The sequence below is a fragment of the Halalkalibacter oceani genome (assembly GCF_040544555.1).
Lineage (GTDB): Bacteria > Bacillota > Bacilli > Bacillales > Bacillaceae_D > Halalkalibacter > Halalkalibacter oceani.
In genome coordinates this window covers 633,482-690,621 of the sequence record NZ_JBEPKD010000001.1, presented here as the reverse complement: position 1 = coordinate 690,621, position 57,140 = coordinate 633,482, and the positions used below count along the sequence as shown (strand labels likewise).

Sequence of the window (57,140 nt, the reverse complement as noted above, 5' to 3'; positions counted from 1 at the left end):
TAAGGTGTAAACTTAGGAACCGCCGTATACCGAACGGTACGTACGGTGGTGTGGAAGGTCGGCTACTCAACTAATGAGTAACCTCCTATCCGATTCATTCTCATTCGATATCTCCGCTCTTATTGCAAACGGTAGACGACGTCCACGCTTTGGGTGATTTGCACTTCTCCGGCTTCAATGATAGTAGAAGCACTGCTTGAATCGGCAGACTCTTCACGTCCTCCTGAAAAGTCCTGCGTTGGGAAATGCACTTGAGCGGCGCGGTCGGAGATTTGCAGAACCTCGCCCCGGGCTTTGCCGACGCTTTCCGCCATTACATCTGCTTTTGCTCTTGTTTTCTCAATCGCTTGCTTCATCGCTTCATGCTCTGCTGCTTCCGGATTTTCCAGCGCAAATTGGGTATGCTCAATTTGGTTCGCTCCAGCAGCTGCGGCTGCATCAATCAGCTCGCCTAACGTTGCTATTTCACGATATTCGATTCGTAAAATATGCTGAGCACGGTAGCGTTCATTTGTCGTTTCACCGTTTGGTGAATATTGATGCTCCGGATAGACATTAAAACGGGCCGTTTGAATATCCTCTTCCTGAATTCCATGTTCGCTTAACACGTTACGAACCGCCGTCATACGCTCGCCGACTTGCTTTTGCGCTTCTTCGGCAGAATCAGCAAGCGCCTGCGCACCAAGATGCACATAGGCCATATCCGGCTCCACCTTCACTTCGCCGACGCTATTGACAACGATCGTTCCTGTTTGTCCATTGCTTAATTCTTCCGCAGTTGTTGCCTGGTCAGAGGAAAAGCTGAAAACAACGAGAGCGAGTGCTGCGGCGCCAACGATGAAGCCGCCAATTTGTAAGCCTTTTTTCTTTTGTATCATTGCATTTGCCTCCTTTATGAAGAAATGATGTTTATCATAAAACGTCCGAAGTGAAAAGAAAGTTACGTGTTGCTCATTTATTTTTTCCGGTCGGTCTCTTCCTCGGACAGGATTCCTGCTTATTATAGCATCAGCTCCTTTATGAAGGGCGGAAATTTCGTAATATTGCATCAATTTATTCTAAAAAAGATCAAAAACCTTTCTTGGAATGATCATAAATTGGTCATTTTTGTCGAGTAGTGTATGAACCAGGCAGTTAGAAAAACTGTCATCAGAAAAAAGGAGGTGTACCCTGACAGAGCTGCTTTGCCGAAAACAATAAATTGAATTGATCTGAGGAGGAATAGAAATGGTGAAAAAATCAAACCAAAAGGTGTCAAATAATCAGAGACCGAAAAAGGTATTCCCACTACTTGTGACAACAGCGATGCTAGCCGGAACATTTGCTGCGGCCGGTGCCCCGGTATCAGCGGACGAGCTTGAAGCAAAAGCGAAAAATCATGGACAATTCGTCTCGGAAGCAGCAGTTGAAATAGACGGTTCAAATGAAAAAGGTAAGCTGATTCGAGAAATGGCGAAAGAGAAAAAGCACCTTATTGATAAATTCCCAAAAAATGAAGAAGGACAAGCTGATGACGAAGACGGTCAAACAGATGACGAGTCAGAAGCGCCAATTGACGAAGATGGGCAGACAGAGGACGAAGCAGAAGCACCAATTGACGAAGATGAGCAGACAGAAGAGGAAGTAGAAGCGCCGGTTGATGAAGATGGGCAAACAGAGGACGAAGCAGAAGCACCAATTGACGAAGATGAGCAGACAGAAGAGGAAGTAGAAGCGCCGGTTGATGAAGATGGGCAGACAGAAGAGGAAGTAGAAGCGCCGGTTGATGAAGATGCGCAAACAGAGGACGAAGCAGAAGCGCCAGTTGATGAAGATGGGCAAACAGAGGACGAAGCAGAAGCACCAATTGACGAAGATACGCAAACGGAAGAGGAAGTAGAAGCACCGGTTGATGAAGATGGGCAGACAGAAGAGGAAGTAGAAGTACCGGTTGATGAAGATGCGCAGACAGAAGAAGAAGTAGAAGCGCCAGTTGATGAAGATGCGCAAACGGAAGAAGAAGTAGAAGCGCCAATCGATGAAGATGGGCAGACAGAAGAGGAAATAGAAGCGCCAATCGATGAAGATGGGCAGACAGAAGAAGAAGTAGAAGCGCCGGTTGATGAAGATGGGCAGACAGAAGAGGAAGTAGAAGCACCGGTTGATGAAGATGCGCAAACGGAAGAGGAAGTAGAAGCACCGGTTGATGAAGATGCGCAGACAGAAGAGGAAGTAGATCAGTTTGATACGCTTATTTATGATACTTATAGCTCCATCATAAATGGGTATGCAGACCTGATCCAATTCCAAGGGCTTTATATCCAGAACCTCTTTGCTGAGAACGGTTCAACAGAAGATGGAACCGGGGAAGCCCCTGAAGTTCCAGTAGAAGAAGTAACGGAGGATCCTGTTGAAGTTCCAACAGAAGAAGGAACTGAGGAAACCCCAGAAACGCCGGTAGAGGAAGGTAACGAAGAAACGCCAGAAGCGCCGGTAGAGGAAGGTAACGAAGAAACGCCAGAAGCGCCGGTAGAGGAAGGTAACGAAGAAACGCCAGAAGCGCCGGTAGAAGAAGGTAGCGAAGAAACCCCAGAAGCGCCGGTAGAAGAAGGTAGTGAAGAAACCCCAGAAGCGCCGGTAGAGGAAGGTAACGAGGAAACGCCAGAAGCGCCGGTAGAGGAAGGAACTGAGGAAACGCCAGAAACGCCGGTAGAAGAAGGTAACGAGGAAGCTTCAGAAACACCGGTAGAGGAAGGTAACGAGGAAGCGCCGGCAGATGACGAAGCTTCTGAGCAAGCAGAGGAAGAAGTGGAAGCGCCTGTTACGACGTTGGATAAATTGGTTCATTATTACCAAGAGCTAAAAACAGCGTATTCCAACTTTATCTCATTTCTAAAATAAAAGAGTAAGACAGCTTTTGCAGATAAGCCCCTGGTAGAGTCATCTCTATCGGGGGCTTTTCTAACTATTTTTTTAAGGATGGCAAGGAGGGGAATGACTTGTATTCTCTTTTTTTGACAAACTTACTGTATTCTTCTTATGAAATTACCCCCTTGAAGGAGTTTAGGCCCGCTACCTTTCTGCTTAAGCTGGCCAGCGTTGTTTTAGATGGGAACGAATCTTTTTTTGTGAAGGTTCAGCAGCCTGAAAAGCGGGAAACGAAAGATAGATTTGGCCTGTTTGCAGGAAGACCTATATCAATCGACTCTTGTCGTCGTTTTTTAAATTGTCTATCTTATAAAAGGCGAATAGAAAAATAGGTTTGCTTTTAAGGGAGTGATCGGTATGCTAAAGATTTTGGTAGCAGACGATGATTTGAACATTCGGAATATTATCCTTCATTATTTAGAAAAGCAGTGCATGAATGTCCTTCATGCCGATAATGGAAAAGCTGCGCTTGAATTAGTCATAAACGAGAAGCCTGATCTTGTTGTTTTGGATTTGCTGATGCCTGAAATGGACGGCTATGATGTTTGCCGGGAAATAAGACGGCGCTCAGAGACGCCGATTATTATGCTGACGGCAAGCGGCGATGAATTTGACCGTGTGCTCGGTTTGGAGCTCGGGGCGGATGACTATATGACAAAGCCGTTCAGTCCACGTGAACTGGTGGCCCGGATCAAAGCGATTTTACGCAGAGCGGAAGGAACGCAGCAGTGCTACCATCCACCGTCTCAACAAGCAGCAACGTATGATTATGGTCAGATCTTGATTGATATTAACCGGCGGGAAGTGGTCGTGAAAGGTCAAAAGATTGCTCTTCGTCCGAAGGAATTCGACCTGCTCGTCTATCTGGCGAAAAACCCGGGAAACGTCTATACGCGGGAAGTACTGCTTGAACAAGTATGGGGATATGATTTCCTTGGCGACATTCGCACGGTCGATACCCATATTAAAAAAATCAGAGCGAAATTAGAAAAGGTTAACTGCGAAGCAATACATACCGTCTGGGGAGTCGGCTATAAATTTGAAGCTCCATAGGGTGGTTGCTTTTATAAAACATTCATGCTACCTTAAAGAGCGTGATTTACACTAACTATGGTTGATGGAAGGTGATGATTTCAGGCGCTGTACATCAGTGACTGTGGCTGACGATCTTTCTTGTGTCGCTGCACAATAGAACTTTATCGTCAGGCTTTCCATGCTGCTTTGGACTTGTTTTAGACAAGTTCATTTGAAAAGAGGAGCACACATGAAAAAGATTTTGAAAAGAACGGCTGTTGTAATCGCTATTTTACTCGTATTTATGTTTTTCAATAACAGCTCGTTTTTTGTAAGTCCAACTTCATCGGAGCCGCTTTTGCTTGCTCATCGCGGCCTTAGTCAAACATTCCCGCTGGAGGGAGTCGGAAATGATACGTGCACGGCGGAGCGCATCTATGAGCCGGAGCATCCGTACCTTGAAAATACGATCCCTTCAATGGAAGCTGCTTTTGAATTAGGGGCGGATATCGTCGAACTTGATATTCAGCCGACATTGGACGGGGAGTTTGCCGTTTTTCACGATTGGACCGTTGATTGCCGAACGGACGGGTCGGGAGTGACAAGGGAAATGACGATGGAAGAGCTGGAGCAGCTTGATATCGGCTATGGCTATACGGCCGATGGCGGAGAAACCTTTCCTTTTCGCGGGCAGGAGCCTGGACAAATCCCGACATTGAAGGAAGTGCTGGACACGTTCCCGGAGCAGGCCCTTCTAATTCATATAAAAAGCAATGATCCGACAGAGGGAGACATGCTTGCTGATTATTTGCTGGAGAACGGGAGAGACCTCGACACGGTTACCGTGTACGGCGGAGATGAGCCGGTTGCCCGCTTGAAGGAGCTGCTTCCTGATGTGCGGGTGATGTCAAAAGAAACGATGAAAGCTTGTCTTGTTCCATATTTGGCTGTCGGCTGGACAGGTTACATGCCGGCTGCCTGCGAAAATACGCAGCTCCACCTTCCTGAGACGATTGCGAAATGGCTCTGGGGCTGGCCAACGAAATTTGTTAACCGGATGGATGCTGCCGACACAAGGGTGATACTCGTCGCCGGGGATGGTGGTTTTTCCGAAGGCTTTGACTCTAAAGAGGATGCAGAACGTATTCCGCCTGATTATCACGGTGGAATATGGACGAACCGGATTGACAAATTAGTCGCTGAATAAGAATGAGGAGCTGGGCATAAGGGTGTTTTTCTACCTTTTGCCGAGACGCTGGAGGATGACTCGACGTTCGGGTCATTCTCTTTGTTAAATGATTAAGAAAGGATAGAAGTTTCGGGTGGATTCGAGGAAGGGCGGCGGCTTCGCACGTTACGCAGATGGCTGAAAAAAGCCCGATTTAAGCCATCCTTAAAAGATGGTAACGGCTCCGCACGCCGCTTCTAAGAAAAGCCGCTACGCGGTTTTCTTATGTGAATAAGTGGAAGGATTTGCCAGTTTCGTCTTGTCAAGCCGGAGCGTCTTTTAGTAAAATTGGAGATAGTAAAATGAGGTGACTTTATGACGCACCAATCGACTCCGCTTAAAACGAAAGAAACGCTGCTTGTGACAGCCGTCGCTTTAGGTATTTTGCTTAATCCGCTTAACACAACGATGATTTCCGTTGCCCTGGTTCGTTTGCAGGAGGAGTTTTATCTAACATTTGCCGATGTGACATGGCTGATTTCAACGTATTATTTAGTCAGTGCGATCGGGCAGCCTCTGCTTGGCAAATGGAGTGACTTGTTCGGCTGTAAAAAAGTATTTATGATCGGCTTGCTGCTTGTGACGGTGTCCTCGGCTCTTGCGCCGTTGTCACCGAGCTTCGGCTGGCTGATCGGCTTTCGCATTATTCAGGCGTTTGGCAGCTCGGCGCTGTTTCCGGCCGGTATGGGAATCATCCGTAACCGAATTACGTCACATCAGGCGAAAGCGCTCGTGATTATTTCGATCTTTTCCAGCACTTCGGCGGCTTTCGGCCCTTCGCTCGGCGGGCTTTTGCTGCATTACGGGGATTGGCCCCTTATTTTTTTATGTAATTTCCCGTTTATTATCGCCTCCTTTTTGCTCGCCTGGCGTCTGTTCCCGAGCGATCCCACACCATCACCCGGCGGCAAGGCGCGGATGGACTGGGGAGGGGTGGCGTTGTTTTCTGCGGCGATCTTCGTATGGCTGCTGTTCTTTCTTGAACTTGCTGAAGGCTTCAGCCCCTGGCTGCTTGCGCTTAGCGCGGCATTATCGCTTGTCCTCTACCGCTATGAACTGGACCGAAACGAGCCGTTTATCAATGTCGGTTTTTTGAAAAAAAATATGAATGTAACGCTGATTTATGCCCAGTATATTTTGACCAATATGGCATTTTATTCGATTATGTTCGGCGTCCCGTCCTATTTGCAGCAGGCGCAGGGGATGGATCCGCAAAAGACGGGGCTGGTTATGCTGTCGATTGCCGGCTTCAGCGTATTGGTCACTCCGATTGTCGGCCGCTGGATTGAACGGAGCGGCTCAAGGCCGTCGCTGATCGTCGGCACGGCGTCCGTCGTGGCAGGAAGCATGCTGATGCTTATTATTCGCGATCAAACAAGTGTCGCCGTCATTTTTCTCGTCCTATGTGTACTTGGTATCGCCAACGGCTTCAATAATTTGGGCATGCAGACGGCGCTTTATGATTTTGTTTCGAAGGAGGAAACCGGCATCGCTTCCGGGCTTTTCATGACCTCGCGATTTATTGGCACGATTTTATCTTCCAGTCTGCTGGCGGCGCTTTTCGGCCAGACGATCACGACCGGGAATATGCACAGTATGGCGTGGGTTTGCGCAGCACTGGGACTGGTGATGTTCGTCTTGACGCTGCGCCTGCCGCGGGCGGCATGAAATGAAACTAGATTCATAGTGAAGCTTTCGCTGCACCTAGAAACTCCCGTTGCTGTTATGCAGCCGGGAGTTTCTGTTTGCCGTGATATTTGGCCAATCATTTTTTCATTTTAATCCGTAGCCTTGCTTTAAAATAAACTCCTTTAATTTAATTCCGCGCTGTCGGCTCATGTAGTCTGAGATTTGCTTTGTCCAGCCTGTTGTCTTTCTGCCATTCGTCCGTTTCGTGTAATAGGCAGCTGATCGTTTTTCGTATTCTAGCAATCCTGTGGGAATATGCTCAGTCTGGTAGGTTTCTTCATGAATGACGACGTTGGCCGGCAGTCGCGGTTTCTGTTCCGGGATTTCGGCAGGATAGCCGAGACACATGCCAAATAAAGGGAAGGTGTAAGGTGGCAGCTTTAACAGTGCCGTCACCTCATCAAAATTATTGCGGATTTCGCCAATCATCACCCCGCCGAGTCCATAGGATCTGGCGGCGATCAATATATTTTCCCCGACCAGGGCGGTGTCGACAGCGCCGACAACAAGGTCGTTCGTTTCTTCAATATTCAGTGGTAAATTGTTCATTACACCAGCTTGATAGAGACGGTAGTAGTCGACGCAAAGAACGAGAAAAACGGGACAGTTCGCTACATATTTTTGCCCGGCGCATACGTTGGACAACGCTTGCTTTTTACCCGGGTCTTTCACGGCGATGATACTATATGCCTGGACATTGTGGCTTGACGGCGCCCATTGGCCTGAGCGGAGAATATCGTTGAGAACCGCTTCCGGTATGCTTTCATCCGTGTATCTTCTAATCGAGCGATGGCTTTGTAATAACTGTGTCACTTCATTCATCCGCCTTTTCCTCCTCTTCATTTTCTATCGCTTATTATAGAAGGAAGCACGGAGAACGTTGGTTGATTCTGTCAGATTTTCTTCCGTACTAATTTGAGGAAAAACAGTAGACGTGTTGTGAAATGATTGATCAGTTTGCTATGATGAAACCACTTTTGAGAGGTTGGAAAACTGTGGAGGGGAGAATGAGTGAATATGGATGAACTGGTAAAACAGCTTCCGATCGGCCTTGTCATAACCGGTGATCACGGCGCTATTATGTATCATAATGACCTGGCGTTCAGTATGGTAGCGGGCCAGCATGAAACCTTGATCGGATGCCCGATCTGTCAAGTGATCCCGGAAAGTAATATTATTAAGACGATCAAGAAGGCGCAGCCTTCGCTTTCCCTTGCAAACTCGAATAAAAAGAATCCAAAAATACTGTACGAGTATCCAGTTGAATGGGATGGGCAAAAAGCGGGCGCGACATTACTGTTTCACAGCAGCTTTGTTGAGCATATGGCTTATTTCGTTGACAAAATCAACGAGATGAAGCAGGAGCTTCAATTGATTATGAGTTTAGTTGGTGAATTAGTGACGATTACCGATGAGCAAGGAACCATTTTAAAGGTCAATGAAGCATGTGAGCGGATGATGGGCGTATCAAAAAAGGATTTCATCGGCAAACCAATGGATTTTCTTGAAAAAGAAAAGATTGTCAGCCATTCTTCAACGAAACAAGTGATCAAAGAAGGAAGAAAGGTCACGGTGACCCAAACGACGAAATCCGGAAGAAGGCTGCTCGTAACCGGTCATCCGATATTTAATGAAGAGGGAAAGCTGACGAAGGTGATCAATATTTCCAAGGACATTACCGAAACTGACCTGATTTCCAAGGAATTACAGGAAACGAAGAAATTGATTGACTATTATGAAAGTGAGCTCCACAAAAAAGAGACGAACGGGCAAAAGCCGCTTATCAAATCAAAGCAGCTAAAGGCTGTCTATGATTTGGCGGAGAGGATTCAGGATTTGGATTCAACCGTGCTGCTGCTCGGTGAAGCCGGCGTCGGAAAAAGGACGCTTGCGACGTATATTCATTCAACTTCAAAGGTAAGAAAAAATCATCCGTTTGTCGAAATCAATTGCGGGACGATTCCGGAAGCATTAATCGAAGCTGAATTATTTGGTCAGGTGGAAACGGGCGGGGAAGGAAAGCAAGTTGAAAGACAAGGCTGCATAAGAGAGGCGGATCAAGGGACGCTTTTTCTGAATGACATTGATGAATTGTCTCTTCCCGTGCAGGTGAAATTATTAAAAGTAATGGAGGAGAAAAAGGTGATTCCGGTAGGCGGTACCACCGCGGTAGATGTCGATGTCCGGATCATCGCGGCAACGGAAAGGGATTTGGAAGAAATGGTTCGGGCGAACCGATTTCGCAGAGAGCTGTACTATTTAGTAAACACTGTGCCGATCATCATTCCGCCATTACGTGAGCGTAAAGAGGAGCTGCCGTTTTTTATCCAGTCGTTTCTCGAGTATTATAATCGTAAATATCACTATGAAAAAAAGTTTGATAAAGAGGTGATCCAGGCTTTTTTGAAAAATGACTGGGCAGGAAACATTCGTGAATTGCAAAACGTGATTGAAACAGTGGTTGTCACCTCGGCTGATGATGAAATTACATTTGACCAGCTTCCTGACAAGATCAAAAACGCGACCTTAGCCAATGAGGACTTCTCCGGTCAAACATTAAAAACAGCGGTCGAAGAATTTGAAAAGAATATCATTGCGAAAGCATTAAAAAAATCAAGGACACTTAAGGAAGCAAGTATCGTTTTGGGAATTGATGCTTCAACGTTAACGAGAAAAGTAAAGAAATTCAAGCTTAAAATTGCAGAACCACAATGATAAATTGCGGTTCTGCAATTTTTTTGTAAGCAAGGATAGCAACAGAGATGTGGAGAGTTTTTATAAATGCCATCTTGCAAAAATGCAATCACCACAAATTTGGAAAAAGAATAGTGGCAAAAGATCTGACATAGTCTGAAGATTCATGAAATTTATTCAGTAAAATCATCATCAAGCAAAAAGAACATGAAAACAAGGAGTGTAGGCAGATGAAATTAGTCGGCGTCGATGTCGGAGGAACGTTCACAGATATTATGTACACAGATACAATCACGAAACTGACGTGGATCAACAAAGTTCCTACGACATTGGAGGATCCTTCAATCGGGGTCGTTCAAGGAATCATGGAGCTATGCGAGCGTGAAGGAATTGACGGAAATGAGATCGATCATGTGTTTCATGGCACGACGATTGCGACAAACGCCATTTTAGAAAATGATGGAGCGGTTACCGGGATGGTGACGACAAAAGGGTTTCGCGATATTACGCATATCGGCCGCCATCAGCGCCCACAAAATTATTCGATTATGCAGGAAATTCCGTGGCAGGACCGTCCCCTTGTGGCACGACGACATCGGAAAGTCGTCAGTGAACGACTCGTCTCGCCAAAGGGAGAGATTTTGACGCCGCTGAATGAAGAAGAAGTCCGGGCCGCCATCCAGGAGCTAAAGGCGGAAGGGGTAGAATCGATTGTTGTTTGCTTCTTATTCTCCTACATTAACCCGGTACATGAAGAGCGAGTGAAAGAAATCATAAAAGAGGAGTATCCGGAAGCATTTGTGACAACCTCGGCCGATGTATCGCCGCAGTTCCGTGAATTTGAACGCTTTACGACGGCATCAATTAACGGGTTTGTCGGGCCGAAGGTAAAAAAATATATCGACAATTTGAAAACAGGTCTAAAAAAAGCGGACTTGGAAGCGGACCTTCATATCATGTGCTCCAATGGCGGGGTCGGCACGGCGGAAACCGTAGCTGCCAAGCCGGTTAATACATTGCTTTCAGGTCCGGCAGCCGGAGTGCTTGGCGGAAGCTGGTCCGGTGAACTGTCCCAGAAGCAAAAGCTGATTACGTTTGATGTCGGCGGTACAAGTGCCGATATCGGCATCATAACCGAGCAGGGCATTGATGAATCCTCGGCAAGAGATACGTGGATCGCCGGCTATCCGGTGATGGTGCCGATGATCGACATTCATACAATCGGCGCGGGCGGCGGCAGCATCGCTTACGTTGATCAGGGAGGAGCGTTTAAAGTCGGGCCGCGCAGCGCCGGCTCAAGACCGGGACCGGCCAGCTATGGACATGGCGGTGCGAAGCCGACAGTGACCGACGCTAATGTTGTCCTCGGCCGCCTCGATGAAAGCCATTTTCTTGGCGGCTCGATGAAGATTTACGCCCAGGAAGGTTTTCGCGTCATGGAAGAGCTCGCCTCACAGCTGAACTTGTCAGTCAATGAGACGGCTGAAGGCATCTTAACGATCGTCAACAACAACATGGCCAATGCGATTCGCGAGAAGACGATTCAAAAAGGACATGATCCGCGTGAATTTACGCTCGTCGCCTTTGGTGGGGCAGGACCTCTCCATGCAGTTGATGTCGCACGCATTCTCAATATCCCGGAAGTCATCATTCCCCCGCATCCGGGGATTACCTCGGCGACGGGGCTGCTGACGACTGATTTGAAATATGATTTGATCAAAACGGAATTCATGCGCAGTCCGGAACTGGATTTAGAAAAGCTGAACACGGATCTCGACTTATTAAGGAAGCAAATTATCGGGCAACTAAAAGCAGACGGCTTAAGCGCCAACGAAATCGAGCTTGCTTTTACAGCAGATTGCCGCTATGTCGGTCAAGGCTATGAATTACGCGTCGCCTTGCCGCAAGGTGACATAACGACGGACAACATTGAAGAAACATGGACTGCTTTTCATCAGCTTCACCAGGCGGAGTATGGTCACTTTTTTGAAGGAAGTCCGATTGAAATTGTCAATGTCCGCGTAACAGGCAAAGGGGCGATGCCGAAAATTCAACCGCCAAGCGTTTCAAGCGACTATACAGTGGAAGAGGCGTTAATAAAAAAAGGAAAAACGGTTTTTCGCAAGGATGGCGAGTTAAAAGAAATCGAAACGAGCTTCTATCAGCGGGAAAAACTGCCGGCTGGAGCAGTGATTGCCGGTCCGGCGATTATCTTCCAAAAAGACACGACAACGATTATGCCACCTGACTGTCAAGCGCTCGTCGAGGAAAATGGAAACATGATGATTACGTTAGGAGGAGGAGCAAAATGAGTGTACTAGAAAGCAAGGCGGCGATTGATCCGATTACCTCACAGGTGATTCAGGGAGCATTGGAAAACATCGCGATCGAGATGGGTCATAAGCTAGCGCGGATGTCCTATTCCAGTATTATTCGCGAATCCGAGGATTTTGGCTGCGCCCTCGTCGATATGAATATGCAGCAGCTTTGTGAATCAACCGAAAGTACACCATTGCAGTCCGGTCCGATCCCAGGTTATGTAAGGGGGATTAAAAAAATCTTTGCGGAAAGGGGACAGGAATTCGCCCCTGGGGATGTCATTATGCACAATTCCACTTATCATGGGGCCTCGCACGGTCCAGATATTGGAATTTGTATCCCGGTATTTTATGAAGGGCAGCTGATCGGCTTTTCAGTGACGACGGCTCACCATCTTGATATTGGTGCGTTAACGCCAGGGAGCTGCGGAATTGTCGATGCCGTTGATGCCTATGCGGAAGGCTTGCAATTTAAAGCAATCAAAGTCTATGAGAACGGTCAAAAAAATGAGCAGGTATGGAGCATGTTAAAGGATAATATCCGTGCTTCGGCAATGGTGGTCGGGGACATTGAGGCCCAAATTGCTGCCGCCCGGATCGGTGCGGAACGATACATTGACATTATTGAAAAGTATGGAATCGAGACTGTGCTTGCCGCGAGTGAAGATTTAATGAAGTATTCGGAAACGATGCTGCGAAACGCGATCGAAAATTTACCGGATGGCACCTATCAAGCAGAAGGCTTTTTAGACGGCTACCTCGACAGCGATGATCCGGCTGAGAAAAACTTGAAAATTGCCGTTGCGCTTACGGTAGAAGGAAGCAGCATCAAAATCGATTTAACGGGCACCTCCCCGCAAATTAACAAGCCGATCAATATGCCATTTGAGGGAACGGTTGACTGCGCAATTTATTTAACGCTGCGTTCGATACTCCTGGACTCGGAAACTTATGGACATATTCCGCAAAACGCCGGGCTGATTCGGCCGATTGAGATTTACGCCCCGAAAGGAACGTTATGTAATCCGATTTTCCCGGCGCCAACGATTGCCCGTTTTTGTCCGGGAAACCTCGTCGCCGACACGCTGATGAAAGCACTTGGTGAAGTCGTGCCGCATCAGGTCAGTGCCGGAGTCGGCAATTTACAGGTCGTTTCCTACAGCGGATTAAATGAAGAAAATTATTGGGTGTTCATGGACATCATGGAAGGCAGCTACGGCGGAAGAAACGGACAAAAAGGAATGGATGCTGTTGATACGTTGTACGCTAACACCCGAAATAACCCGATTGAGGACATTGAATCGCATTATCCGCTGCGCGTCAATCGCTATGAGCTGCGGGAGGAAGCATGCGCCGCCGGGAAAGATCGCGGCGGAATCGGCTCGATTAAAGAAGTGACTTTTTTAGAAGATGGCAGCTTGTCGATTGAAGCTGATGGTCATCATTTTGCACCGTGGGGGTTTCTTGGAGGGAAGGATGGCTATGTCGGCGGAGTGATTTTACATCCAAACACAGAACGCGAGCACCATTTACCTTCAAAAATTCCGAACACGCGTATGAAGGAGGGAGATACGATTCAGCTCATCGGGCCGAGCGGTGGAGGGTACGGGCATCCTTATGAACGTCAGCCGAAGCTTGTGCTTGAGGATGTCATCGACGAATATATCACGGTCGAAATGGCGGAAACACAATACGGCGTCGTGATTGAAAACGGACAAATTAATGAAGAGAAAACGAGAGCTTTACGTGGCGCATAAGTGTCTTACGAATAAAACAACAACGACATTAGAAACAGGAAAGGGCGTAGGATGAAACAATTATTCCGGGTTAATCGTCAGCGCATGATGAAACGGTTGGAACAACTAGCAGAGATTGGCAGAACAGCAGAAGGGGGGGTGACGCGAGAGGCGTTAACAATCGAAGATCATCAGGCACAAATGCAGGTGACGAAATGGATGGAAGAAGCGGGATTAACCGTTTATCACGATCATTTTGGTAATCTAATCGGCCGGAAAAACGGAAACAATCGACATGCACCAGCGGTAATGATCGGCTCGCATATTGATACCGTTCCGAATGGAGGGATGTTTGATGGCACCGTCGGGGTGATCGCCGGTATCGAAATCGCGCAAATTTTAAAGGAAGCGGCAGTCACGCATGATCACCCGCTGGAGGTCGTCGCTTTCCTTGACGAGGAAGGAACCCGATTTTCCGGTGGATTGTTCGGCAGCCGCGGGATGGTCGGAAAAGTCAGCCAGGAGGAATTATGGAAAACGGATGAAGCGGGGGTGAGCCGTCTTGAAGCGATGCGTTCCTTCACTCTGGAGCCGGAAAAATGCGGGGAAAGCGTTCGTGGCCCGGGTGAGGTGAAAGTCTATCTTGAAATGCACATTGAGCAAGGCCCGTTTTTGCAGGCGGTGAACGAGCCGGTAGGAATTGTCAGAGGGATTGCTGGTCCGGCCTGGTTTACAGTGAAATTACGTGGAGAAGCCGGGCATGCCGGTACGGTTCCGATGTCATTGCGGATTGATCCCGTCGCCGGCGCGGCGGAGCTGATCGCGAAAATTGAGCAGATTTGTTCGCAGGAGGCGGAGGCGGCGACCGTCGGGACGGTTGGAAAGATTAGGGCATTTCCCGGCGGAGCGAATGTCATTGCCGAAGAAGTACAGTTCAGCCTTGATATTCGCGATACCGATTTGGAGAGAAGAACAGCGCGAATAGAGGAGGTTAAAGCAGCGGCGCACGCTATTGCAGAAAAGCGCGGCTTACAGCACGAGTTAATTTGCCATCTTATTCAGCCGCCGGTTGAGTGCTCCGAGCATGTGGTAGCAAGAATGCAGGAAGCAGCGAAGTCACTCGGATACGCGCCGCCGTTGATGATAAGCGGTGCCGGCCATGATGCGATGATGATGAAAGAGATCACAGATATGGGGATGATTTTTGTTCGCTGTCAGGATGGAATCAGCCACAACCCGAAGGAGTGGGCGGAGATTGAGGACATCTCCAAGGGAGCTTCGATCCTGCTGGAAACGACGTTGCATTATCTTGCTTACCAATAAAATAAGCAGTATGGAGGGAGTTTATACGATGAGTCAGAAAAGAGAAGTAAGTTTACAGGGAAAAGATATTATGCCTACTTTAGACAAGGAAAGAAATATTTCGACTTTCGGCTTCTTCTTCTTATGGGTAGGGATTGCCGTACAGCTTGCGACTTTTACGACGGCAGCTCAGCTTTACCCCTCCTTATCTCCAGGTCAGATCGTAACCGCGGCGCTGTTGGGAAATTTAGTGGTTGCCGCGTTGCTCGTGCTGCTCGGTGACTTCGGGATTAAATACGGGATTCCGTACGCGGTTTATATCAGGGCGTGCTTCGGTTATTTAGGGACCCACATTCCTGCGACAGTCCGGGCGATTCCAGCCATATTCTGGTTCGGTTTTCAAACATGGATGGGGGCCTTCGCCTTAAATGAAATTACGACCATTCTTTTTGATTATTCCAATTTGACCTTGTTGATTATCTTATTCGGTGCGATCCAGATTATTAATACAGCAATGGGAATCGATGCAATTAAAAAGTTTGAAATTTTGGCGGCTCCAAGTATTTTAATAATCGGAGTCTACTTGCAGTATTTAATTATGACCCAATTCGATATCACCTTCAGCTCGCTTTTCGCCCTTGAAGGTGATGGAGGGCTTTCACTTGGATACGGCATCGTTGTCTTCATGGGAATGTACATCACGATGGCCCTTAACGCCTCAGATTTCACGAGATTTTTGAAAGTAAAAAACGCGGATAAGAAAGGCTCGTGGTTTAAAGCGAATAAAGGGAGTGCCGTGAGTCAAGTGTTAGGCTTATTAAGCTCGATGATTTTGTTTACGATTATCGGCATGACCAGCGGCGTGGCGACAGGCAACTGGAATCCGATTGAGACGATGACCGCCGTTCTCGGAGAAGGCAGCCCGCTTGTACTTGTGCTTTGTCTCGCATTTGTTATTTTGGCCCAGTGGTCGACGAATATCAGCGCGAATTTACTCCCGCCTGGTTACATTATTGTCAATTATTTTCCGAAGAAGATTACATTTGCAACGGGGGCGATCATTGCCGGCACGATCGGCTTAGTGATGCAGCCGTGGGCGTTCGCCGATGCCCTGCCGCAAATTTTGATCATCATCTCCGCTCTCTTATCACCAATTGCCGGCATAATGTTTTGCGACTATTACTTCCTGCGCAAGCGCCAGCTTAATATCGAGGAGCTGTATCAATCCGGAGGGCAATATGAATATTGGAATAATGTAAACCCGGCCGCGCTGATTGCTTATGTCCCGGCAGGTCTCTCTGTTTTCTTTTTTCCTGACTACGGATTCTTTACAGCGTTTCTTATTTCAAATGCCCTCTATTACCCGTTGATGAAATTTTGGATTGCGAAGAAATACTACCAGCCGGAAATTTTCGGGAAAATCGAAGTTCAGCATTCATTGGCGCAGCAGCAGCCTGTTGAAAAGAAGGAGGCAATATAACGTGAAAATAAAAGTCATCAATCCGAATACGACGTGGGAAATGACAAAGGGCATCGCCGACGCTGCTGAAAGTGTCAGGCGTCCGGATACGCAGATTATCGCCGTCAGCCCGGAAATCGGCCCAGCCTCAATTGAATCCTTTTATGATGAATATTTAAGTATTCCCGGTGTGCTTGAAGAGGTGAAAAAAGGAGAGGAGGAAGGAGTCGATGCTTATGTGATTGCCTGCTACGGAGACCCGGGCCTGCAGGCAGCGCGAGAAGTGACGGAAGCCCCCGTAATCGGCATTGCGGAAGCTTCCTTGTATATGGCATCAATGCTCTCCGCCCGTTTTTCAATTGTAACTGTGCTGCCAAGAATTAAGACGATGCTTGAAGAGCTTGTTGACGGCTATGGCATGAGCAAGCGTGTGCTCAATATCCGGACGACACCGATGTGCGTCCTTGATTTCGAACGTGATCCAGAGAGAGGAATGGAGCTCCTGCGACAGGAGGGACGCAAAGCTGTTGAAGAGGAGAATGCCGAGGCGATTCTACTCGGATGTGCGGGGATGGCTGAATTTGCCAATGAGTTAGAAGAGGAATTGCAGGTGCCGGTTATTGACGGTGTGGTCGCCGCAGTGAAGTTTGCCGAAGCGATCGTCGACCTCGGAAAAACGACGAGCAAATTAAAAACCTATAAAGCACCTGAAACAAAACAATTTATCGGAATGCTCGCCCCGTTTGGAAGCAAGGCGTAACCTTTGACTCAAAGGCTTACCACGAAAAGGGAATGTTTTTCCTTTTCGGGTAAGTCTAAACATTTTTATTCGTAATCTCCCTGTATATTTTCTTCGAGTTTAAAGAAGGTTCCAGGCCAAATTCCTCCAAGGTCGCTTCAAGGCGTGAATAGAGCTTCAATGCTTCTATCTTTTTATCCAATTGCCTGTAGACATTCATTAATTGGTAATATGTTTCTTCCACCGTCGGGTTGACTTCAATCATTTTCTGAAAGTAGACGGCGGCTTGATCAAGGCGTCCGGATTTCAAGAACTGGGACGCTCTTGTTAAGAGACAGGTATGGACGCTCTGCTGCAGTTCTTCGCGTTTATGAAAGCTCCAATGATAGTCCTCTTGTTCCAAATAGGCGCCTTTGTATAAGGAAAAAATCGTCTTATAGTTTTTTTCCGAATTTCCAGCAGGTTCCTGCTGGAGCTCCACTAGAGCTTGTTCAATGGTCTGAATGTCAGATTGATAGGCAGTCAGGGTAAACTGATACTGACTCCCGGTCCTTTTAATAACATGGTCGTATCCAATTTCGCGAAAAGCTTTGCGAAGCAAAGAAATACAAGTGTGAAAATTCACCTTTGCTTTCTCGTCAGGCAGCTCGGGCCAAAGATCATCAAAAATTTTCAGCCTATCCACAGGGGCATGCTGGTGAAGCAAGTAAGCGAAAAGCTCCTTCACTTTATACGTTTTCCAGGCAAGCGGCTCTCCTTTATAATAGACTTCAAAAGATCCGCAGCAGGAAATGTAGAGCTCCGGGCTGTGTGTTTCGTCATGTTTGATCAACCGATTCATCGTTTTCAAAAGCCGTTCCTTGGTAATCGGCTTGACTAAATAATCGACGACGGTATCCAGTTCAAAGGCACCGACAGCATATTGAGTGAAAGCGGTGACAAAGACAATCTTTATTTTCTCATTTCGTTCACTGATTTTCTTGGCAAATTCAAATCCATTCACCTCTGGCATTTCAATATCCAGAAAAATGACATCAATTTTCGACAAGTCGTTGATCGTAAAGACTTGCATTGGGTCCTGGAAGCGCGCCGATACATATACTTGAGGAATTTCATTTAAATAATGTTCTACTAGTTTTATCGCGTGTATTTCATCGTCGATAATGATGACATTAAGCAATACGTTTGCCTCCTCTCCTTCTCCTTCTATTAGTAGATATCGTATCAAATTAATCTCAAAAACAAAATCAATCCATTCCAAATTCCTACTCATTCTGCGACATAATACTCTATTATACCTAGAAAAAGTCTATGCTTTGACAGAAAACAACATATTTCAGTTTTTTTTAAGTGAGGCTGTAGTATGATGAGCCTAATCGACACGAATTGAACGAATGGGGCATTTTTCGGGAAGGGAAGGGCGAAAATTGGCATTTTTCATCTGTCTGATTTTAATTACATTAACAGCAAGAATGGCGTTTTATTATAAAAGAAAACGGAAAATATATCGAAAAAAGCAGCAAATCAAGCAACGGCTGATTGATTCGCTCAGGACGAACGAAGGGGGAATTGTCTATGACAAAAGTAATTGCAATCACCTCAGGTAAAGGGGGAGTCGGCAAAACGACAGTGACGGCGAATGTTGGGGCGTCCCTGGCACTAATGGGGAAAAAGGTATGTGTCGTAGATGCAGATTTCGGTTTATGTAATTTGGACATTCCTCTCGGATTGACCAATCGCATTATTTTTGATTTGTTTGATTACTTCAATCACACCTCTCTTTCATTGAAAAGCGTGTTAGTAAAGGATAAATATATACCAAATTTTTATTTGCTTCCTGGGAATAAAAAAGGCTCGTTTGTTGAGCATGATCCTGTCTTACTTCACCAAGTAATCTCCGAGATTCGAGAAAGCGGACAATTTGATTACGTGTTGATTGATTCACCTTCCGGCATTGAAAAAGGGTTCGACACGGTCATTCAATCTTCAGATGAAGCGATTGTCGTCACGACTCCGGACTTAATCGCTTTGCGTGATGCTGACAGAGTAATCGGTATTCTTGAAGAAACCATTCGATTCTCTTCTTCCTTAGTGATCAATTGGTACAATGAAAAAGATGGAAGGCTGAGTATTGATGATGTCGTGCAAACGTTGGCGATTCCGTTACTTGGCACGATTTTGGAAGATGAAGCGATTATTACTTCAGTTCAACGGGGTAAAGTGATTACGCTGCAACCGGAGTTGGAAGCAGGAATGAGATTTCGCCAAATAGGCAGAAATATAATAAAGCAGGAAACGAAAGCGTACGAACCAACTAAAAGCATGAAGAAGCAGGCACATTTAATTCCGCTTCCTTTAAAGCTGATGAAGCACAAGCGTAGCAAAAACGACCATTTTGTTAGAGGCATGGCTCGTTAGAAGACGGTAGCGATTTCTCCGGCAAATAATACGCCGGAGTTTTTTTGTTGCACGTTTAAAAGAAAACGGAAGAAAGAACTGAAGGCGGACTCTATTTTTTGCGATACCGTAATCCACCGTCTTGCGCTTTCCGATCTCTTCTCTTGACCTCTCATTGGAAACCTGTTTACAATCAAAGGGTCATAAGAGAGGGGATTGTAAAGAATGGAAAAAGAAGCTGCTGCAAGCCGAATGAGCAGGGGAATGTTTATTGTGATGTTAGGGGCGTTATCAGCATTTGGTCCATTAACGATCGATATGTATTTGCCTGCCTTTCCGGCAATGGCTGAACATCTCCAAACGCCGGCCTCAACGATTCAACTTAGCTTAACGGCATGTTTGCTTGGGCTGGCGGTTGGCCAGATGGTTGTCGGACCGCTAAGCGATATTCATGGGCGCCGCAAACCATTGATCATCGCTTTAACTGTGTACGCTGTCGCTTCACTTTTATGTGCGTTTGCGCCGTCAATCTGGCTGCTCGTGCTGCTGCGCTTTGTGCAAGGTGCTGCCGGGGCGGCGGGAATGGTCATTTCCCGGGCGTGTGTCCGTGATCGCTATTCTGGTTCAGAGATGACGAAGATATTTTCGCTGCTTGTCCTCATTATGGGAGTCGCGCCGATTTTTGCGCCGGTTTTAGGCGGTTTTTTGCTGCAATATGTTTCGTGGCGCGGAATATTCGTCGCTCTTAGTGTTCTGGGGGCTGTGATGCTTCTTCTTATTACATGGCGTTTACCTGAAACGTTAGGTGAAGAGAGCCGTTCAACTGGCGGGATCGGCGAAACGCTGGCGGTATTTAAACGATTGCTGAAGGACCGCTTGTTTATGAGCTATGCTCTGATTGTCGGACTTGCGTCTGGCGGGATGTTCGCCTACATTTCAGGATCACCATTTGTACTTCAGGATCTTTTTCAGGTGTCACCGCAAATGTACAGCATCATTTTCGGGGTGAATGCACTCGGATTGATTATTGCTTCACAAGTAACGGGCCGCTTCGCCGACCGGGTTCCGGAGATTCGATTTCTATTCATCGGTCTATTGCTCCTAGTTAGCGGAGGGGTGATCCTCTCGGTTGTCGTGTTTATGGAGGCCGGCTTACTCGCGCTTTTAGTCGCGCTATTTCTCACGGTTTCCAGCATCGGCTTCATTAACCCGAGCGGAGTCTCTCTGGCGATGAAGAGCCAAGGGAGTCATGCCGGAAGTGCTTCAGCTTTACTCGGGCTTGTGCAATTCAGCATTGGCGGGGCGATGGCTCCGTTAGTTGGAATTGCCGGAGCTACGGCATTGCCGATGGGATTGATTATTTTGCTGTGCAGTGCGGCGGCCTTGTTCGTGTATCAATTTGGCTTGCGAAAGACGATCGCGGCAAAAACACTTCAAACAAAAAAGGTTATGTGAGGAATCGATGAAAAAAACAAATGCGATGAGACTGTTGGATAAAGAGCGGGTTGATTATCAAATGATCAGCTATGAAACGAATGACGGAAAAATCGACGGCGTCTCCGTTGCGGCCAAAATCGGCAAGGACGCAGAGACAGTTTACAAAACGCTCGTCGCACAGGGAGCGAAAAACGCTTATTATGTTTTTCTAATTCCGGTGGCGCAGGAGCTCGATTTGAAAAAGGCGGCAAAAGCCTGTCAGGAAAAAAAGGTGGAAATGCTTGCGGTCAAGGATTTACTTGGCGTTACCGGCTATGTCCGTGGCGGCTGTTCGCCGATTGCGATGAAAAAGCGCTTCCCGACTTTTATTGACAGCAACGCACAGAGGCTGCCGTCCTTGATTGTCAGTGCCGGAAGGATCGGTCTCCAGCTTGAGCTGCAAACGAACGATTTACAGCAGCTGACCGTGGCGGCTTTTATCGAGCTGACGAAGTGAACTTGCAGATAGCCAAGCTTTGCCCGCAACTGTTCGATATTGCTTAGGACTTGTCCGTGGAAAGGTGAAAGATCAACCTTCCGCGGCAAGTCCTTTTATCGTTGTATTGTTACGTCTGAACTGTGTTGGCGTTTCCCTTGTCATCTCCTTGAACATCATCGTAAAGTAGTTCGGGTTATCATAGCCGACGAGTCTGGCAATCTCGTAAATGCGTAAATCGGTCGTGAGAAGCAGCCGCTTTGCTTCACCGATCCGGCAGCGAAGCAAATAATGCATCGGGGAATAGCCGATATCTTTTTTGAAAATATGGCAGACATAGCTCGGACTGATAAAAAAATGATCGGCGATCTGTTGCAGCGTAATATTTTCCATATAATTTTCTTCAATATACGTTTTCATCCGCAAGCTTAACGATGGCGCGCGACCGGTGTGTACCGGCTCTTTTTGCACGGCTGTGATCCGCTGAATGATCGTCAAAATGATGAGTGTCAACTGCTGGCAGACGGCGGCAAAGCCGGGCTGCTTGTCCTGATTTTCCTGAAATATTTTCTTCATACATGCCTCGATATAAGGTGAGCATTCGTTTCTTTTCAAAACAGGCTCAACCGTTGCGGGGATGATATCTCCTTCTGCCAAACCGGAAATCGCCACGTTGCCAATTCCGAGAAAGTAGAGCTTGACCGGAGCGTCCGGCTTGGAAAATTCCTCATGGATCACGCCTTTGTTATAAATGAGAATGTCTCCTTTTCCCCCTTTATAGGTCTGATTGTTAATCTTAAATATTCCTTCTCCCCCGGCAATATAGATCACTTCACTTAGGTCATTATGTTTATGGCTCGGAAAATACCAGTTTGGCTGATTCTCTAACAGGCCGACGTAGCATAGACCGGGTGTTTTTTCAAACGAAAATTCGTCTCCGGCAGACCGGGTAGCATCGAAAGAAAGCTGAACCATGTTGATCCTCCTTTTCCTGCATGTTGTCCTGCTCTTATTCTATGAGGATTTTCACAGAAAATTAGTAAGAAAGCTGAGAAGATGACCAATATGTGCATGATATTGTACGACTATCCAAGCGATTGCCCGTATATAATACAATAACTTTCTTCAAATGGAAGAAAGAGACAAAGCAAGAAGAGTCAGATTGACAAGGGGTCAAAGAGAGTACGAGAGACAAAAGGAGGAAGAAAAATGAGAAAATGGCAATTATGTCTTGGAATGATGATCATTTTTTGCTGTGTACTGGCGGCGTGCTCACAGGATACAGGCTCAGAGGCAGTAGGCGGCACGGATAATGGCGAGGCTAATAATGAAAGCGATAACATTGTCATTGGTACATCTGTTCCTTCATTAGAATTTACCTTTTTTGTTGCTGCGCAAAAGTCATGGGAAACGACAGCTGAAGAGTTAGGAGTAGAAGCGTTATTTTTCAACGCTGAGGATAATCAATCGAAACAAAATCAGGATATTGAAGACATGGTGACCAGAGGAGTCGATGCGCTCGTTATTATTCCGATCACGACAGAAGGCGTGATTCCGGCGATCCGCCATGCAAATGAGCAGGGCATTCCTGTTTTTACAGTCGACCGCTCGGTTGAGGGAGACAGCGTCGATATTGTCGCCCATATCGGCACGAACCATGTTGAAATGGGGGAAAGTGCGGCGAAGAAGTTTCTTGAAGGGCTCGAAGAAAAGCATCCGGACGCCGAAACGTGGAAGGTTGCTGAGCTGGAAGGAACGCCGGGCTCATCAGCGGCAATCGAACGGGGAAGAGGGATTCACAATGTGCTGGAAGCGGATGAACGGGTTGAAATCGTCACAAGCCTCACCGGCGAATTTTCCTCAACGGTGGCACTCGGGGTCGCGGAGGATATTTTAACGGCGAATTCCGAGCTCCATGGCTTCATTTCTCATAACGACATGATGATCGAAGGCGCACTCCAGGCGGCAAATGCGGCCGGTCGGGCGGAAGACCTTGTTCTGTTCGGGATGGATGGTCAGGTTTCGACGGTGGAAAAGATTATCACGGGCGAAATTTACGGAACGTCGCTGCAGCTGCCGAGCATGCTTGGTGACGGAATGAAGGCGGCGCTTGCTCATTTAAACGGGGAAGAAGTCGAGGAGAATGTGTGGGTGCCGACAGAGCTTATTTATCAAGAAAATGCGGAAGAAATGCTTGAAACGAAAGCGTGGTAACGGATAGCGGCGAGTGAAGCAAATGTCGCTCGCCGCTTTTTCAAAAGATAGAAACGCAAGGAGGGAAGGATGATGATGACTTCCGCTGAAATCCCGATTTTGACTGCGAAAAACATAGGCAAGCAGTTCGGCGGCATTCCGGTTTTGCGCGATATTTCGATCACATTCCGCAAAGGCGAAGTCCATACGCTGCTCGGGGCGAACGGAGCCGGGAAAAGCACCTTAATCAAAATTATCGACGGCATTCATACCGATTATGATGGAGAGCTTTATCTTCATGGCGAGCTGGTGAAGCCGGGTAATACCGAAGAGGCGAGAAAGCTTGGAATCGGTATGGTTCATCAGGAGCTGAGCCTCGTTCCGGAGCTGAGTGTGGCGGAAAATATTTATCTCGGACGTCTGCCGCGTAATAAAGCGGGCTTCGTTAATCGAAAGAAGCTGATTCGTGACAGCAGACAGATTTTAGCGGAGCTTGAAATGACGGTGTCTCCGCACCAGCTTGTTGGTCAGTTGAGTATTGCCGACCAGCAAATGATTGAAATTGCGAAAGTGCTGAGCCAGAATGCTGAGATGATTTTACTTGATGAGCCGACCTCGGCGCTCAGTGAAAGTGAGGTTCAGCGGCTGTTTGCGACGATTCGCAAGCTGAAACAGCAGGAGAAGGCGATCATTTTTATCACACATAAATTTGAAGAGATCTTTGCGATTTCTGACCGGCTGACTGTGTTGCGTGACGGTGAGCTGATTGACACGATGAGCGTAAATGGAAAGAAGGACGAATTGGAAAAGGTTTTCATTTCCTTGATGACGGGGACGAATCAGGATGAGCTGACCGAGCTTTATCCGCCAAAGGCGGACTCGTTTGGCGAGGTGCTGCTTGAGGTCGAACATTTCAGCTCGGCCGGTCGCTTCGCGAATATTTCTTTGCAAATTAGAAGTGGTGAAATTGTCGGCCTGGCCGGGTTGAAGGGCGCAGGCAGGACGGAGCTGGCACGGGCGATTTTTGGCGCCGACCCAAAGGATGGCGGCCGGCTGCTGCTCGGCGGGAAGGAAATTGAAGTTAAAAGTCCGGCCCAGGCGATCAAGCACGGCATCGGACTGATCACAGAGGATCGCAAAAAGGAAGGCTTTGTTGGCACGCTCGGCGTCAAGGAAAACATTAACCTGACGACGGTGAAGGATACGGTCAGAAGAGGGCTGATCAGTGACAAGCTTGAGCGTCTAAAGGCGCGGACATATATTGAGATGCTCAATGTGAAAACCCCGTCTGAGGATGCGCTCATTCTTCATTTGAGCGGTGGCAATCAGCAAAAGGTCGTGCTGGCAAAGTGGCTAGCGGCAAAGGGACGCGTGCTGATCTTTGATGAGCCGACGAGGGGCGTAGACGTCAATGCCAAGTCGGAAATTTACCGGATCATGAAGGCGATGGCCGACCAAGGAGCGGCGATTTTGTTTATTTCTTCAGAATTTCCGGAGTTGATCGGTCTGTCCAATCGCTGTCTTGTGATGCACGAAGGACGAATTGTCAAGGAGCTTAGGGAAGGCGAGGTAACGAAAGAGAAAATTATGAGCAGTATTTTTGAAAATCAAGAGGAGTGATTCCGATGACGCAACAAAACAGTCCGCTCGAGCCGCAAACAGGGTCTGTGCTCGATGAAGAAAGTGGAAAAGCCCAATGGAAAGCTAAGCTGAGGAATGTCAATTACGCCGTCGTCGGGCCGATCGTCGGCTTGATTTTGGCGATTATCGTCTTTTCGATTTTATCGCCTCACTTTTTAACGTACGGCAACATCATTAATATATTGCGTCAGGTTTCAATCATCGGTGTCATGGCGGTGGGCGTCACCTTCGTTATTATTTCGGCCGAGATCGATTTAAGTATTGCCCACATTATGACGTTATGTGGCCTGTTGGCCGGGGCGCTGGCAACGGGAGGGTATGACATCGGCTTTCAGCTTCCGGTCTGGCTCGCCTTTATCGTGACGATTCTCGCCGGCGCGGGGATTGGCGCGATTGCCGGTTTTTTCAACGCGAAGCTGATGGTTCCGTCTTTTATGGCGACATTGGCGATGATGTATATCGCCGAAGGGGCTTATTTATTCTTATCGGGGGCACAGCCGTTATACGGCATTCCCGACAGCCTGCAATGGTTCGGCTCAGGCACGTTGTTCGGCATTCCGGTGATCATCCTCGTCTTCGCGTTCGTCTTTATGATTAGCCACATCATTTTAAGCAAAACCGTATTTGGGCGAAATTTATACGCGATTGGCGGCAATAAGGAAGCGGCGAAAATGTCCGGCATTCATGTGGCGAAGCATAAGATCATTGTGCTGATGATCAGCGGCGGCTGCGCGGCTCTCGCCGGGATCATGATGCTCGGCCGTGTCGGCAGCGCGCAAGTCACCGCAGGTGTTGGACTGATGCTGCCGCCGATTGCCGCTGTCATTCTTGGGGGCACCGCGCTGTTTGGCGGGTCCGGCAGTATGTGGCGGACATTGGTCGGCGTGTTTCTGATGGGTGTACTCGTCAATGGGCTGAATTTGCTTGGAATCGGCTCGGACGGACAAAATCTGGCGATCGGACTCGTGCTGCTCATCGCCGTTGCGGCGAATGTGATGAGTTCGATCAAACGTTAAAAAAATGGAGGCTTGGATGACAATGAAAATTGGTTTTATCGGAGCAGGAGCGATCTCTGAAGTGCATTACCAGGCGTTGCAGCAAATTGAAGCAGCTGAGGTAGTCGGATTTTACGAACCGAACGGGCAATTGGCGGTAAAGCGCGCGCAGGAATGGGGAGCGGTCTCTTATCCAACTTTGACTGAATTGCTGGCGCAAAAGGAGATCGAGCTGATTTATGTGCTTTCGCCGGTCGAGCTCCATGTCGAACATGCGACAAGGGCGCTTGAGTCCGGAAAGCATGTTCTTGTCGAAAAGCCAGTTGCGATGAATGTTGCCGAGATCGAAAAATTGGAGCAAGCGGCAAAGAAAGCCGGCAAGGTGTGCTTTCCCGCTCATAATTATATTTATTATCCGGAAATCATTCGTTTCCGCCGACATATTGAAGAAGGAGTGTTCGGCCAAATTTGCAGCGTCTGGATGACGTTTAATCTCTTTCACAGCGAGGAGCTGGCGTCCCATTATCCAGGGGTCAACCGCCAGATCATGACCCATCATCTTTATACGACGCTCTATCTTCTCGGTCTGCCGAAAACGATTGGCTGTCATACGACGAAATTGCATTATGACGAGCTGGATCAGGAGGATCAGTCGATTATCATTCTTGGAATGGAAAACGGGGCGCAGGTTGTGCTCTTTTCCAGCTTTGCCTGCGATGACAAAACGACGAATCCATGGACGTATATGGTGAAAATTCTCGGCTCCAACGGCGGAGCGGTTCATAATTGGCAGGATGTCGTCTATGAGCGGTCTCTCGGAACTTTGAGTAAAGCTTACCCGCGCTACGAGGATTTATTCTATTTTGAGGCGAAGTATGTTATAGAGGAATGTATTGCTGCCGGAAAGCCGCCGCTTTCTACGTTGGCGGATGCGAAAGCGGTGCAGGAGCTGGTTGAGCTTGCCGAGCAGCATCAAGGAACGTCATTTGTTTCTTATCAGGTTACTCAAAAGGAGCGTGACGGCAGCAGATGAAAACGATGAAGGCAATGCAGCTGACCGGGGCGCGATCACTACGCTATCAGGAAGTTGAGCGGCCGGTCTGCAAAGAGAATGACGTCATCGTCAAAGTACATTGTGTCGGCGTTTGTGCGACGGATTTAGAGATTTACCAGGGAGAAATGATCTATTTTCTTAACGGCCAGGCGACATACCCGATTATTCCAGGTCATGAGTGGTCGGGTGAAGTGGTTGACATCGGCCGCGACGTTACACGGGTCAAGATTGGCGACCGCGTCGTTGGGGAAACGACGATTTCCTGCGGAACGTGCCGCACATGCCTTGCTGGCAGCTATAATCTCTGTCCGAACCGGGTCGAGAATGGGGTGCTCGGAAAAGATGGTGCCTGCGCAGAATATATGGTTTACCCGGCACATGCGCTCCACGTGTTCGATCCGTCAATTTCCTATGAGCAAGCCTGCCTGCTTGAACCGGCGGCGGTTTCCTTGCGCGGTATCAAACGACTGGAGGTTACGCCTGAGGACAGCGTAGCGATCATCGGAGCAGGACCGGTCGGACTGTTGGCTGTTCAAGCAGCAAAAGCCTATGGTGCGAAACAGGTCGTCCTGATTGATATGAGAGAGACGCGACTCCGACAAGGGCTTGAGCTTGGTTCTGATGAAATCATTGATCTCTCCCGCGATGATCTCATTGAACGGGCAGCCGCCCTTACCAATGGTGAAATGTTCAGTCGGATTATCGAAGCGAGCGGGAGTCCGGCAGCAGTCGAAAGCATAACGCAAATCGCCGCGGCCGGTGGCCGCATCGTCCTGCTCGGCTTATGCGGAGGGAAACGGGCGAAGATTGATCTCGATACGATTGTCACAAGTGATCTCGACATTTGCGGTTCCTTAGGAAGCCCAGGAGTTTGGCAGAGTGTCGTCGAATTACTTGAAACGAAGAAGCTGGACACAGCGAGTCTCGTGACGCACCGCTTTTCGCTTCATGAATTAGAACAGGCTTTTTCCTTAATGGAGCGCAAGGATCCGGAGATTATTAAAATTGTCATCCACGTTTGCTGAAAAAAGAACTAAAGGAGGAAGAAAAAAATGAAGGCGACGCTACGAATTGATGCCAAATCACTGCTTGGAGAGGGCCCATGCTGGGACGGCAAATCTCAGCGTTTTTACTGGGTCGATATACTGGGGAAAACTGTTCATTGCTTTCAGCCGGAGACGGAGACAACTGAAGTGACTGAGGTTGGGGATCTTGTCGGAGCGGTTGTTGTCAGGGAACAGGGTGGCCTGCTCGTCGCCACTCAAACCGGCTTTTATACGCTTGATGAAGCGACCGGTGAAGCTGAGCTGATCAGCAATCCGGAACCTGAATTGGCTGACAACCGCTTCAATGATGGAAAATGTGATCCGGCGGGCCGTTTTTGGGCGGGGACGATGGACATTGATGAGCAGAAGCCGAGCGGCTCTCTCTATGTTCTTCATCCGGACCGGACAGTCGAGCAAAAGCTGAGCGATATTACGATTTCAAACGGGCTGGCCTGGTCAAGCGATCGTAAAACGATGTATTATATTGATTCTCCGACGAAGCAGGTCAACGCTTTTGATTACGAGCTGGCAACAGGAGAAATCACGAACAAGCGCGTTGTTGTCACCATTCCGGAAGGTGAGGGGATTCCGGACGGGATGACAATCGACCAGGATGACATGCTTTGGGTGGCGCAATGGGGCGGCTATAAGGTGTCACGCTGGAACCCGCGAACAGGGGAGAGAATTGGTGAAGTTGCTGTCCCGGCGAAGCAAGTGACATCCTGCTGCTTTGGCGGTGAACAGCTTGACGAATTGTTTATTACGACGGCGAGAAGAGGGCTTAGTGAAGAAGAATTACAGCGCTACCCGCATTCAGGTGGGGTCTTCCACATTAAACCGGGAGTGAAAGGAACGCCGTCTTATTCATTTAAAGGATAGGACGAATAAAGAGGAGAGGCAGTTTGCGAGCTGTCTGTCCTTTTGTCCATTTTACTATTTTCCTCACAGCAGAAACGAATGAGGTGGGAACAGAACAATGGTAACTGATTTACTTTTTGTTTATGGAACATTACGCTCTGGAGGGGAAAATGATCATTATTTGGAGCGGGCCGTCTGTGTCGAGCGGAGCTGCTGGACAGCCGGTGAGCTCCATGATACGGGCGATGGCTACCCAGCACTGAAGCGGCATCCGAAGAAACGCGTAGTCGGTGAGCTGTATGTCGTGGATGCGGAGATATTAGCAAAAATTGACGAGCTTGAGGATTATGTCGTAAATGGCGACAATAATTTATACGAGCGGATTCGCCAAACGGTATTTGGTAAACGCCAGCATCAGGCCTACGTCTATATAGCGGGAAAACCATTACAGAATCTCGATGCTGAAATAAGCAGTGGCGATTGGTTCACTTTTTCCGGGCAGGATAGCGGTAAGGAAGAGGGGGCATAAGGAGGTCGTTCCGCCTTGATGCCCCGCATCGATTAGCTGATTTTTAAAATCGGCTTGATTGTTTTTCCTGTTTTTGAATCCTCAAATGCCTGGTTAATTTGATCAAATTCATAAAACTGGACGAGCTTGTCGAAAGGAAATAATCCTTTTTTATAATACTCAACCAATTCAGGGATAAACAATTGTGGCACCGCGTCTCCTTCGATGACGCCCATAATCGTTTTTCCTTCCGCCATAATATCGTTGTGAACGTCAAATTCGATCGCTGGCGTCACGCCGACAATCGCCACCGCTCCTAGCGGACGAAGCGCGTGAACAGATTGTTTCACCACAGGAGGAACACCCGTCGTCTCGATCGCGTAGTGAGTTCCACTTCCGGTAATGGCTTTAATTTCTTTTACGACATCGCTTTTTTGGCCATTTAAGACATGGGTGGCACCGAGTTCCTTAGCCAGCTCAAGCCGGTTATCGTGAATATCGACGGCAATGATGTGCTTGCAGCCGGCGATTTTAGCGGCCATTACAGCACTTAAGCCGACCGCTCCAGCCCCATAAATGGCGATGGAAGAACCAAAAGCGGGCTTAAGCTTATTCAGGACCGTTCCGCTACCCGTTTGAATCCCGCATCCTAATGGTCCAAGCAGAGCAAGATCAACGTCTTTGTCAACCTTAACGACATTCCGCTGGTTCGCCACGGCGTAAGTACCGAAGGAAGATTGTCCGAAGAAAGTCGACACAGGCTGGTCATGCTGATGAAGACGGTGAGTACCGTCACTCATTTCACCGCCAAAATTCAAATCGTTAAAATTCTCACATGTGGAGGAATGACCGCTCAAGCAGTTTTCACAGCTTCCGCAATACGCATAGGAAAGAACAACATGATCCCCTGGTGCTATATTCTGGACGCCTTCACCGACCTTCTCGACGATCCCGGCTCCTTCGTGCCCGAACACGGCTGGAAACGGTGAAAGCCCTATATCGCGAGCGACCGCATCAGTGTGGCAAACGCCAGAGGCCACAATTTTAATTAGTACTTCATCAAGGCGAGGTTCGTGCAGCTCCACCTCTTCAATTTTAAAATCCTGTCCTTGCTCATGAGTTACAGCAGCTTTGATTTTCATTTTTTCGCACTCCCTAAGTTGAAATTGAGCAAAAATAGCCAGTGTTTTTGGCCTAGTCTCATCACAAAATATAGCAAATTTTGTTTGCATTGACTAGAAAATTGCTTGGCTCCTTAGCAGTAGTATGCGTGGGAAGGAGGGGCGCATACGCAGAAAGGAAAGAGTGGTTTTTCTTTGAAATATTCGCTCAATTTGCTATAGTGAATGTAATCAAGCAAAGGAGGTTTCATATGGCTAAAACGCACTTCTTTCCAAACGATGTTGTTCATTTTACTTGGGACAAGCAGCATCAGCCTGTTTTAACGATTGACAGCGGGGACACGGTCATATTTGAAACACGGGAAGTAACCGATAATCAATTTTCGCTTGAATCGACGACTGAGGCGATTGCCAGTCTTGACTGGAATCGTGTATACCCGCTTGCCGGCCCTGTCTACATCAATGAAGCAGAGCCTGGTGATACGCTGGCGATTGAGATTCTTGATTTAAAGCCGAAGGGCTGGGGCTGGACAGCTGTTTTACCGGGACTTGGACTTCTACCGGACGATTTTCCCGATGCTTATTTACGCACATTTGATTTAGCGGATGGCGCGTACATTCATTTCAGAGAAGATATTAAAGTGCCGATTGAACCGTTTCTCGGGACGATGGGTGTCTGTCCGAAAGACGCAGACGGAAGTCCGGTTATGCCGCCCGGAACGTTTGGCGGCAATATGGATACAAGACAGCTGACGATCGGGACCACGTTGTATTTGCCGATTCAGGAAAAAGGCGCGCTGTTCAGCTGCGGAGACGGGCATGCGGCGCAGGGGGATGGGGAGGTTTGTGTATCGGCGCTGGAATGCCCGATGTATTCAAGCCTGAAATTCACCGTGCTAAAAGGGAAGTCGATTCCTTCCCCGCAATTTCAGACGAACGGCCCGCTCACCCCTAAAGTGAATGACAAAGGCTTTTATGGCACAACAGGTGTCGGCCCTGATCTAATGACAGCCGCTCAGGACGCGATTCGTTCAATGGTCGATTATCTGGCAGAAACGTACAAGCTTCCGAAAGTGGACGCCTACCTTTTATCAAGCCTTTGCGTCGACCTGAAAATCTCAGAAATTGTCGATGCAGGTCAATATGTCGTCAGTGCACTATTACCATTAGCCATTTTTACCGAACCTTCTTGAGATAAAAAAAAGCTGCCTCAGCGTGGAGGCGGCTTTTTTGGTGGTGAAGGAGGACGTTTTAACAAATAGCGCGGCTACTTCATTTTCTTGAGTACTGCTTCATTCCATCGACTTTTTTTGTGATTACTCAAACGTCAAATCAATTTGCACGATTTCCGAACGGCTGCCGATTCGAAGGGGCGGCCCCCAAAAGCCGAAGCCGGATGAGACAATCGTCTGGAGGGTATTTCTCCGGTGGTATCCCCAATCAATCTCAAAGAGCCTTTTTGTGAACAGGTGGTTAGGGGCAAGCTGACCACGATGGGTATGACCGGAAAGCAGTAGGTCGACACCTGCTTTTTCGGCTTTTTCCAATTCATATGGCTGATGGTCGAGCATTAGCACAGGCTTTGCCTTGTCGAGTGATTGGGCCAGCTCCGCTACAGAAGCCCGCGTGTAATCGGTTCGATCTTTGCGGCCTATCAGGTAAAAGCTGCCGTCAACCTCCACTGTTTCATCGAGCAGGACGGTTACGCCGCTTTCTGCCATTTCTTCGATAAACTCCGGGATTTTTTTACCGTAGTATTCATGATTGCCTAATACGGCATAAACGCCGAGAGGGGCTTTGAGCCGGCTCATTTCCTCGCCCATTTTTTTCTTTTTGAAAACATCGGGATCGTCATCAACGATGTCGCCCGGTAATAAAATAAGGTCTGGTTTGATCTTATTAATGAAAGCGGCGAGCCGCCGGGCGTGAGCTTTTCCTGATAATGTTCCAAAATGCATATCAGAAGCGACCGCGATCCGAAGGTTTTTGTGATTGTCCGCTTTTTTGGCGATGTGTAGCTGATAGGGGCGGATCACAGGGCTGTATGCCTGAGAGGAGCCATAGGCGATAATCGTGGCCACGGCTATAATGACAATCAACCCAATCCAAAAGAGCAGCATCTGTTGATCAACCGGAAACAAGGAAAGAATCGCATAAGCGAGATTGGCCAGAGGGATGAGCAAAAGCGCATATTGAAAAATACCAAGCCAGTACGCGCCGATGATTCTAAAAAGAGAAAGCGAGCTTATCCGGCTAATAAAATAAGAGTATGCGGCGAGGGTGACGGCCGCTGTGTAAACGAGACCGTTTTCAAGCTGAAAAACGGATTGCAGCCAAATCCAGCCGTTCCAGCCGATATAAATGACTAAGCCACTATAGACAAGTAAAAACAATAATAGCGATACAAGCACCCTTCGTTTCATTCAATCTCCGTCTCCATTCCTGTCTTTATCTTTCTATTCGACATCGTATCATGAATAATAGTGAAATTCTATTTCTATCACCTGAACAATGTTTTGCCAGATAGCTAGACAGGACTGAATTAAATAAGAAAATCGAAAGGACGTTTTATGAAGATGAAATTGAAGAAGCAGCGTCGGGTGAATTCGGTTGAAGAAACGTATGGCAGAAGAAAAAAAACGAAGAGGCTTTGAGAGTCGGGCATGTTACTTTGAAAAAAATTAATTCGTTGCTATCATTCGTTTCAGTAAGCGGATATCCATTTCATGGTCATTTACTTTTTGGGAAAGATCGTTCAAGGTTCTATCTTGGTTAAGATGAAGGGTAACTTGGGTCGTAATGGCATCGAGCTTATTATTTAATTGATGAATATCGTCTTTGGTAGCCATATTGGCAATATCGTCTTTGGTGGCCATATTGGCAATATCGTCTTTGGTGGCCATATTGGCAATATCGTCTTTGGTGGCCATATTGGCAATATCGTCTTTGGTAGCCATATTGGCAATATCATCCTTGGTAGCCATATTTTGTTCTAGCTTTTGCACCCGCTCGTTTAAGGTTTGTAGTTCTTTTAAAATTAACTCCATGCTTTCCATAGTAGTGCTCCTCTCTATTCTTTTTGTTCTATTATAGCATGTGAGGGGGAGGGTGTTAATACGGGGGTATGTAGTGAAAAAACGGGTTGCTTCAGGAAGCGATGAAAGGTTCATAAGTGAAGAGACGCTTCCGGGCAGCACTAAGTGAGCAGGGAAACCGCTTCCCTGCTCACGTTTGCTATGATGGGCAGACTAGACTCCGCTTTTTTCAGGCGGCTTACTTCTCCTCTTGCTGTTCGTCCTCTTCACTTGTTTCCTGGAGAGGAGATGGTTCCGGATTTTGTTCAGGCTCCGCCTGTTCTGCTGTTGAAGCGGTTTCCTGCATTTGGCCAAAGTGATTGGCTTTGCCTCGTGAAACATAGCTTTCCAGCATCGCTTTTAAATCCATACCGGTGCTTTCCTTCAGGCTTTCCTGGAGGCCGAGCATCGTTCTCGTGACATTGTTTGTAATTTTCGAAGCTCCGCCCGCAGAATCGGCGCCTCCCATATCAATCACTTTCATTTGCTCGATTTTGGAAAGCGGCTGGGCAATTTCGTGGGCGTATTTCGGAAGCATATTGATAAACATTTCAAGAACAGCGGCTTCTCCGTATTTCTCCATCGCCTCAGCCATTTGCCGTTTCGCTTCTGCCTCAGCCGTTCCCCGTTCGCGGATGACGGAAGCTTCGGCAAGTCCTTTTTCGCGTTCAACGGCTGCTTTTGCTTCCCCGTCAATCCGGTATTTCTCTGCCTCTGCTTCTGAGCGAGCTTTAATATCATAAGCATCGGCGTCAGCCTGGGCTTTTCGGCGCTTTTGCTCCTCCAGTTCAAGCTCAACCTGGCGTTGGCGCTCAATATATTGGATTTTCATTTCTTCTTCCTTCACCTGTTGGGCGAGACGTGCTTTCTCGAGCTCGTAGGCCTGTTCTGATTTGGCGCGGGCCCGTTCCGTTTCTTCTTTGATCTGCGCTTCTTTAATATCTTTTTCCTTGCGCGATTCGGCAATTGCACTTAAGCGGATATTTTCTTCATCCTGCGCTTCCTGATCATTTCGCGCACGATACATTCTCGTTTCCTTCTCAGCGTCGGATTCTGCCATTTCCGCTTTTTTGCGAATTTCGGCGATACGTGGACGCCCGAGATTATCTAAATAGCCATTTTCCTCGTCGGCATCCCGTAAATCATCCAAACCGAATGACGTAATTTTGAAGCCCATATTATCCAATTCTTTTTGAGCGATATCTTGGACCTGGTGATTGAAGGATTCGCGGTCATTATTGATTTCCTCGACGGTCAGCTTTGATAAAATCGCCCGCAAGTTGGTGCCGAGTACTTTGGATACTTCTTCTTCAATCTCTGACTGCTTTTTACCAAGAAATTGTTCGGCATAGTTGGCAATTCCAATTAAGGAATCGGAAATTTTGACTGAGGTGACGGCGTCAGCGATTACCGGAACCCCCTGAACTGTGTACACTTTAGGCGTTGTCAATTTAATTTGAAAGGAATTAAGATCGACGGGAGTGCATGTTTGAAAGAACTTGAGGCGAACGCCGCCCCCGCGAATAATTTTTAAGCTTCTTCCGTTTTCATCATTGAAAATCCGCTGATCGTCTTCGGGATTTCCTAAATTAGGACCGGTAATAATTAAGGCTTCATTCGAGCTTGCCGTCCGGTATCTTCTTTTAAAAATAAAGAAGCCGATCGCGCTGCCAATTAATAGTAAGAAAAATAAAACCCCAAGTACGATAAACCAAATAATCGATGTCATCTTTTCACGCTCCTATGTAGTGGTGTAGCAAGATTATTTTCTTGCTCACCTATTTATACGGGCGAAAGGGAAGAATGTTTCAAAATATAGATATTTTTAGAGGATTTCGTCTAAAAGTGGAGAAAAAAGGGACCGGGATCAAAGGTTGTTTTTTTACCTTTTACCCAGTCTCATGGAGTGGGGATCAAATTGAAAATTCCTCAGGGAGGAAAACCGTGACATGGTTGGGGGAGACATAAACCTGTTCGTTTAACGTCAGAAGAAGCTCTTCAAACCGCTCTTTCGATAATTCAATTTGCAGCAGCTCCGTATTGTTTTTCCATTTTAATTCGATGAATACGAGCGGTCCGACGGCATGAATATGATGGACGGTGGCAGGAATCGCGTGCCCGCTTTTTTCGCGCGTAATGTCCATATGATGCGGGCGGGCGTAAGCAACGGCTTCTGTGTCATCGCTGCCGGAGTATGCCGGGGCGGCAATTTGATGCTTGTCGAGATGAATGACCCCTTGCTGGAGCCGTCCTTTAAATACATTGACATTTCCTAAAAAATCATAAACGAAAGGACTTCTCGGCTGCTCATAAACTTCCTCCGGCGTACCGACTTGCTGAAGGTTTCGCAGCCATCGGCGCAAATCCTTTCTTACTTTGGCGTCCAAGGCGACGTATAAGGGGTCGAGTTATCCGGTAAGCGTTGCTGCCAATCTGCCGGAATCAGCTGCCGTGTTTCATGAAGCATGTCGATGTCATAGGCGAGCGCCAGCGTGGCAACATCGGCTTCAAGCCCGTCAACAATCGACCTGGCCTGACTGCCGGAGCCTCCGTGAGATTGCTGGAAGGTGACGGTTTCTCCGGTCTCTTCTTCCCAAAAAGAGGAAAATTCTTTGTTGAAATCCTGATACAGTTCACGCGTCGGGTCATAGGAAATATTCAGCAATTCAATCGGGCCGCCGCGTTCGGAAGGCTCCTCTGCCTGATCAGTAGTAGATGTGTTTCCACCGGAGGCGCTTAATACAAACAGGACGACCGCCGCCGCTGTGATGTGCTTGACGGCTGTTCTTTTTTTCGTCATTCTTCTCACTCCTTCTATTGGCAATAAAAAAAACTTCCCATCTCACCTTACGTGGTGAATGAGAAGTCTTCGGTTGTCCGATAGACTTCAATATTTCTTTGGTTGACTGCTTTTCTTTTGCGGGAAGCGGACTTTTTCGGTAGCATCAATTTGCGTTAATTGACCATCGTGGATCGTAAGCAGAACGGAACCAAATTTAATTCTTTCCAGGGCATTTTTGATTTTTTCCAACTTTTCAGCTTCAAGATAGCTCATGCCGAATACCTCCCTTATTGGAATGGAATGGGTGGACGTTTAACTTTCCTATTGGAAAGACGCAATACCAGTCTGTTTGACGATCTCCTCCTTTTCCTTGATCTTGTTTTCGGTCGACCGATCAACGAGATCATGTTACTTTTTAGATTAATAGTATAGTATGACGATAAGATTTATATGTCAACTTAGTTTTTGTAAAAAACCAATTAAACACACTTGAAAACTTATATTTATGATGGTAAAATATGAATAAGCAATTGAAAACATGTAGTCCGACTAGACCTCTAGAGGCTCTTATCTTCTGAAAAGGAAGGTGAGGGCCTTTCTTTACTTTATGGCCATCATGAAAATTTGAAGGAGGGGGGAATTGATATGTCTTCTATCCTTATCGTCGGCGGAGACCGTTTAGGGGTGATTCCAGAAAAACTAAGGGCGTTCGGATATACAAAGGTCAATCATATTTCCGGCAGGAAAACGAAAATGGTCAAAAAGCAAATTCCATATGAGACAAACTCCATCTTGATTCTAACCGATTATGTAAATCACAATATGCTGTATTCAATAAAGAAGCAGGCCGCAAATCAAAAGATTCCTGTTTATTTTGCAAAACGTTCCTGGGCTTATAGTGAACAGTCATTAAAAGCGTGAAACGGTTGGCAAACGTCAAAACGGCACATGCGAAGATATTTGGCATGAGTGGCAGCATTTCTGTAACATGAAGTTATAATTACGATTAAACAACTAATTTTAGTTTGAGAAAGGGAAGAAAGGATTTTGACCGGAACGGGTAAACTTTAGTCAGGAATACCGATTAGTCGTTCAGGAAGGATCGCTGGACTGGTTCCTGCTTTTATTGGTAAGATCACAGACGAAGATAAAAGATTGTCCGACTGAAGAGGCAATCGATTCAGCTTATTCATTCGAAGTAAAGGAGTGTTACATCATGACAAAGGTTCTGTTGATTTCAGGAAGCCCGACGAGTCAATCAAGATTAAACGGGGTACTTCAATATGCCGGCGACTATTTGCAGTCGGAGGATTTCGAGGTAGAGGTACTGTCTGTTATTGATTTGCCGCCGGAGGACTTAATTTTTGCCAAGTTCCAAAGCGAGGCGATTTTAGCAGCAAATAAAAAGGTAGAGGAAGCAGACGTCATTATTGTTTCCAGTCAGGTTTATAAGGCGTCCTTTACAGGTGTACTGAAAACCTATCTCGATTTGCTGCCGCAAAAAGCTTTCGAAAACAAAATTGTTTTCCCGCTTGTGCTCGGTGGATCAGTCGCCCATTTGCTGACAATCGAATACAGCTTTAAGCCGGTTTTAACCGTGCTTGGCGCTGATGTGGTTCTTTCTGGGGCCTATCTTGTTGACAGTGGGATCAGCTGGGGGCAAGCCGGTAAAGTGGAGTTTGATCAGGCGACGGAAGATCGTCTTGTCCGGGCACTTGACCGTCTCAAACACGAGATTCAACTGCGGCTGGCTGGCGGAAAAGCACTGGAGGGATAAATGAAAAAAAAAGCGGTCGTTGCCGGGAGGAGGTTGGAAGGGAAGCATCTTGACCGACTACAGACGATTATGAAAGAAGCTTTTAAATCAGCGCTCAAAATCGACGAATTAGTCATGAAGACGGCTTTTGTCGAGGAAGAGAAAAGCAGCGCTTTAAAAGAAGCTTCGATTATGGTTGTCATGATTTCAGAGCCGGAAGAGACGTATCGGAGGTGAAGGGGCTGGGGCAAAAGGTTGTTTTTTCACTTTTTCCCAGCCCCTAAGCAATGAGCGGAACCGCCACGATCTTTTAAAGCCCGTTGTGAGTGGGTTCAACGGGCTTGTGGCGAGTGTAGCCATTGCTACTCCATGTTAACTAGTTCTTTCCTTTTCATTGGAAGGAAAGGTGGTTATCCCGCTTGTCATCGGCGGAAGCCTTGCCCAGTTCATTGTGATCGAGCACAGTCTAAGGCCGTTATTTTATTCTCTCAATGTAAAGCATGTGTATGAAGGGCTTTATCTGGTCAAAAAGGAGCTCGATCATCCAGGACTTGATAAGCGCTTTTCAACGTATTTACCGATCGATGCAAATAGCTTTTCAAAGGATTAGTCGCAAGTAAAAAGGTTTGTGCGCAAAGGAAAAAAGGACGTTGCCCACAAACCTAAAGTCTGGCTTGTCCATAAAAGGCTTTTGCCGTTATTTCGTTCTCGTCTTTTCGCGATAAGACTGGGCCAGTACTAGTTTGGCTTCATTGTAGGTCAAGCCGGAACGGGCATTGAGGCGTTTCACTTCCTCGATGTCTGTACCGGCTATCGTTGTTTTTCTGCGCTTTTCCATTGTATACCCTCCTTTTTTCACTAGTATGGCAGGAAGAGCAGAGAATATCCGCTTACATATGGTCATAACAGACGCAGTCAGTAGCATTACGGGCAGGCGAGTGGTATGCTGTTCTTGAAAAGGAGTGGACGAACGTGAAAGTCAGTATTCTTGATCAAGCACCAATGAGGGCGGGGGAAACGGCGAAGGAAGCGTTAGACGATGCGATTAGATTAGCGCAGCATGGTGAAGCGCTTGGCTATACGCGCTATTGGATCGCCGAACACCATGATTTTCCTGGGCTAGCGTGTCCCGCGCCCGAAATCATGTTGAGCGCGATCGGCGCCCATACACGCCGCATTCGTCTTGGCGCCGGCGCGATTCTGCTGCCGCATTACCGACCATATAAAGTGGCTGAAACATTTCATTTGCTTGCGACCTTATACCCTGATCGGATTGATCTCGGCATTGGAAGAGCGCCAGGAGGGGCAGCGGAGGCCGCTATTGCTTTGTCCGGAAATTATTTAGAGCAGGTGCGCAAGCTGCCGGATAAGCTGGAAGAGCTGCTTCATTTTTTGCGGAACACATTCCCGGACGATCATCTTTACAGAAATCTCGACGCTGCCCCTGTCCCGGCGGTTCCGCCCCAGCTTTGGCTGCTTGGAACGAGTGAAAAAAGCGCCCGTCTCGCGGCAGAAATGGGGATGAGCTATGCGTTTGGCCATTTCATGAGTGAGAAGGACGGCAGGGCCTTGCTGGCAACGTACCGCAAGGAGCAAAACCGAATCAATCAGCGGGCGGAAGCACATACGCTGGTGGCGGTCGCTGTTGTCTGTGCCGAAACGACCGCCGCGGCAGAGGAGATGGCCGAAAGCCAGCTGTTGTGGCGCCTTTTGCAGGAAAAAGGCAGGAGTGAAGCCATTCCCTCGCCTTCACAGGTCAGCTGCTACCCCTATTCTGCAGAGGACAGGGCAAGAATAGCGCAGATGAAAGAAAAAATGATTATTGGCAATCCACTTGAGGTAAGAGACAGGCTGTATGGACTGACGGAGCTTTACGAAACTGAGGAAGTGATGATCAATACGATTACTTACAGGCTCGAGGATCGGCTGAAGTCCTATCAGCTAATTGCCGAAGCGTTAAAAATATAGTGGGTGACGTGCCAAAAGGAAGCGGGACCTTTTGGCACGTCTGAAGAAATGCGAAAATTGCCACATCTTCATTGACGAACGACGAGGATGAATTTATAATTAGGAATCATTTCCAATCTATTTTTCGCAAAAATGATAGCGCTTTCTTAGGTTGGGAGTGAGGGAGGTTCATACATAAAAGGAGCTGAAGAAAATGATCACAATTAATCTTGAAAATCAGGTTGCGCTTGTTACGGGAGCAGGGACGGGAATTGGCAAAGCGATTGCCCTGCGTTTAGCGGAAGCGGGAGCAAAGGTTATCGTCAACTATAACAGCAGTAAGGAAGCGGCGGAGGCGGTTGTCGCTGACATCAACGGAAAAGGAGGCACGGCGACCGCCTATCAATGCGATGTAACGGATGAAGCACAGGTAAAGGAGATGATTGCAAAGATTGGCGCTGAATGTGGCGGGATTGATATTTTGATCAATAATGCCGGGTCGCTGATTGAACGCTGTCCGGTAGCCGAGATGTCAACGGAGCTGTGGGAGCGGATCATCAATGTTAATGTGAAGAGCGTTTTCCTTGTCACAAAATACGTGATTCCGCTAATGAAAGAGAAACAGTACGGGCGTATTGTCAATGTATCTTCCGTTGCCGCTCGCAATGGCGGTGGAGGCGGTGCTGTAATGTATGCGACGGCGAAGGGCGCTGTCAGTACATTTACAAAAGGGCTGGCGAAGGAGCTGTGCGATGATGGCATTTTAGTAAACGGCATCGCGCCTGGTGTCATTACAACACCATTCCATGACCGCTTTACAAGTGCCGAAGCGCGTGAGAATTTCAGAAAAGTGATCCCGCTTGGCAGAGAAGGAGACCCGTTGGAGGTCGCCGATGCCGCGCTTTATCTTGTGTCACCATTAAGCTCTTATGTGCTGGGAGAGATGGTTGAAGTGAACGGCGGACAATTAATGGATTAAATCAAATGCTTTTCGTTCAAGCCTGTGATAAAAGGGGGAAATCAACCTTTTTGTCACAGGCTTTTTACACTTTTAAACTGCCAATTAAGTGTGGAATCTCGTTCGTCTTATTAATAAAAATGACCGCGGCATCCGGTTCCGGAGGGGACGCTTTCTCCATAGCATCATAGTAACGGGCACTCGACAAAAAGATGCAAGAAACAGAAGGGTGATTTATGAAAGCGTAATCAAAATGAAATTGACGCTGGAAAACCGTCCATATACAATGAAAGAAAAGAATCGAGGGGATAGCGGTGACATACTTCACGAAAATTGTCGATGTGATCACAGAATATTATCAAGTGCCATTAGCAGAGCCGCTTGGCGATGCGACGCACGGAATTCATACTCATTTCGAGCTTCCGGTCGTCAAAATTAAGCTTGAGGACGGATACGAAGGTGTCGGTTATACATATACAGGTGGCGTTGGCGGACGGGCGATCTGCGCGATGATTGAGCATGATTTACGTCCATTTCTTATCGGTCGGGACGCAAGCTGTGTCGAGAAAATATGGGAAGAAATGAACTGGCATATTCATTACGTTGGCCGGGGCGGAATTGCCTCATTCGCGATTTCCGCAGTTGATATCGCGCTGTGGGACATCCGGGCAAAGTGGGCAGGCATGCCGCTCTATAAGCTGTTGGGGGGACACTCCGACAGCACCAATTGCTACGCCGGGGCGATCGACCTGAATTTCACAAAGGAGCGGCTGTTAGAAAATATAAAAAGCTACTTAAGCCAGGGCTTTACGGCGGTGAAAATAAAATTGGGGCAACCGACATTGGCCGAGGACATCGACAGGGTGGCGGCTGTCCGGGAATTAATCGGACCGGACATTGATTTTATGGTTGATGCGAATATGAAATGGTCCGTTGAGAAAGCGATAAAAGCGACAAAAGAGCTTGCTAAGTATAACCTGCTCTGGCTGGAAGAACCAACGATTCCGGATGATTATGAAGGCTATAAACGAATTTCCCGCGAAGGAGAGCTCGCCATCGCCGCCGGTGAAAATCTTCATACCGTTTATGAGTTTCAGAATATGATCGCGAGAGGGAAGATTGATTTTCCGCAGCCGGATGCGTCGAATATTGGCGGAATTACAGGCTGGTTGAAAGTGGCCAATCTCGCCTATGCTCATAATTTGCCCGTCTGTACCCATGGGATGCAGGAGCTGCATGTCAGCTTAATGGCAGCGATTCCGCACGCTTCCTATATGGAGGTCCACAGCTTCCCGATTGACCAGTATACAACAAGGCCACTCGTGATGAAGGACGGGCGGGCCGTTGCACCTGACATCGCTGGAACAGGGGTGGAATTTAACTGGGAGCTTTTAAAGGATTACCGCCGGACTTTTTAATTGCATCGTTGAAACGGTCGGCTTGCTTTCACAGCTTGGAAGATTCAGCTTCAATTTGGGCTAGTTTGAAGCAAGAGCCTGCTTGCAAATAGTTTGAATTGATTTACAATAGAAACGGAGTCTCTGACTGACTCAATTGTGATGTCATCAAGAAAGACAGTGATCAGTTATGAAGCAACTAAGACGATTTAAGTTTATTGGTGGAAGGTTGATCAAAACCGGAATCGCGGTGTTTGCCGCCGCGAGCCTGTGCCAGCTTTTCGGACTGTCGGCTGTTTTTGCCGTCATCATTGCGATTGTCACCATTGAGCCGACGGTGTCGGCTTCGATAAAAAAAGGAATCGTTCGGCTTCCGGCAGCTCTGATCGGGGCGAGCCTGGCGATGACCTTTGTCTATTTTTTCGGCTATAGCCCGGTTACCTATACGTTGGCAACGGTCAGCACGATTTTTGTTTGCCATAAATTAAGGCTGCAGGCCGGTACGTTGATTGCGACTGTAACAGCGATCGCAATGATTCCGATTACTCAGGATCATTACTTGCTTGCCTTTTTTGAGCGGGCGGGGACGACGACGATTGGGTTGACGGTGTCGACGCTCGTTAATTTTCTCATTCTGCCGGCGAATTATATTACAGAAATTAAAGTACGCAATGACAAACTGTTTGATGAAACAGCTAAGCTTTTCGAGCTGCGCTGTAAAGAAGTGATTGACAAGCAGCGAAGTTCATCAAAAGACAGTCAGAAGATGCACCGTCAGCTAACAAGTCAATTGGGCAAATCATTTCAGCTATGCCAGTATCAACGCGAAGAATGGAAATTTCATCGTTATAAAACAGGGGAGCTGCGAATTTTTTTTCATGAATATCGCAAGCTGGAACATCTCCAGCAAATTCAGTTTCATCTGGCAAATGTCCTCTCCCTTCCGCTTGGCAATCTGGCTTTTTCGCCGGAAAAAAAGCAGCTTTTGCTGCAGACAATCGACTCAACCGCCGCTATTTTGCGGACGAAGGATCACTATATTCCTGCAGAGCATTATGAGCTGATCGAGCAGCTTGATCAGCATTTTTGGTATTCAAAACATGAAGCGGCCGTCCCTTTGGCAAAGGCTTTTCATCATCATTTTTCTGCGGAGACGATTTTGCTGTATGTGATTCTCTCGATTCATGATGTCTTGGAAGAGCTGGAGCGGATGGCGCGCAAAGCAGAGAAACGAAACAGAGAAGAGCTACAGGCGTTTTCAGCTGAGGACAGCTAGCCGAGCTGTTGGAATTTTCTGATTGCCTTTTTTATTGCGGTGTGGTACAACTACTTGTAGACAAAATAATTATATTGATCATCACTACTAGGGGTGCTTTTGTTAAAAGCTGAGAGAGACGGCTGTCTTAACCCTTATAACCTGATCTAGTTCGTACTAGCGGAGGGAAGAAGTGTGGAACGAGTTCTTTGGACAGAATTGATCTGTTTGTGATAGACGTGAACCACTTCTCTTGTCAGGGGTGGTTTTTTGTTTTGTCTAAATAAGAGAGGAGGGAATGATGTGACGACGATCGCTGAATTGCTTTCGAAAGTAGAGGAGCGGCGGGAGGAACTGATTGAGCTGGCCAAAACGCTCATTTCCTTTGAAACGCCTGCACCACCGGCGCGGAATACGAAAGAGGCGCAGGCTTTTGTTGCTCGTTTTTTGGAAGAACACGGCTTTTCGATTGAGATGTGGGACGTCTATCCAGGCGATCCAAATGTCATCGGCATTCGAAAAGGAACAGAAGCGGAGGCGCATAAGAGCTTAATTGTGAACGGTCATATTGATGTCGCCGAAATCAGCCCGGATGAAAAATGGGAGCTTGATCCGTTCACGCCGTTTGTACGCAACGGACGGTTATATGGCCGGGGTGCGGCGGATATGAAGGGCGGTCTGGCCGGGGCGTTATTCGCGGTCTCGTTGCTTGATCAAGCTGGAATCGCCTTGCCGGGCGACTTGATTTTTCAGTCGGTGATCGGTGAAGAGGTTGGCGAGGCCGGGACACTGGAATGCTGTAAGCGAGGCAGCACGGCGGATTTTGCGGTTGTTGTCGACACGAGCGACCTCCATATTCAAGGGCAGGGCGGCGTAATTACCGGATGGATTACGGTGAAAAGTGAAAAGACCTACCATGATGCGACACGACGGCAAATGATTCATGCCGGCGGCCAGGTTGTTGCCGCGAGTGCAATTGAAAAGATGATGAAGCTCATTAGCGGTTTACAGGAGCTGGAGCGCCATTGGGCGATTACGAAAAGCTATCCCGGCTTCGCGCCAGGCGCAAATACGATTAATCCGGCTGTGATTGAAGGGGGCCGGCATGCCGCTTTTATTGCCGATGAATGCCGGCTCTGGATTACGGTGCATTTCTATCCAGATGAAACGCATGAAGAGGTGGCGCGTGAGATTGAAGAGCATCTGGTAAAGGTCGCAAGCGGCGATGTCTGGCTGCGCGACAATCCGCCGACTTTTTCGTGGGGCGGCAGCTCAATGATTGAAGATCGTGGCGAAATTTTCCCTTCGCTTGAAATTGATCCGGCTGACCCGGGCGTCCGGTTGCTCGCGGCGTCGCATCAAACGGTTATTGGCCGTGAAGCGGAAATCGATGTCAGCCCGACAGTGACCGATGGCGGCTGGCTTGGTGAGGCGGGAATTCCGACTGTTATTTATGGGCCGGGAGATTTGATGAATGCGCACGCTGTTAACGAAAGCGTCGCGGTGGAGCAGCTCGTCGACTACACGAAGGTTTTATTGCAATTTATCTATCAATGGACGCACGAGAAGAAGTAGACAAGGAGTGGAGAGAAAACGATGAAAAAATGGATCATAGCGAGTTTGATGACAGCAAGTATGATGTTGCTGGCAGCGTGCGGAGGAGAGGAGCAGGCGCCAACTGAAGAGGCGGCAGAAGGGCAAAGTCCAGAAGCCGGGCAGGAAGCTGAGCTGGCCAAAATTGATATTATGCTTGACTGGTACCCGAATGCGGTGCACAGCTTCCTCTATGTCGCCCAGGATCAGGGATTCTTTGAGGAGGAAGGACTTGATGTGGAGATTCATTTTCCAACGAACCCGACCGATCCGATCAATTTAGCTGCTGCCGGGCAAATGACGCTTGGCATCACCTACCAGCCGGATGTTGTTGTCGCCCGCGCAACGCAGGACGTTCCGGTCAAGGCTGTGGCGGCGATTGTCCGCTCGCCGCTTAACCATGCTGTCTTTTTGGAGGATAGCAGCATTCAATCACCGAAGGATTTAGAAGGAAAGCAGGTTGGCTATCCGGGCATTCCGTTGAATGAGTCGATTTTAAAAACAATTGTCCAGCACGATGGTGGAAATCCTGATGATGTGCAAATGATTGATGTCGGATTTGAATTAGGGTCATCGATTGTAAGCGGCCAGGTGGATGCCGTGCTGGGGGCGTACATCAATCATGAAGTGCCGGTGCTGCGGCATAATGGCTATGAAACCCGCTATTTTAATCCGGTCGACTACGGAGTGCCAAGCTATTATGAGCTTGTCGTCGTCACGAACGATCAGACTTGGCAGGAGCGTGAGGCGGATATTGCTGCTTTCTGGCGCGCCGCAACAAAAGGGTATCAATATATGACCGAGCAGCCGGAGGAAGCGTTAGCGATTCTCTTCGCAGAACAGGATGAAGCGAATTTTCCTTTAATTGAGGAAGTCGAGCAGGAAAGCCTCGACATTCTTTTACCGAAAATGGCCTCTGACTCAGGCTTCGGCAGCCAGGACGAAGCCGCATGGCAGGAAACGATTGACTGGATGCTCGATTATGAGTTGATTGAACAGGCTCCAGAGCTTGCTGATATCTATGTAAATTTGGCAGAAGAGTGATGCCGGGAGTTTAACGGACCGTGGACAAGCGCCGGGGCAGTTTCAAAAGGGAGATGAACCTTTTGGGAACAGCCTTTCGGGCGCTTTTTTTTCTAAGAGGGCAATCCGATGTTGCTTACGGAGAGGGAACAGTCCTGTGCCTTGTTGCGATAAACCCGTAAAAGACGTTTAACAAGCCTGTTGGCGGTGAATAAGCGTTAATGGAGGTGTTTTGGATGAAATATTTGTTAATAATGGTGCTGATTGCCGTAAGCGTGGCGTGTTCAAGCACCGGACCTGAGGAAAGTGGCAGCGAACCGATGCAAGAGGACGCGGCTGAAGCAAATGGCGGGGAGACTGAGCAGGCAGAAGAGGGTGAGCCGGTTGAAGTGATCGCCGAGCAGCTGGAGGTGCCGTGGGCGATTGCAAAATCAGGAGAGACGATCTTTGTAACCGAGCGTAATGGAAGCATTGTTACGATTGAAGAGGGACAAGAAGAAAGAGCGGATGTCGTGCTTGAGCATGAAGTGCTGGCAGAAGGAGAAGGTGGTCTGCTTGGCTTTGTGCTGTCGCCGGATTATGCCGAGGATGGCCGTGCTTTTGTTTATCATACGTATGAGGAAGATAATGAAATCTTGAATCGAATTGCGGTCATCAGCCAGTCAGAGGATGGACAGTGGATAGAGGAAGAAGAGCTGCTTGCCGGGATTCCAGGCGGAACCATTCACAATGGCGGTCGGCTGGCGCTTGGACCGGATGAAAAGCTGTACGCGACAACAGGGGATGCCGGGATCGAGGAGCTGGCGCAGGAGCGTGAGGCGATGGCGGGAACGATTCTTAGGCTTGAGCTTGATGGAACGGTTCCGGAAGACAATCCATGGGAAGATTCCTATGTCTATTCCTATGGTCACCGCAATCCGCAAGGGCTGGCCTGGGATGGAGCCGGGACGCTTTACAGCAGCGAGCACGGCTCAAACGCGCATGATGAAATCAACCTGATCGAACCGGGCGCCAATTACGGCTGGCCGATCGTCAGAGGTGATGAGACGGAAGAAGGCTTGAGCGCTCCTCTAATTCATTCCGGTGAAGACACATGGGCTCCTTCGGGAGTGGCTATTGCCGGAGATGTCCTGTATGTAGCCGGACTCCGCGGGGAAGGAATTTACGCCCTCAACCTGGAGACGGCCGAGTTTACGACATGGCTTGAAGGCTATGGGAGAATTCGTGATCTCTTTGTTGACGGGCAGTCGCTCTATTTTATGACGAATAATCGTGATGGAAGAGGAGTTTCGCAGGATTCTGACGATTATGTAATAAAAGTTGACCTTGAACAGCAAGAAAGATAGATGCAATAGTTAGAAAAATCAATTATGCTGGAAAGGAGTGGATAAGAAGGAAAAGGAGAGATTATGATGCGATATAAGCAGTTGGGGAAAAGCGGTCTGTTAGTGTCTGAGCTCTGCCTTGGGACGATGACGTTCGGCAATGAAGTCAATGAGGCAGATTCAATTGAAATGATCCATCGTTTTCTTGATCGTGGCGGCAATTTTCTTGATACCGCCGATGTGTATGTCAAAGGAGAATCAGAGCGTATTGTCGGCAAAGCGATCAAAGACAGACGCAGTGAAGTCGTACTGGCGACAAAGGTCAGGATGCGCGTCGGTGAAGGGCCGAATGATTTCGGTTATTCCCGTCACCGGATCATGGAAGGAGTCGACCAGAGCCTGAGGCGGCTCGAAACGGATTATATTGACCTTTACCAGCTCCATGTATGGGATAATCTTACGCCGATTGAAGAAGCAGTGCGCGCCCTCGATGATCTTGTCCGGTCCGGGAAGGTACGCTACATCGGCTGCTCTAATTTTTTGGCGTGGCAAATGATGAAAGCTTTGTCGTACAGTGAATTTCACAACCTGGCCCGCTTTATTTCGATTCAGCCGCAGTACAGCCTGATCAATCGCGAAATTGACCGGGAGATGCTTCCGCTTTGCAAAGAAGAAACCGTCGGCGTGATTCCGTGGGCTCCTCTCGGCGGCGGCTTTTTAACAGGAAAGTATCAAAAAGGGGAAACCCCTGCATCGGGCCGGCTGTCGAGAGGCGTAGGCGAATCGAGCTGGGAAAAGCGCGCGCTTGAGAAAAACTTTACGATCCTTGAGGAGGTTTGTGACGTAGCGGCCGAGACCGGTAAAACGCCGGCCCAGGTTGCGCTCAACTGGCTGCTGCAAAAGGAAGAGATCACCTCCCCTATTTTCGGAGCGACAAGCTTTGATCAATTTGAAGAAAACATCGGCAGTATTGGCTGGCAGCTCACTTCTGAACAATGGCAGAAGCTTGATGAGGTCAGCAGGCTGCCGAGTGAATATCCACAGCGTTTTCTTGAAAAGTTCGCCCGCTAACTGAGCAACTGTCAGCGGCCATCGTTCCGTTCTAACTGTTTTTTAGTCTTTCTACATATAGATAAGTAATGGCATGTGGTCAGCTATGAAGAAAGGGTGGTAATGATGAGCGAAGAAGCAAAAAGGCGAGTAAAGCAACAATTCAGCCGAAATGCGAATGAGTATGTGAAGAGCCGGTCGCACGCCCAAAGCAGTGACCTGGATCAATTGCTTGAATGGCTTCAGCCAGATGACGCGGCGATCGCGTTGGACATTGCGACAGGTGGGGGACATGTGGCGAAAAAGCTGGCGCCAGCAGTGACACAGGTTGTCGCCGCCGATTTGACAGAGGGAATGCTCGCTAATACGAGACAGCATTTACAGCAGATCGGAAATATCTTCTATGTCTTGGCCGATGCCGAAGCGCTGCCGTTTTTGGAACAGAGCTTTGACATTGTCACATGCCGCATCGCCCCGCACCATTTCCCGGATCCGGAAGCTTTTGTGAGAGAGGCAGAGCGAGTGCTGAAGCCGGGCGGCCGCTTCCTGCTTATCGACAATGTAGTGCCGGACGATGACCAGTTGGCAACCTTCATGAACACATTTGAAAAAAAGCGTGACCATAGCCATGTCCGCTGCTTATCTGTGAAAGAATGGAGCAGCTTGATTGACAGCGCACAGCTCGTTGTCACGCGGAAAGAGCTGAAAAAGAAAACGTACGACTATCCTGTATGGGTGAAAAGAACGACGGAGAACGCGGAGCAAGTATATGAGGTCAACCGTTATATTGAGGCAGCGGATCCGGTTTGCAAGTCATATTATCAAGTTCAGGAAGAAGGCGGAAACATTCGAGCGGTTACGGTTGACGAAATGGTGCTTATGGCTGAAAAAAGTTAGTAGTAGAGGAGGGGGACACTGCTCGAGGAAACAGTTTCATACAAGTTTGTTGAGGGAGGACTCTTATGATTTATCATCAGGAGTCCTTTTTGGTACGTAGCTTTTCAAGCAATCGGAAGTAGCCTTCGTCTGTTCCAATATCAAAGCGCTCTCCTAACCCTCCCTGTCCATAGCTGATTGTCTTTTGCAACATACTCTTTATGGCATCGGTTAGTTGATATTCACCTTTGCTATCTGGTTTTACTTTTTTTAAAAATGAGAAAATCTCTGGATGAAAAATATAACGACCAATTACTGCTAAATTTGATGGAGGCGATGAGGAAGGTTTTTCGACAATATCAAGGAGTTCATACAGGTTTTCTTCCACTTTCCTCTCTTTAATGACACCATATTGATGTAACCATTGCTCCGCAACCGTTTCAACTCCAATCACATTTGCTTGTCTTGTTTGATAGGTCTTCATTAACAATGGTAGACCGTGCTCTTTCTTGACGAAGACATCGTCCGGTAACAGAACGGCGAAAGGCTGATCAGCAATAAATGGTTCTGCGAGTGAGAGGGCACCCCCTAGGCCCGTAGCGAAAGGCTGGCGAATATATTGAATATGAATCGGAGGAAGAAACAAATCCTTAAGTAGATCATGTTTGTTCGTTTTCTTCAAAAAATATTCCAATTCAAGCGAACGATCGAAATAATCCATAATCATGTTTTTGTTTCGGGAGACAATGATTAAGATTTCTTTAATTCCGGCTGTAAGCGCTTCCTCTACTACGTAGTGAATAGCGGGTTTTCCGTGAATTGGAAACATTTCTTTCGGAATGACTTTCGTAATCGGGAGGTTTCTTGTGCCATAACCTGCGGCAGGAATGACTGCTTTTTTTATTGTCATTTATATTTCCCCCTCTATAATCGTCTGGCTGTATCTATACAATTTATCGTATTCAATACACAGTTTAAAGGAATTTGTCCGCAAAGAAACGGGCGTTGTGGAACGTTATTGCTAGGTATTTGTTTGATCTTATGTTCTTTTCTCACCACCTTCCACCTGTTCCAATAAGATAATACAACCATAGAAAAGAAGGTCACGTTGAGGAAGGAGTAGTCCTATGAATGTGGGTGTCATTGGCGCGGGATACGTGGGATTAACAATTTCAGCGGTATTCGCAAAATGGGGACATGATGTGTATTGTGTTGAAAAAGAAGATGAAAAAGTGGAAGATTTAAAAGCGGGTCGAATCCCGATCTATGAACCGGGCCTGGAAGAATGGATCAAAGAAAGTCTAGAAAAAGGGAAGCTCGTCTTTACGACTGATTTAGCGGAAGCGGTAAAGGCGTGTCACCTGCTTTTTATTGCAGTTGGGACGCCAGAGGGACCAAATGGAGAACCTAATTTGGATTTCATCGAGCAGATTATAAATGAGCTTGTCCCTCTCATAACTCAACCTAAGATAATTGTAACGAAGAGTACTGTACCAATTGGAACAAATGAATGGATTAAAAATAAGCTCATCCATGCAGGGGTACGATCTCAGTTTATTACTGTCGTTTCTAATCCAGAGTTTCTTCGGGAAGGTACCGCCATTCACGACATGTGTCAACCGGATAAAATTATTATTGGAACGGATCAAGTAGAGGCCGTTGAGCAATTGAAGGAGTTATACCAGGAAATAAATGCGCCTTATCTAATAACGAGTTTGGCTGGGGCAGAAATGATTAAGTATACAGCCAATTCATTTTTAGCCATGAAGATCTCCTTTATAAATGAAATAGCTAGAATTTGTGATGCTTATCAAGTAGATGTCACAGAGGTAGCAAAAGGAATAGGCATGGATCCTCGAATCGGCTCATCATTTTTACAAGCAGGATTGGGATATGGTGGTTCTTGCTTTCCAAAGGATGTGAAAGCACTTGAGTATGCAGCAAAACAAAAGGAGATTACCCCCCACCTTTTGCAAGCGACACAGCTGATTAATGAAGAGCAGCTAAGCCTTTATTGTCAGAAACTCAGAAAGTCCTTGACGAATTTTCCGGACGTTTCAATTGCGGTATGGGGTGCCACATTTAAACCGAATACAGACGATATTCGTAACTCTCAAGCGGTAAAGCTAATAAACCTACTGACTAGGAAAGGATGTAGGGTTCATGTATATGATCCTGTAGCCTCCATTTCCATACAAGAAGTGACAGTTCATTCCTCCATTTATGAGTCAATAAAAGGCAGAGATGGGTTAGTGATTGCGACAGAATGGGAGATGTTTCATACGGTTGATTGGACACTGATTTCGAAATGGATGAAAGGAAAGGTTGTACTCGATTGTCGTAATGTCATTGACCCTTTACTGCTTAAAGAGCATGGATTCGAGTATGTGGGAGTGGGGCGACCATGAAAATTATCGTAACAGGGGCTGCTGGTTTTATTGGTTCAAGTCTTTGTGAGGAACTTTTAAAACATGAAGACTGTCAGGTTATCGGTATCGATGCCTTTCTTGGACCAACAAAGCAAACAATCAAGGAGAAGAATCTGAGTCATCTACTGACATCTTCACGCTTTACGTTTTTGAAGGAGAATCTTTTAACCATTCAGTGGGAAAGGATCCTAGAAGGTGTGGATTATATCTATCACCTTGCAGGAATGCCTGGTGTACGGTCGAGTTGGGGAGATGACTTCGCTTTGTATTCCACCTATAATATCGAAGGTACTCAGCGTTTGCTAGAAGCGTGCAAGCAGCAGCCTTCGTTGAAAAATTTAATCTTTGCCTCAACCTCCTCCGTCTATGGTGAAAAAACTGGGAAGGTTAGTGAGAATGCCAAGCTTTCTCCATTATCACCTTATGGAATAACAAAATTAACGGCTGAGCATCTTTGTTATATATATCAAAGAAGTTTTGGTCTACCTGTGACAATCTTGCGTTATTTTACGGTTTATGGACCGAGACAACGTAGCGACATGGCCTTTCATCTATTTATTCAGCAAATGCTTGAAGGGCGAGCGATTACGATTTTTGGAGATGGTTCCCAGACTAGAGACTTTACTTATATTGATGATTGCATTCAAGCAACTGCTGCTGTTATGCATTCGCCGGGTGTTATTGGTGAGGTGATAAATATTGGTGGAAAGGAGCGTGCTTCGATACGGGAAGTTGTTTCGATAATTGAAGATTTGCTCGGTCAGAAGGCAATTATAAAATGGAAGCCTAGTGTGCATGGGGAACCTTCTCAGACTTGGGCCGATATATCGAAAGCAAAAAACTTGCTAGATTATAACCCTTCGACAGATTTGAAAACGGGATTACGTAAAGAAATTGCCTACCTTACAGCTCTCTACATCAAATAAACTTGACTTATATCTAGCCTTCCTATAACTGTTGAACTGGGCCAAAGGCAATCAGGACCTTTGGCCAGCTCCGGGCAACATTAAGGAAGATTGAATGACTCGTTAACGATCAAAATTTTAACCGCTTTTTCTTTTCCTGCGCTGGTTCTGAAGAAGGGTATGAAATAGTTTTGCAGTTGTTGAATCATTGGTATCCCGAATTATTTTTGCTGTCTCTGATTGACTGAAATAAGATTCAGTTTCGCTCATGATTTGACGAACAAGGCTAGATAAGTCTTTTGTACGATTATCGATCGCACGTTGCTTTACTGTTTGCATCATGGTATCTAGTAAGGAGGAGTGGTGAGTAAGTTCTAACAGGAGTAAGGATCTTAGCTTCTCTTCTTTTGTTTTCTTGTTGCTACCTTGTTTGAGGTCGCTAGCTAGCTGTACGTTTGCAGGTGGTAATTCATCTGTGTGGTCGGATGGCTCTATTCCATCTTCATTTGCAAGCATGGTTGTAGTGGTCTCTTCATCATTAATAGGTAAGTCATTTTGCATCTTTCCTTCCAGTTCATTCCAAACGTCGAGGATGTCATTAGCTACTCGTTCCCAGGTATATTTTTCTTCTGCTAAATTTCGGCCCATAGCGCCCATCCGTTGTGCCAAGTGAGGATTTTCGAGCAAAGTTGACAATGGTTCAATGAAAGCGTGTGGGTTATCAGCCTCTTCCACGACAAAGCCATTTTCATTTGGGATGATGACCTCTGGATTGCCCCCACGGGCAGTAGTTACAATTGGTAACCCTGAAGCCATCGCCTCATAATGAACCCGGGCTAGAGGTTCCTGCCATTGGGAAGGACAAACAAAAACGTCTGCCGCCGCAAACCAGCGCTGAATTTCATTAGGCGATACAAACCCTGTGTTAACCACCGGAATCGATAGCTTGGCTGCTAGTGCACGGACATAAGCGACATAATCACTCACTTCATTAACACTAAACCATTTACTCCCAACGAGGACGAGCGCAATATTGGAATGCTCTTTGGCCAATTCATTCATTGCTTGCACAAGAATATCGGCACCTTTATTAGCAGACAGTCGCCCGGCAAAGAGAATCACTTTTTTGTTTACAAGACCGTGCTCTTGCCGGACTTCATTGCGCATCTCTTTAGCCTGACTTGACGTTGGTGGAACGAAGCGACCTAGATCAACTCCAGAATAAATTGTTTTGAGTTTAGGAGCTGCTTCTGGAAACGAGTCAGAAATGGTTTTTCCAACATAATCGCTAACGGTTATGATTTTATCAAGCTCTTGAATGGCGGAAAGGGCTTTTTCTGCTTGAATCTTCTGAGGCGTAAACATGTCATTGTGCATACTTAATACAAGACGTGCATTTGGTGCATGCTCTCTTACAGCGGCTACGAGTCGTGGCCGATTAAAAATGTGTATGATATCAAACGAATTTTCTTGTAAAAATTGGACCACACCTTCTTGGTAGATCTCAAGAAGCTCTCCGGGAATACGAACATAGCGGATTTGATCGACGATTTCTTCATCCGGCAAGCTCTCATCAGGTGTACCGAGAATGGTAAGCTGATATTGTTTACTAAGCATTCGTGAAACGCCATCAATATAGGTTTGGATCGCTCCTCCACGTACTGGCGGAACGGGTAACTTTTCTGTACATATCATGAGAATTTTCATGTAAGATCGACTCCTTTCAAATGCTGTAATTCTTCAAGTGCTGCCCATTTTGATTGTTCTGTTTCATAAATTCTAGTGCAAAGCGCCTCAAGCTCTTGATCTAAGAATAACGTAGGCTCATAAACCATTTCCTTGACATTTTTATAGAATTCATTTGGAAGAGCCATATCAATTAAAAGAATTTCATAAAGTTCCGATTCGATCGGATTTGCCTCATGGTAGGCTTCTATCATACCTGTAATCCATGTTAGATCCCATACGCCCATATCGTCTACGGTACCGGTAATTAATTTTCGTAAGTCACGGATCGGTAGATCATAGGCAACTCCATCAAGATCAATGATCCACATTCCATCTGGGCCCATTTGTCCGTTAGACCAGCCATAATCCTGATGAACAAGTCCCCATTCGTGATCGTTTCTTTCGATTAAAGTCGAGTAAGCTGAGTTGTTTAACTGCTGTAGAGCTTGTTGTGACTGCTCTTCGAATTTATCAATCATTGAAAGAATCGTCTTGCTCGCAGGCATTTCGTCGTACGCTGTGGCAATGTTTTTAAACCATCCCATTTTCTTGATAACTTTTTCATAGGATCTCGGCCAGCGATGAAGGCGTGACGGCTTTTCGGCTCCTTTTGGTGGGAGGTATCCTTTTGAAAGGTGATGAAATTCACCTAGCGCATGACAGAGTGCTTTTGCCCCTTCTAAATCCTTTGACACAGGTGTAAGAGGTTCGATCCATTCCGCTACGAACCAAAGTTTTCCTCCCTTATTAACATGATTCTCCCCTGTAGTTGTCTGAATAATAGCAGGTACTCGTGCGTTTTTTTCATGAACTAAATAATCCTGCGCTCCAAGACTAAATAAACTACGACGTGGTCTGCGGTGGAGAATCTTTAAACTTCGCGGACCATGATTTGTATCTATTTTCCAAATGAGACCACCTTTGTCTGCTTTTGTTGTAATCACTTCCATATTGCTAACAGACATGTCGTAATGTCCTATCACTTCCTGTGCAAGCTCTTCGATATAAGATGGAACGTAAAGTTCTCCTAACGTTTCATCAACATCCCAAGGAATAATTTGTTCTTCTGGCATTGGTTTTCCCCCTAAGCTTCAAAATTCAACCTTTAACATTAACCTATTCCTCATCTAAAAATAGGTATAGTTATCTGCCCAACAATACCATGGTTTCTGAAAATTTGTGAATTAACAGACTGATTTGTCTTGCCATGCATGAAATAAGTTTCGGGTATTCGATTTGAAGGTATTAATTAGGAAGAAAGGTTTGGATGATGGATTTGAGAGGAGAAAACGATGGAGGATATAAAGGATACCCTAAAAGAAGTTGTATTTGCAATATTGCCGATAACAGCGGTTATCATTCTGTTGCAGTTTACGTTAATAGGCCTGCCGTCGGACGTCTTTCTTCAGTTTCTGATCGGAGTGGTCCTCGTCAGCTCCGGATTATTTTTGTTTCTAATCGGGGTACATATCGGTCTGCTGCCGATCGGGGAAATGATTGGTTCGACGTTGCCGAAAACAAATAAAGTATGGCTGATTGTCCTGGTCGGCTTTATTCTCGGCTTCGTCGTTACGGTAGCTGAGCCTGATGTCCGGGTGCTCTCCAGTCAGATTGAGGATGTATCCGGCGGGGATATTTCGCAAATGGTACTGATCTATGCCGTAGCGCTTGGCGTGGCGATTTTAGTTGGGCTGGCGATGCTGCGGATCATTTTCGACATTGATTTAAAGTGGCTTCTCTTTGGAGGATATGCTGCTGTTTTTATCCTTGCCACATTTACAGCCGGCGATTTTGTTCCTATTTCCTTCGATGCAGGTGGGGTGACAACAGGGCCGATGACCGTCCCGTTTATTTTAGCACTCGGGGTAGGTGTTGCCTCGGTATTACGTGGGAAAAGTTCTTCGAGCGATAGCTTTGGACTCGTGGCGCTGGCCTCGATTGGACCGATATTGGCTGTTCTTGTGTTAGGGGTGATTTATGGATGAGCGTCACCATTTTCGAAGGGTTTCATGAGGTGCTGCTTGAGGTGACATTTGCGTTATTGCCGCTGTTAATCTTTTTTGTTGTGTTTCAGGTATTTTTTCTGAAGCTAGAAAAAAAGCGCATCCTCCATATTTTGATCGGAATGACGCTATCCTTTCTCGGATTGGCGCTCTTTCTGCAAGGCGTTCACGTCGGCTTTTTTCCAGCGGGAGAGGTGATAGGAGAGAATCTTGGCGGGCTGTCCTTTA

General features: G+C 47.2%; 53 protein-coding genes and 1 riboswitch (1 of these 54 cut by a window edge). Of the genes, 38 read left to right on the top strand and 15 right to left on the bottom strand.

The features are described from left to right. Positions 1-119: 119 nt before the first annotated feature. Positions 120-878 (bottom strand): SIMPL domain-containing protein, encoded by a 759-nt coding sequence (locus tag ABMB67_RS03435; RefSeq protein ID WP_354571114.1) that lies wholly within the window; start codon positions 876-878, stop codon positions 120-122. A 349-nt stretch (positions 879-1,227) separates the two neighbouring features. Here ABMB67_RS03435 and ABMB67_RS03430 point away from each other — a divergent pair, with 349 nt between their 5' ends. From ABMB67_RS03430 to ABMB67_RS03415, 4 genes are all read left to right on the top strand, one after another. Then, on the top strand, positions 1,228-2,880 hold the full coding sequence (locus ABMB67_RS03430) for a hypothetical protein (protein WP_354571113.1): 1,653 nt from the start codon (positions 1,228-1,230) through the stop codon (positions 2,878-2,880). A gap of 378 nt (positions 2,881-3,258) precedes the next feature. Next, positions 3,259-3,960, top strand: a complete 702-nt coding sequence (locus tag ABMB67_RS03425) for a response regulator transcription factor (RefSeq protein ID WP_349775604.1) — start codon at positions 3,259-3,261, stop codon at positions 3,958-3,960. A gap of 211 nt (positions 3,961-4,171) precedes the next feature. Then, positions 4,172-5,128, top strand: a complete 957-nt coding sequence (locus ABMB67_RS03420; protein ID WP_354571112.1) for a glycerophosphodiester phosphodiesterase family protein — start codon at positions 4,172-4,174, stop codon at positions 5,126-5,128. Between the two features lie 336 nt (positions 5,129-5,464). Further along, on the top strand, positions 5,465-6,817 hold the full coding sequence (locus tag ABMB67_RS03415) for an MFS transporter (RefSeq protein WP_354571111.1): 1,353 nt from the start codon (positions 5,465-5,467) through the stop codon (positions 6,815-6,817). Positions 6,818-6,922: 105 nt separating this feature from the next. On the opposite strand, the gene nfsA is transcribed toward ABMB67_RS03415, so the two are convergent. Further along, a complete protein-coding gene (gene nfsA / locus ABMB67_RS03410; protein ID WP_354571110.1) occupies positions 6,923-7,660 on the bottom strand; it encodes an oxygen-insensitive NADPH nitroreductase in 738 nt (245 codons plus the stop codon). 195 nt (positions 7,661-7,855) lie between these two features. On the opposite strand from nfsA, the gene ABMB67_RS03405 reads away from it, so the two are divergent. The 6 genes from ABMB67_RS03405 to ABMB67_RS03380 all read left to right on the top strand — a co-directional run bounded on the left by ABMB67_RS03405 (position 7,856) and on the right by ABMB67_RS03380 (position 17,107). Further along, entirely contained in the window at positions 7,856-9,553 is a 1,698-nt protein-coding gene (locus ABMB67_RS03405) for a sigma-54 interaction domain-containing protein (protein ID WP_354571109.1), read from the top strand. 209 nt (positions 9,554-9,762) lie between these two features. Next, positions 9,763-11,844: a hydantoinase/oxoprolinase family protein gene (locus tag ABMB67_RS03400; RefSeq protein WP_354571108.1), complete on the top strand. Its 2,082-nt coding sequence runs from the start codon at positions 9,763-9,765 to the stop codon at positions 11,842-11,844. Continuing rightward, entirely contained in the window at positions 11,841-13,607 is a 1,767-nt protein-coding gene (locus ABMB67_RS03395) for a hydantoinase B/oxoprolinase family protein (protein WP_354571107.1), read from the top strand. Before ABMB67_RS03400 ends, ABMB67_RS03395 begins: the two co-directional genes overlap by 4 nt. A gap of 51 nt (positions 13,608-13,658) precedes the next feature. Continuing rightward, positions 13,659-14,909, top strand: a complete 1,251-nt coding sequence (locus ABMB67_RS03390; protein WP_354571106.1) for a M20 family metallo-hydrolase — start codon at positions 13,659-13,661, stop codon at positions 14,907-14,909. A gap of 28 nt (positions 14,910-14,937) precedes the next feature. After that, the gene (locus ABMB67_RS03385; RefSeq protein WP_354571105.1) at positions 14,938-16,368 is read left to right on the top strand and encodes a cytosine permease; all 1,431 of its coding nucleotides are present in this window, start codon (positions 14,938-14,940) and stop codon (positions 16,366-16,368) included. Position 16,369: 1 nt separating this feature from the next. Next, positions 16,370-17,107 (top strand): aspartate/glutamate racemase family protein, encoded by a 738-nt coding sequence (locus ABMB67_RS03380; RefSeq protein WP_354571104.1) that lies wholly within the window; start codon positions 16,370-16,372, stop codon positions 17,105-17,107. Positions 17,108-17,162: 55 nt separating this feature from the next. On the opposite strand, the gene ABMB67_RS03375 is transcribed toward ABMB67_RS03380, so the two are convergent. Beyond that, the gene (locus ABMB67_RS03375; RefSeq protein WP_354571103.1) at positions 17,163-18,266 is read right to left on the bottom strand and encodes a response regulator; all 1,104 of its coding nucleotides are present in this window, start codon (positions 18,264-18,266) and stop codon (positions 17,163-17,165) included. A 395-nt stretch (positions 18,267-18,661) separates the two neighbouring features. On the opposite strand from ABMB67_RS03375, the gene minD reads away from it, so the two are divergent. The 3 genes from minD (at position 18,662) to ybaK (ending at position 21,416) form a co-directional block, all read left to right on the top strand. Then, positions 18,662-19,504, top strand: a complete 843-nt coding sequence (gene minD / locus ABMB67_RS03370) for a septum site-determining protein MinD (protein ID WP_251222534.1) — start codon at positions 18,662-18,664, stop codon at positions 19,502-19,504. Between the two features lie 204 nt (positions 19,505-19,708). Beyond that, positions 19,709-20,938 carry a multidrug effflux MFS transporter gene (locus tag ABMB67_RS03365; RefSeq protein WP_354571102.1) on the top strand — a complete coding sequence of 410 codons (1,230 nt, stop codon included), beginning with the start codon at positions 19,709-19,711 and terminating at the stop codon, positions 20,936-20,938. Between the two features lie 7 nt (positions 20,939-20,945). Next, positions 20,946-21,416: a Cys-tRNA(Pro) deacylase gene (ybaK, locus tag ABMB67_RS03360; RefSeq protein ID WP_354571101.1), complete on the top strand. Its 471-nt coding sequence runs from the start codon at positions 20,946-20,948 to the stop codon at positions 21,414-21,416. 72 nt (positions 21,417-21,488) lie between these two features. Here the strand turns inward: ybaK and ABMB67_RS03355 are convergent, their stop codons facing one another. After that, positions 21,489-22,370 (bottom strand): AraC family transcriptional regulator, encoded by an 882-nt coding sequence (locus ABMB67_RS03355; protein ID WP_354571100.1) that lies wholly within the window; start codon positions 22,368-22,370, stop codon positions 21,489-21,491. 234 nt (positions 22,371-22,604) lie between these two features. Between ABMB67_RS03355 and ABMB67_RS03350 the strand changes: the two genes are divergently transcribed. The 7 genes from ABMB67_RS03350 (at position 22,605) to ABMB67_RS03320 (ending at position 29,711) form a co-directional block, all read left to right on the top strand. Next, positions 22,605-23,609, top strand: coding sequence for a substrate-binding domain-containing protein (locus tag ABMB67_RS03350; protein WP_354571099.1), 1,005 nt, complete (start codon positions 22,605-22,607; stop codon positions 23,607-23,609). A 69-nt stretch (positions 23,610-23,678) separates the two neighbouring features. Further along, complete coding sequence (locus ABMB67_RS03345) at positions 23,679-25,208, top strand: sugar ABC transporter ATP-binding protein (protein WP_354571098.1); 1,530 nt, start codon at positions 23,679-23,681, stop codon at positions 25,206-25,208. Between the two features lie 5 nt (positions 25,209-25,213). After that, the gene (locus ABMB67_RS03340) at positions 25,214-26,245 is read left to right on the top strand and encodes an ABC transporter permease (RefSeq protein WP_251222528.1); all 1,032 of its coding nucleotides are present in this window, start codon (positions 25,214-25,216) and stop codon (positions 26,243-26,245) included. 16 nt (positions 26,246-26,261) lie between these two features. After that, the gene (locus ABMB67_RS03335; protein WP_354571097.1) at positions 26,262-27,257 is read left to right on the top strand and encodes a Gfo/Idh/MocA family protein; all 996 of its coding nucleotides are present in this window, start codon (positions 26,262-26,264) and stop codon (positions 27,255-27,257) included. After that, a complete protein-coding gene (locus ABMB67_RS03330) occupies positions 27,254-28,303 on the top strand; it encodes a zinc-dependent alcohol dehydrogenase (RefSeq protein WP_354571096.1) in 1,050 nt (349 codons plus the stop codon). The genes ABMB67_RS03335 and ABMB67_RS03330 overlap by 4 nt, the downstream gene beginning before the upstream one ends. A gap of 27 nt (positions 28,304-28,330) precedes the next feature. Next, on the top strand, positions 28,331-29,203 hold the full coding sequence (locus ABMB67_RS03325) for an SMP-30/gluconolactonase/LRE family protein (protein WP_354571095.1): 873 nt from the start codon (positions 28,331-28,333) through the stop codon (positions 29,201-29,203). Positions 29,204-29,300: 97 nt separating this feature from the next. Continuing rightward, positions 29,301-29,711: a gamma-glutamylcyclotransferase family protein gene (locus ABMB67_RS03320; protein WP_354571094.1), complete on the top strand. Its 411-nt coding sequence runs from the start codon at positions 29,301-29,303 to the stop codon at positions 29,709-29,711. 32 nt (positions 29,712-29,743) lie between these two features. On the opposite strand, the gene ABMB67_RS03315 is transcribed toward ABMB67_RS03320, so the two are convergent. Further along, entirely contained in the window at positions 29,744-30,832 is a 1,089-nt protein-coding gene (locus tag ABMB67_RS03315; protein WP_251222523.1) for an NAD(P)-dependent alcohol dehydrogenase, read from the bottom strand. A 230-nt stretch (positions 30,833-31,062) separates the two neighbouring features. Between ABMB67_RS03315 and ABMB67_RS03310 the strand changes: the two genes are divergently transcribed. Then, the gene (locus ABMB67_RS03310) at positions 31,063-32,004 is read left to right on the top strand and encodes an acetamidase/formamidase family protein (protein WP_251222522.1); all 942 of its coding nucleotides are present in this window, start codon (positions 31,063-31,065) and stop codon (positions 32,002-32,004) included. Between the two features lie 123 nt (positions 32,005-32,127). On the opposite strand, the gene ABMB67_RS03305 is transcribed toward ABMB67_RS03310, so the two are convergent. The 6 genes from ABMB67_RS03305 to ABMB67_RS03280 form a co-directional block, all read right to left on the bottom strand. Continuing rightward, the gene (locus tag ABMB67_RS03305) at positions 32,128-33,234 is read right to left on the bottom strand and encodes a metallophosphoesterase (protein ID WP_354571093.1); all 1,107 of its coding nucleotides are present in this window, start codon (positions 33,232-33,234) and stop codon (positions 32,128-32,130) included. Between the two features lie 258 nt (positions 33,235-33,492). Then, positions 33,493-33,867 (bottom strand): hypothetical protein, encoded by a 375-nt coding sequence (locus ABMB67_RS03300; protein WP_354571092.1) that lies wholly within the window; start codon positions 33,865-33,867, stop codon positions 33,493-33,495. 217 nt (positions 33,868-34,084) lie between these two features. Beyond that, positions 34,085-35,614: a flotillin family protein gene (locus ABMB67_RS03295; RefSeq protein WP_251222519.1), complete on the bottom strand. Its 1,530-nt coding sequence runs from the start codon at positions 35,612-35,614 to the stop codon at positions 34,085-34,087. Between the two features lie 184 nt (positions 35,615-35,798). Then, positions 35,799-36,248: a TOBE-like domain-containing protein gene (locus ABMB67_RS03290; RefSeq protein WP_354571091.1), complete on the bottom strand. Its 450-nt coding sequence runs from the start codon at positions 36,246-36,248 to the stop codon at positions 35,799-35,801. Positions 36,249-36,256: 8 nt separating this feature from the next. After that, complete coding sequence (locus tag ABMB67_RS03285; protein ID WP_390188841.1) at positions 36,257-36,685, bottom strand: hypothetical protein; 429 nt, start codon at positions 36,683-36,685, stop codon at positions 36,257-36,259. 87 nt (positions 36,686-36,772) lie between these two features. Further along, positions 36,773-36,940, bottom strand: coding sequence for a YezD family protein (locus tag ABMB67_RS03280; protein ID WP_251222517.1), 168 nt, complete (start codon positions 36,938-36,940; stop codon positions 36,773-36,775). A 372-nt stretch (positions 36,941-37,312) separates the two neighbouring features. Here ABMB67_RS03280 and ABMB67_RS03275 point away from each other — a divergent pair, with 372 nt between their 5' ends. From ABMB67_RS03275 to ABMB67_RS03260, 4 genes are all read left to right on the top strand, one after another. Further along, complete coding sequence (locus ABMB67_RS03275) at positions 37,313-37,588, top strand: DUF2325 domain-containing protein (protein WP_354571090.1); 276 nt, start codon at positions 37,313-37,315, stop codon at positions 37,586-37,588. A gap of 295 nt (positions 37,589-37,883) precedes the next feature. Continuing rightward, positions 37,884-38,444, top strand: coding sequence for an NADPH-dependent FMN reductase (ssuE, locus tag ABMB67_RS03270; protein WP_251222515.1), 561 nt, complete (start codon positions 37,884-37,886; stop codon positions 38,442-38,444). Continuing rightward, the gene (locus tag ABMB67_RS03265) at positions 38,445-38,660 is read left to right on the top strand and encodes a hypothetical protein (RefSeq protein ID WP_354571089.1); all 216 of its coding nucleotides are present in this window, start codon (positions 38,445-38,447) and stop codon (positions 38,658-38,660) included. A gap of 169 nt (positions 38,661-38,829) precedes the next feature. After that, positions 38,830-39,033 carry a hypothetical protein gene (locus ABMB67_RS03260; protein WP_354571088.1) on the top strand — a complete coding sequence of 68 codons (204 nt, stop codon included), beginning with the start codon at positions 38,830-38,832 and terminating at the stop codon, positions 39,031-39,033. A gap of 87 nt (positions 39,034-39,120) precedes the next feature. Here ABMB67_RS03260 and ABMB67_RS03255 read toward each other — a convergent pair whose 3' ends face one another. Beyond that, positions 39,121-39,261 (bottom strand): hypothetical protein, encoded by a 141-nt coding sequence (locus tag ABMB67_RS03255; RefSeq protein WP_251222512.1) that lies wholly within the window; start codon positions 39,259-39,261, stop codon positions 39,121-39,123. A 134-nt stretch (positions 39,262-39,395) separates the two neighbouring features. On the opposite strand from ABMB67_RS03255, the gene ABMB67_RS03250 reads away from it, so the two are divergent. From ABMB67_RS03250 to ABMB67_RS03210, 9 genes are all read left to right on the top strand, one after another. Next, positions 39,396-40,391 (top strand): LLM class flavin-dependent oxidoreductase, encoded by a 996-nt coding sequence (locus ABMB67_RS03250; RefSeq protein ID WP_354571087.1) that lies wholly within the window; start codon positions 39,396-39,398, stop codon positions 40,389-40,391. 193 nt (positions 40,392-40,584) lie between these two features. Then, a complete protein-coding gene (locus tag ABMB67_RS03245) occupies positions 40,585-41,349 on the top strand; it encodes an SDR family NAD(P)-dependent oxidoreductase (protein ID WP_285890236.1) in 765 nt (254 codons plus the stop codon). A gap of 293 nt (positions 41,350-41,642) precedes the next feature. Continuing rightward, on the top strand, positions 41,643-42,746 hold the full coding sequence (locus ABMB67_RS03240) for a mandelate racemase/muconate lactonizing enzyme family protein (protein WP_354571086.1): 1,104 nt from the start codon (positions 41,643-41,645) through the stop codon (positions 42,744-42,746). Between the two features lie 169 nt (positions 42,747-42,915). Next, a complete protein-coding gene (locus tag ABMB67_RS03235; RefSeq protein WP_354571085.1) occupies positions 42,916-44,001 on the top strand; it encodes an FUSC family protein in 1,086 nt (361 codons plus the stop codon). A gap of 79 nt (positions 44,002-44,080) precedes the next feature. Further along, a riboswitch (TPP riboswitch) is annotated at positions 44,081-44,186 on the top strand. Between the two features lie 97 nt (positions 44,187-44,283). Next, entirely contained in the window at positions 44,284-45,555 is a 1,272-nt protein-coding gene (locus ABMB67_RS03230; protein WP_354571084.1) for an acetylornithine deacetylase, read from the top strand. A 21-nt stretch (positions 45,556-45,576) separates the two neighbouring features. After that, positions 45,577-46,617, top strand: coding sequence for an ABC transporter substrate-binding protein (locus tag ABMB67_RS03225; RefSeq protein WP_251222507.1), 1,041 nt, complete (start codon positions 45,577-45,579; stop codon positions 46,615-46,617). Positions 46,618-46,832: 215 nt separating this feature from the next. After that, positions 46,833-47,942: a PQQ-dependent sugar dehydrogenase gene (locus ABMB67_RS03220; RefSeq protein ID WP_354571083.1), complete on the top strand. Its 1,110-nt coding sequence runs from the start codon at positions 46,833-46,835 to the stop codon at positions 47,940-47,942. A gap of 66 nt (positions 47,943-48,008) precedes the next feature. After that, complete coding sequence (locus tag ABMB67_RS03215; RefSeq protein ID WP_354571082.1) at positions 48,009-48,992, top strand: aldo/keto reductase; 984 nt, start codon at positions 48,009-48,011, stop codon at positions 48,990-48,992. 105 nt (positions 48,993-49,097) lie between these two features. Beyond that, positions 49,098-49,868, top strand: coding sequence for a class I SAM-dependent methyltransferase (locus ABMB67_RS03210; RefSeq protein ID WP_354571081.1), 771 nt, complete (start codon positions 49,098-49,100; stop codon positions 49,866-49,868). Between the two features lie 76 nt (positions 49,869-49,944). Here ABMB67_RS03210 and ABMB67_RS03205 read toward each other — a convergent pair whose 3' ends face one another. Further along, positions 49,945-50,757, bottom strand: coding sequence for a UTP--glucose-1-phosphate uridylyltransferase (locus ABMB67_RS03205; RefSeq protein WP_354571080.1), 813 nt, complete (start codon positions 50,755-50,757; stop codon positions 49,945-49,947). A 217-nt stretch (positions 50,758-50,974) separates the two neighbouring features. On the opposite strand from ABMB67_RS03205, the gene ABMB67_RS03200 reads away from it, so the two are divergent. Beyond that, entirely contained in the window at positions 50,975-52,255 is a 1,281-nt protein-coding gene (locus ABMB67_RS03200) for a UDP-glucose dehydrogenase family protein (RefSeq protein ID WP_354571079.1), read from the top strand. Next, positions 52,252-53,202: an NAD-dependent epimerase/dehydratase family protein gene (locus ABMB67_RS03195; protein WP_354571078.1), complete on the top strand. Its 951-nt coding sequence runs from the start codon at positions 52,252-52,254 to the stop codon at positions 53,200-53,202. Before ABMB67_RS03200 ends, ABMB67_RS03195 begins: the two co-directional genes overlap by 4 nt. Positions 53,203-53,319: 117 nt before the next feature. Here ABMB67_RS03195 and ABMB67_RS03190 read toward each other — a convergent pair whose 3' ends face one another. Both ABMB67_RS03190 and ABMB67_RS03185 read right to left on the bottom strand, forming a co-directional pair. Next, positions 53,320-54,888, bottom strand: a complete 1,569-nt coding sequence (locus ABMB67_RS03190) for a glycosyltransferase family 4 protein (protein WP_354571077.1) — start codon at positions 54,886-54,888, stop codon at positions 53,320-53,322. Beyond that, complete coding sequence (locus ABMB67_RS03185) at positions 54,885-55,982, bottom strand: CotS family spore coat protein (protein ID WP_354571076.1); 1,098 nt, start codon at positions 55,980-55,982, stop codon at positions 54,885-54,887. The genes ABMB67_RS03190 and ABMB67_RS03185 overlap by 4 nt, the downstream gene beginning before the upstream one ends. Positions 55,983-56,201: 219 nt before the next feature. Here ABMB67_RS03185 and ABMB67_RS03180 point away from each other — a divergent pair, with 219 nt between their 5' ends. Both ABMB67_RS03180 and ABMB67_RS03175 read left to right on the top strand, forming a co-directional pair. Then, positions 56,202-56,894 (top strand): DUF1538 domain-containing protein, encoded by a 693-nt coding sequence (locus ABMB67_RS03180; protein WP_354571075.1) that lies wholly within the window; start codon positions 56,202-56,204, stop codon positions 56,892-56,894. Continuing rightward, a protein-coding gene (locus ABMB67_RS03175; RefSeq protein ID WP_354571074.1) for a DUF1538 domain-containing protein crosses the window boundary here: on the top strand, positions 56,891-57,140 show its 5' portion. It continues 497 nt past the right edge of the window; only the first 250 of its 747 coding nucleotides appear in the window; the start codon lies at positions 56,891-56,893; its stop codon lies beyond the right edge, outside the window. Before ABMB67_RS03180 ends, ABMB67_RS03175 begins: the two co-directional genes overlap by 4 nt.

What these genes read in the sequence shown, in the direction of transcription:
- ABMB67_RS03245 (WP_285890236.1), top strand. Translation starts at nt 40,585, where the DNA reads ATGATCACAATTAATCTTGAAAATCAGGTTGCGCTTGTTACGGGAGCA.
- ABMB67_RS03235 (WP_354571085.1), top strand. Translation starts at nt 42,916, where the DNA reads ATGAAGCAACTAAGACGATTTAAGTTTATTGGTGGAAGGTTGATCAAA.
- ABMB67_RS03350 (WP_354571099.1), top strand. Translation starts at nt 22,605, where the DNA reads ATGAGAAAATGGCAATTATGTCTTGGAATGATGATCATTTTTTGCTGT.
- ABMB67_RS03390 (WP_354571106.1), top strand. Translation starts at nt 13,659, where the DNA reads ATGAAACAATTATTCCGGGTTAATCGTCAGCGCATGATGAAACGGTTG.
- ABMB67_RS03225 (WP_251222507.1), top strand. Translation starts at nt 45,577, where the DNA reads ATGAAAAAATGGATCATAGCGAGTTTGATGACAGCAAGTATGATGTTG.
- ABMB67_RS03300 (WP_354571092.1), bottom strand. Translation starts at nt 33,867, where the DNA reads ATGGAAAGCATGGAGTTAATTTTAAAAGAACTACAAACCTTAAACGAG.
- ABMB67_RS03345 (WP_354571098.1), top strand. Translation starts at nt 23,679, where the DNA reads ATGATGATGACTTCCGCTGAAATCCCGATTTTGACTGCGAAAAACATA.
- ABMB67_RS03180 (WP_354571075.1), top strand. Translation starts at nt 56,202, where the DNA reads ATGGAGGATATAAAGGATACCCTAAAAGAAGTTGTATTTGCAATATTG.
- ABMB67_RS03205 (WP_354571080.1), bottom strand. Translation starts at nt 50,757, where the DNA reads ATGACAATAAAAAAAGCAGTCATTCCTGCCGCAGGTTATGGCACAAGA.
- ABMB67_RS03355 (WP_354571100.1), bottom strand. Translation starts at nt 22,370, where the DNA reads ATGGTTCAGCTTTCTTTCGATGCTACCCGGTCTGCCGGAGACGAATTT.
- ABMB67_RS03275 (WP_354571090.1), top strand. Translation starts at nt 37,313, where the DNA reads ATGTCTTCTATCCTTATCGTCGGCGGAGACCGTTTAGGGGTGATTCCA.
- ABMB67_RS03200 (WP_354571079.1), top strand. Translation starts at nt 50,975, where the DNA reads ATGAATGTGGGTGTCATTGGCGCGGGATACGTGGGATTAACAATTTCA.
- ABMB67_RS03330 (WP_354571096.1), top strand. Translation starts at nt 27,254, where the DNA reads ATGAAAACGATGAAGGCAATGCAGCTGACCGGGGCGCGATCACTACGC.
- ssuE (WP_251222515.1), top strand. Translation starts at nt 37,884, where the DNA reads ATGACAAAGGTTCTGTTGATTTCAGGAAGCCCGACGAGTCAATCAAGA.
- ABMB67_RS03255 (WP_251222512.1), bottom strand. Translation starts at nt 39,261, where the DNA reads ATGGAAAAGCGCAGAAAAACAACGATAGCCGGTACAGACATCGAGGAA.
- ABMB67_RS03285 (WP_390188841.1), bottom strand. Translation starts at nt 36,685, where the DNA reads ATGACGAAAAAAAGAACAGCCGTCAAGCACATCACAGCGGCGGCGGTC.
- ABMB67_RS03415 (WP_354571111.1), top strand. Translation starts at nt 5,465, where the DNA reads ATGACGCACCAATCGACTCCGCTTAAAACGAAAGAAACGCTGCTTGTG.
- ABMB67_RS03320 (WP_354571094.1), top strand. Translation starts at nt 29,301, where the DNA reads ATGGTAACTGATTTACTTTTTGTTTATGGAACATTACGCTCTGGAGGG.
- ABMB67_RS03295 (WP_251222519.1), bottom strand. Translation starts at nt 35,614, where the DNA reads ATGACATCGATTATTTGGTTTATCGTACTTGGGGTTTTATTTTTCTTA.
- ABMB67_RS03365 (WP_354571102.1), top strand. Translation starts at nt 19,709, where the DNA reads ATGGAAAAAGAAGCTGCTGCAAGCCGAATGAGCAGGGGAATGTTTATT.
- ABMB67_RS03335 (WP_354571097.1), top strand. Translation starts at nt 26,262, where the DNA reads ATGACAATGAAAATTGGTTTTATCGGAGCAGGAGCGATCTCTGAAGTG.
- ABMB67_RS03405 (WP_354571109.1), top strand. Translation starts at nt 7,856, where the DNA reads ATGGATGAACTGGTAAAACAGCTTCCGATCGGCCTTGTCATAACCGGT.
- ybaK (WP_354571101.1), top strand. Translation starts at nt 20,946, where the DNA reads ATGAAAAAAACAAATGCGATGAGACTGTTGGATAAAGAGCGGGTTGAT.
- ABMB67_RS03185 (WP_354571076.1), bottom strand. Translation starts at nt 55,982, where the DNA reads ATGCCAGAAGAACAAATTATTCCTTGGGATGTTGATGAAACGTTAGGA.
- ABMB67_RS03265 (WP_354571089.1), top strand. Translation starts at nt 38,445, where the DNA reads ATGAAAAAAAAAGCGGTCGTTGCCGGGAGGAGGTTGGAAGGGAAGCAT.
- ABMB67_RS03395 (WP_354571107.1), top strand. Translation starts at nt 11,841, where the DNA reads ATGAGTGTACTAGAAAGCAAGGCGGCGATTGATCCGATTACCTCACAG.
- minD (WP_251222534.1), top strand. Translation starts at nt 18,662, where the DNA reads ATGACAAAAGTAATTGCAATCACCTCAGGTAAAGGGGGAGTCGGCAAA.
- ABMB67_RS03315 (WP_251222523.1), bottom strand. Translation starts at nt 30,832, where the DNA reads ATGAAAATCAAAGCTGCTGTAACTCATGAGCAAGGACAGGATTTTAAA.
- ABMB67_RS03210 (WP_354571081.1), top strand. Translation starts at nt 49,098, where the DNA reads ATGAGCGAAGAAGCAAAAAGGCGAGTAAAGCAACAATTCAGCCGAAAT.
- ABMB67_RS03340 (WP_251222528.1), top strand. Translation starts at nt 25,214, where the DNA reads ATGACGCAACAAAACAGTCCGCTCGAGCCGCAAACAGGGTCTGTGCTC.
- ABMB67_RS03430 (WP_354571113.1), top strand. Translation starts at nt 1,228, where the DNA reads ATGGTGAAAAAATCAAACCAAAAGGTGTCAAATAATCAGAGACCGAAA.
- ABMB67_RS03190 (WP_354571077.1), bottom strand. Translation starts at nt 54,888, where the DNA reads ATGAAAATTCTCATGATATGTACAGAAAAGTTACCCGTTCCGCCAGTA.
- ABMB67_RS03195 (WP_354571078.1), top strand. Translation starts at nt 52,252, where the DNA reads ATGAAAATTATCGTAACAGGGGCTGCTGGTTTTATTGGTTCAAGTCTT.
- ABMB67_RS03215 (WP_354571082.1), top strand. Translation starts at nt 48,009, where the DNA reads ATGCGATATAAGCAGTTGGGGAAAAGCGGTCTGTTAGTGTCTGAGCTC.
- ABMB67_RS03325 (WP_354571095.1), top strand. Translation starts at nt 28,331, where the DNA reads ATGAAGGCGACGCTACGAATTGATGCCAAATCACTGCTTGGAGAGGGC.
- ABMB67_RS03280 (WP_251222517.1), bottom strand. Translation starts at nt 36,940, where the DNA reads ATGAGCTATCTTGAAGCTGAAAAGTTGGAAAAAATCAAAAATGCCCTG.
- nfsA (WP_354571110.1), bottom strand. Translation starts at nt 7,660, where the DNA reads ATGAATGAAGTGACACAGTTATTACAAAGCCATCGCTCGATTAGAAGA.
- ABMB67_RS03420 (WP_354571112.1), top strand. Translation starts at nt 4,172, where the DNA reads ATGAAAAAGATTTTGAAAAGAACGGCTGTTGTAATCGCTATTTTACTC.
- ABMB67_RS03385 (WP_354571105.1), top strand. Translation starts at nt 14,938, where the DNA reads ATGAGTCAGAAAAGAGAAGTAAGTTTACAGGGAAAAGATATTATGCCT.
- ABMB67_RS03220 (WP_354571083.1), top strand. Translation starts at nt 46,833, where the DNA reads ATGAAATATTTGTTAATAATGGTGCTGATTGCCGTAAGCGTGGCGTGT.
- ABMB67_RS03305 (WP_354571093.1), bottom strand. Translation starts at nt 33,234, where the DNA reads ATGAAACGAAGGGTGCTTGTATCGCTATTATTGTTTTTACTTGTCTAT.
- ABMB67_RS03310 (WP_251222522.1), top strand. Translation starts at nt 31,063, where the DNA reads ATGGCTAAAACGCACTTCTTTCCAAACGATGTTGTTCATTTTACTTGG.
- ABMB67_RS03400 (WP_354571108.1), top strand. Translation starts at nt 9,763, where the DNA reads ATGAAATTAGTCGGCGTCGATGTCGGAGGAACGTTCACAGATATTATG.
- ABMB67_RS03435 (WP_354571114.1), bottom strand. Translation starts at nt 878, where the DNA reads ATGATACAAAAGAAAAAAGGCTTACAAATTGGCGGCTTCATCGTTGGC.